This window comes from Mucilaginibacter polytrichastri, assembly GCF_001911425.1.
GTDB classification, from domain to species: domain Bacteria; phylum Bacteroidota; class Bacteroidia; order Sphingobacteriales; family Sphingobacteriaceae; genus Mucilaginibacter; species Mucilaginibacter polytrichastri.
In genome coordinates this window covers 3009654-3067324 of record NZ_MPPL01000001.1, presented here as the reverse complement: position 1 = coordinate 3067324, position 57671 = coordinate 3009654, and the positions used below count along the sequence as shown (strand labels likewise).

The 57671-nt window shown below is 42.0% G+C and carries 59 protein-coding genes (1 of these 59 only partly in view); 32 read left to right on the top strand and 27 right to left on the bottom strand.

Going from position 1 to position 57671, the window contains the following annotated elements; genetic code table 11:
• Window positions 1–305, top strand: partial view of a family 43 glycosylhydrolase gene (locus RG47T_RS13100; protein WP_091690986.1) — the 3' portion only. It extends 676 nt beyond the left edge of the window; only the last 305 of its 981 coding nucleotides appear in the window; its start codon lies off the left edge, out of view; the stop codon is at window positions 303–305.
• 15 nt (window positions 306–320) lie between these two features.
• On the opposite strand, the gene RG47T_RS13095 is transcribed toward RG47T_RS13100, so the two are convergent.
• Window positions 321–473, bottom strand: a complete 153-nt coding sequence (locus tag RG47T_RS13095; RefSeq protein ID WP_083627399.1) for a helix-turn-helix domain-containing protein — start codon at window positions 471–473, stop codon at window positions 321–323.
• A 116-nt stretch (window positions 474–589) separates the two neighbouring features.
• On the opposite strand from RG47T_RS13095, the gene RG47T_RS13090 reads away from it, so the two are divergent.
• Together RG47T_RS13090 and RG47T_RS13085 are read left to right on the top strand one after the other, a co-directional pair.
• Complete coding sequence (locus RG47T_RS13090) at window positions 590–931, top strand: cupin domain-containing protein (RefSeq protein ID WP_074489892.1); 342 nt, start codon at window positions 590–592, stop codon at window positions 929–931.
• A 19-nt stretch (window positions 932–950) separates the two neighbouring features.
• Window positions 951–1247 (top strand): pyrimidine/purine nucleoside phosphorylase, encoded by a 297-nt coding sequence (locus RG47T_RS13085; protein ID WP_074493406.1) that lies wholly within the window; start codon window positions 951–953, stop codon window positions 1245–1247.
• A 15-nt stretch (window positions 1248–1262) separates the two neighbouring features.
• Here RG47T_RS13085 and RG47T_RS13080 read toward each other — a convergent pair whose 3' ends face one another.
• Entirely contained in the window at window positions 1263–2699 is a 1437-nt protein-coding gene (locus tag RG47T_RS13080; protein WP_074489891.1) for an aminotransferase-like domain-containing protein, read from the bottom strand.
• 305 nt (window positions 2700–3004) lie between these two features.
• On the bottom strand, window positions 3005–3913 hold the full coding sequence (locus RG47T_RS13075) for a glycoside hydrolase family 25 protein (RefSeq protein ID WP_245770867.1): 909 nt from the start codon (window positions 3911–3913) through the stop codon (window positions 3005–3007).
• A 263-nt stretch (window positions 3914–4176) separates the two neighbouring features.
• Here RG47T_RS13075 and RG47T_RS13070 point away from each other — a divergent pair, with 263 nt between their 5' ends.
• The 4 genes from RG47T_RS13070 to RG47T_RS13050 all read left to right on the top strand — a co-directional run bounded on the left by RG47T_RS13070 (window position 4177) and on the right by RG47T_RS13050 (window position 9400).
• Complete coding sequence (locus RG47T_RS13070) at window positions 4177–4956, top strand: DUF1223 domain-containing protein (RefSeq protein ID WP_074489890.1); 780 nt, start codon at window positions 4177–4179, stop codon at window positions 4954–4956.
• 92 nt (window positions 4957–5048) lie between these two features.
• Window positions 5049–7460, top strand: a complete 2412-nt coding sequence (locus RG47T_RS13065) for a glycoside hydrolase family 3 N-terminal domain-containing protein (RefSeq protein ID WP_074489889.1) — start codon at window positions 5049–5051, stop codon at window positions 7458–7460.
• Between the two features lie 262 nt (window positions 7461–7722).
• Window positions 7723–8085 carry a hypothetical protein gene (locus RG47T_RS13060; RefSeq protein ID WP_074489888.1) on the top strand — a complete coding sequence of 121 codons (363 nt, stop codon included), beginning with the start codon at window positions 7723–7725 and terminating at the stop codon, window positions 8083–8085.
• A 598-nt stretch (window positions 8086–8683) separates the two neighbouring features.
• Entirely contained in the window at window positions 8684–9400 is a 717-nt protein-coding gene (locus RG47T_RS13050) for an NUDIX hydrolase (RefSeq protein ID WP_074489886.1), read from the top strand.
• Window positions 9401–9402: 2 nt separating this feature from the next.
• Here the strand turns inward: RG47T_RS13050 and RG47T_RS13045 are convergent, their stop codons facing one another.
• A complete protein-coding gene (locus RG47T_RS13045) occupies window positions 9403–11541 on the bottom strand; it encodes a sensor histidine kinase (RefSeq protein ID WP_074489885.1) in 2139 nt (712 codons plus the stop codon).
• A gap of 116 nt (window positions 11542–11657) precedes the next feature.
• Here RG47T_RS13045 and RG47T_RS13040 point away from each other — a divergent pair, with 116 nt between their 5' ends.
• Entirely contained in the window at window positions 11658–12104 is a 447-nt protein-coding gene (locus tag RG47T_RS13040) for a response regulator (protein ID WP_074489884.1), read from the top strand.
• A 112-nt stretch (window positions 12105–12216) separates the two neighbouring features.
• On the opposite strand, the gene rpoN is transcribed toward RG47T_RS13040, so the two are convergent.
• Window positions 12217–13692, bottom strand: a complete 1476-nt coding sequence (gene rpoN / locus RG47T_RS13035; protein ID WP_074489883.1) for an RNA polymerase factor sigma-54 — start codon at window positions 13690–13692, stop codon at window positions 12217–12219.
• A 168-nt stretch (window positions 13693–13860) separates the two neighbouring features.
• On the opposite strand from rpoN, the gene mscL reads away from it, so the two are divergent.
• The 5 genes from mscL to tsaB all read left to right on the top strand — a co-directional run bounded on the left by mscL (window position 13861) and on the right by tsaB (window position 15949).
• The gene (gene mscL, locus RG47T_RS13030; RefSeq protein ID WP_074489882.1) at window positions 13861–14253 is read left to right on the top strand and encodes a large-conductance mechanosensitive channel protein MscL; all 393 of its coding nucleotides are present in this window, start codon (window positions 13861–13863) and stop codon (window positions 14251–14253) included.
• A gap of 142 nt (window positions 14254–14395) precedes the next feature.
• Window positions 14396–14554 (top strand): 50S ribosomal protein L34, encoded by a 159-nt coding sequence (rpmH, locus tag RG47T_RS13025; RefSeq protein WP_074489881.1) that lies wholly within the window; start codon window positions 14396–14398, stop codon window positions 14552–14554.
• A gap of 71 nt (window positions 14555–14625) precedes the next feature.
• Complete coding sequence (locus RG47T_RS13020; protein ID WP_074489880.1) at window positions 14626–15030, top strand: ribonuclease P protein component; 405 nt, start codon at window positions 14626–14628, stop codon at window positions 15028–15030.
• Window positions 15005–15247 carry a membrane protein insertion efficiency factor YidD gene (gene yidD, locus RG47T_RS13015; RefSeq protein WP_074489879.1) on the top strand — a complete coding sequence of 81 codons (243 nt, stop codon included), beginning with the start codon at window positions 15005–15007 and terminating at the stop codon, window positions 15245–15247. Before RG47T_RS13020 ends, yidD begins: the two co-directional genes overlap by 26 nt.
• 9 nt (window positions 15248–15256) lie before the next feature.
• Window positions 15257–15949 carry a tRNA (adenosine(37)-N6)-threonylcarbamoyltransferase complex dimerization subunit type 1 TsaB gene (gene tsaB / locus RG47T_RS13010; RefSeq protein ID WP_074489878.1) on the top strand — a complete coding sequence of 231 codons (693 nt, stop codon included), beginning with the start codon at window positions 15257–15259 and terminating at the stop codon, window positions 15947–15949.
• On the opposite strand, the gene RG47T_RS13005 is transcribed toward tsaB, so the two are convergent.
• Entirely contained in the window at window positions 15950–17539 is a 1590-nt protein-coding gene (locus RG47T_RS13005; protein WP_074489877.1) for a hypothetical protein, read from the bottom strand.
• Between the two features lie 85 nt (window positions 17540–17624).
• Between RG47T_RS13005 and RG47T_RS13000 the strand changes: the two genes are divergently transcribed.
• From RG47T_RS13000 to RG47T_RS12990, 3 genes are all read left to right on the top strand, one after another.
• Window positions 17625–18011, top strand: a complete 387-nt coding sequence (locus tag RG47T_RS13000; protein WP_074489876.1) for a DUF423 domain-containing protein — start codon at window positions 17625–17627, stop codon at window positions 18009–18011.
• 5 nt (window positions 18012–18016) lie between these two features.
• Window positions 18017–20503, top strand: a complete 2487-nt coding sequence (gene priA, locus RG47T_RS12995; RefSeq protein WP_074489875.1) for a replication restart helicase PriA — start codon at window positions 18017–18019, stop codon at window positions 20501–20503.
• Between the two features lie 126 nt (window positions 20504–20629).
• Complete coding sequence (locus RG47T_RS12990; RefSeq protein WP_074489874.1) at window positions 20630–21286, top strand: protein-L-isoaspartate(D-aspartate) O-methyltransferase; 657 nt, start codon at window positions 20630–20632, stop codon at window positions 21284–21286.
• A 332-nt stretch (window positions 21287–21618) separates the two neighbouring features.
• On the opposite strand, the gene smpB is transcribed toward RG47T_RS12990, so the two are convergent.
• The 3 genes from smpB to RG47T_RS12975 are packed head-to-tail and all read right to left on the bottom strand — an operon-like array spanning window position 21619 to window position 24615.
• A complete protein-coding gene (gene smpB, locus RG47T_RS12985; protein WP_074489873.1) occupies window positions 21619–22068 on the bottom strand; it encodes an SsrA-binding protein SmpB in 450 nt (149 codons plus the stop codon).
• A gap of 19 nt (window positions 22069–22087) precedes the next feature.
• Window positions 22088–23962 carry an Nramp family divalent metal transporter gene (locus RG47T_RS12980; RefSeq protein WP_074489872.1) on the bottom strand — a complete coding sequence of 625 codons (1875 nt, stop codon included), beginning with the start codon at window positions 23960–23962 and terminating at the stop codon, window positions 22088–22090.
• Window positions 23959–24615 (bottom strand): metal-dependent transcriptional regulator, encoded by a 657-nt coding sequence (locus RG47T_RS12975; protein ID WP_074489871.1) that lies wholly within the window; start codon window positions 24613–24615, stop codon window positions 23959–23961. Before RG47T_RS12975 ends, RG47T_RS12980 begins: the two co-directional genes overlap by 4 nt.
• Before the next feature lie 121 nt (window positions 24616–24736).
• On the opposite strand from RG47T_RS12975, the gene RG47T_RS12970 reads away from it, so the two are divergent.
• From RG47T_RS12970 to RG47T_RS12960, 3 genes are all read left to right on the top strand, one after another.
• The gene (locus RG47T_RS12970) at window positions 24737–25207 is read left to right on the top strand and encodes an Lrp/AsnC family transcriptional regulator (protein ID WP_074489870.1); all 471 of its coding nucleotides are present in this window, start codon (window positions 24737–24739) and stop codon (window positions 25205–25207) included.
• A 487-nt stretch (window positions 25208–25694) separates the two neighbouring features.
• On the top strand, window positions 25695–28754 hold the full coding sequence (locus tag RG47T_RS12965; RefSeq protein WP_083627398.1) for a SusC/RagA family TonB-linked outer membrane protein: 3060 nt from the start codon (window positions 25695–25697) through the stop codon (window positions 28752–28754).
• A 13-nt stretch (window positions 28755–28767) separates the two neighbouring features.
• Window positions 28768–30207 (top strand): RagB/SusD family nutrient uptake outer membrane protein, encoded by a 1440-nt coding sequence (locus RG47T_RS12960; protein WP_074489868.1) that lies wholly within the window; start codon window positions 28768–28770, stop codon window positions 30205–30207.
• Window positions 30208–30294: 87 nt separating this feature from the next.
• Here the strand turns inward: RG47T_RS12960 and ung are convergent, their stop codons facing one another.
• On the bottom strand, window positions 30295–30972 hold the full coding sequence (ung, locus tag RG47T_RS12955; RefSeq protein WP_074489867.1) for a uracil-DNA glycosylase: 678 nt from the start codon (window positions 30970–30972) through the stop codon (window positions 30295–30297).
• 72 nt (window positions 30973–31044) lie between these two features.
• On the opposite strand from ung, the gene RG47T_RS12950 reads away from it, so the two are divergent.
• On the top strand, window positions 31045–31590 hold the full coding sequence (locus RG47T_RS12950) for a hypothetical protein (RefSeq protein ID WP_074489866.1): 546 nt from the start codon (window positions 31045–31047) through the stop codon (window positions 31588–31590).
• Between the two features lie 41 nt (window positions 31591–31631).
• Here RG47T_RS12950 and RG47T_RS12945 read toward each other — a convergent pair whose 3' ends face one another.
• The 8 genes from RG47T_RS12945 to RG47T_RS12910 all read right to left on the bottom strand — a co-directional run bounded on the left by RG47T_RS12945 (window position 31632) and on the right by RG47T_RS12910 (window position 39855).
• Entirely contained in the window at window positions 31632–31835 is a 204-nt protein-coding gene (locus RG47T_RS12945; protein WP_139235762.1) for a hypothetical protein, read from the bottom strand.
• A gap of 166 nt (window positions 31836–32001) precedes the next feature.
• The gene (gene lysS, locus RG47T_RS12940; protein WP_074489864.1) at window positions 32002–33726 is read right to left on the bottom strand and encodes a lysine--tRNA ligase; all 1725 of its coding nucleotides are present in this window, start codon (window positions 33724–33726) and stop codon (window positions 32002–32004) included.
• 495 nt (window positions 33727–34221) lie between these two features.
• Complete coding sequence (locus RG47T_RS12935) at window positions 34222–34773, bottom strand: sugar O-acetyltransferase (RefSeq protein WP_074489863.1); 552 nt, start codon at window positions 34771–34773, stop codon at window positions 34222–34224.
• A gap of 69 nt (window positions 34774–34842) precedes the next feature.
• Entirely contained in the window at window positions 34843–35451 is a 609-nt protein-coding gene (locus RG47T_RS12930) for a hypothetical protein (protein WP_074489862.1), read from the bottom strand.
• 64 nt (window positions 35452–35515) lie between these two features.
• Window positions 35516–37426, bottom strand: coding sequence for an AMP-dependent synthetase/ligase (locus RG47T_RS12925; RefSeq protein ID WP_074489861.1), 1911 nt, complete (start codon window positions 37424–37426; stop codon window positions 35516–35518).
• A 226-nt stretch (window positions 37427–37652) separates the two neighbouring features.
• Window positions 37653–37979: a HesB/IscA family protein gene (locus tag RG47T_RS12920; RefSeq protein WP_074489860.1), complete on the bottom strand. Its 327-nt coding sequence runs from the start codon at window positions 37977–37979 to the stop codon at window positions 37653–37655.
• A gap of 128 nt (window positions 37980–38107) precedes the next feature.
• On the bottom strand, window positions 38108–38521 hold the full coding sequence (gene iscU, locus RG47T_RS12915; RefSeq protein WP_074489859.1) for a Fe-S cluster assembly scaffold IscU: 414 nt from the start codon (window positions 38519–38521) through the stop codon (window positions 38108–38110).
• A 122-nt stretch (window positions 38522–38643) separates the two neighbouring features.
• Complete coding sequence (locus RG47T_RS12910) at window positions 38644–39855, bottom strand: IscS subfamily cysteine desulfurase (protein ID WP_074489858.1); 1212 nt, start codon at window positions 39853–39855, stop codon at window positions 38644–38646.
• A 105-nt stretch (window positions 39856–39960) separates the two neighbouring features.
• Here RG47T_RS12910 and mce point away from each other — a divergent pair, with 105 nt between their 5' ends.
• From mce to prmA, 5 genes are all read left to right on the top strand, one after another.
• The gene (mce, locus tag RG47T_RS12905; RefSeq protein ID WP_074489857.1) at window positions 39961–40398 is read left to right on the top strand and encodes a methylmalonyl-CoA epimerase; all 438 of its coding nucleotides are present in this window, start codon (window positions 39961–39963) and stop codon (window positions 40396–40398) included.
• A 413-nt stretch (window positions 40399–40811) separates the two neighbouring features.
• A complete protein-coding gene (locus RG47T_RS12900; protein WP_074489856.1) occupies window positions 40812–41060 on the top strand; it encodes a type B 50S ribosomal protein L31 in 249 nt (82 codons plus the stop codon).
• A gap of 65 nt (window positions 41061–41125) precedes the next feature.
• Window positions 41126–42319, top strand: a complete 1194-nt coding sequence (locus RG47T_RS12895; protein ID WP_074489855.1) for a putative sugar nucleotidyl transferase — start codon at window positions 41126–41128, stop codon at window positions 42317–42319.
• Between the two features lie 45 nt (window positions 42320–42364).
• Entirely contained in the window at window positions 42365–43129 is a 765-nt protein-coding gene (gene tpiA, locus RG47T_RS12890; protein WP_074489854.1) for a triose-phosphate isomerase, read from the top strand.
• Window positions 43130–43328: 199 nt separating this feature from the next.
• Window positions 43329–44168 (top strand): 50S ribosomal protein L11 methyltransferase, encoded by an 840-nt coding sequence (gene prmA / locus RG47T_RS12885; RefSeq protein ID WP_074489853.1) that lies wholly within the window; start codon window positions 43329–43331, stop codon window positions 44166–44168.
• Window positions 44169–44214: 46 nt separating this feature from the next.
• On the opposite strand, the gene RG47T_RS12880 is transcribed toward prmA, so the two are convergent.
• The 3 genes from RG47T_RS12880 to RG47T_RS12870 all read right to left on the bottom strand — a co-directional run bounded on the left by RG47T_RS12880 (window position 44215) and on the right by RG47T_RS12870 (window position 46064).
• On the bottom strand, window positions 44215–44460 hold the full coding sequence (locus tag RG47T_RS12880) for a hypothetical protein (protein ID WP_074489852.1): 246 nt from the start codon (window positions 44458–44460) through the stop codon (window positions 44215–44217).
• 503 nt (window positions 44461–44963) lie between these two features.
• Complete coding sequence (locus RG47T_RS12875) at window positions 44964–45605, bottom strand: NAD(P)-dependent oxidoreductase (protein WP_074489851.1); 642 nt, start codon at window positions 45603–45605, stop codon at window positions 44964–44966.
• Between the two features lie 51 nt (window positions 45606–45656).
• On the bottom strand, window positions 45657–46064 hold the full coding sequence (locus tag RG47T_RS12870; protein ID WP_074489850.1) for an RrF2 family transcriptional regulator: 408 nt from the start codon (window positions 46062–46064) through the stop codon (window positions 45657–45659).
• Window positions 46065–46222: 158 nt separating this feature from the next.
• Between RG47T_RS12870 and RG47T_RS12865 the strand changes: the two genes are divergently transcribed.
• Window positions 46223–47593 (top strand): UDP-N-acetylmuramate--L-alanine ligase, encoded by a 1371-nt coding sequence (locus tag RG47T_RS12865; RefSeq protein ID WP_074489849.1) that lies wholly within the window; start codon window positions 46223–46225, stop codon window positions 47591–47593.
• Window positions 47594–47663: 70 nt separating this feature from the next.
• Window positions 47664–48005, top strand: a complete 342-nt coding sequence (locus RG47T_RS12860) for a helix-turn-helix domain-containing protein (RefSeq protein ID WP_074489848.1) — start codon at window positions 47664–47666, stop codon at window positions 48003–48005.
• A gap of 72 nt (window positions 48006–48077) precedes the next feature.
• Here the strand turns inward: RG47T_RS12860 and RG47T_RS12855 are convergent, their stop codons facing one another.
• From RG47T_RS12855 to scpB, 3 genes are all read right to left on the bottom strand, one after another.
• Entirely contained in the window at window positions 48078–49196 is a 1119-nt protein-coding gene (locus RG47T_RS12855) for an N-acetyltransferase (RefSeq protein WP_074489847.1), read from the bottom strand.
• Between the two features lie 91 nt (window positions 49197–49287).
• Entirely contained in the window at window positions 49288–49479 is a 192-nt protein-coding gene (locus RG47T_RS26405) for a hypothetical protein (RefSeq protein WP_074489846.1), read from the bottom strand.
• Window positions 49480–49606: 127 nt separating this feature from the next.
• Window positions 49607–50167 (bottom strand): SMC-Scp complex subunit ScpB, encoded by a 561-nt coding sequence (gene scpB, locus RG47T_RS12845; protein ID WP_074489845.1) that lies wholly within the window; start codon window positions 50165–50167, stop codon window positions 49607–49609.
• Window positions 50168–50290: 123 nt separating this feature from the next.
• Between scpB and RG47T_RS12840 the strand changes: the two genes are divergently transcribed.
• The gene (locus RG47T_RS12840) at window positions 50291–50983 is read left to right on the top strand and encodes a ferritin-like domain-containing protein (protein ID WP_074493402.1); all 693 of its coding nucleotides are present in this window, start codon (window positions 50291–50293) and stop codon (window positions 50981–50983) included.
• A 24-nt stretch (window positions 50984–51007) separates the two neighbouring features.
• Complete coding sequence (locus RG47T_RS12835) at window positions 51008–51835, top strand: ferritin-like domain-containing protein (RefSeq protein ID WP_074489844.1); 828 nt, start codon at window positions 51008–51010, stop codon at window positions 51833–51835.
• A gap of 674 nt (window positions 51836–52509) precedes the next feature.
• Here the strand turns inward: RG47T_RS12835 and RG47T_RS12830 are convergent.
• From RG47T_RS12830 to RG47T_RS12820, 3 genes are all read right to left on the bottom strand, one after another.
• Window positions 52510–53019 carry a peptide deformylase gene (locus tag RG47T_RS12830; protein ID WP_253187517.1) on the bottom strand — a complete coding sequence of 170 codons (510 nt, stop codon included), beginning with the start codon at window positions 53017–53019 and terminating at the stop codon, window positions 52510–52512.
• A gap of 146 nt (window positions 53020–53165) precedes the next feature.
• Window positions 53166–54290 carry a CofH family radical SAM protein gene (locus RG47T_RS12825; RefSeq protein ID WP_074489843.1) on the bottom strand — a complete coding sequence of 375 codons (1125 nt, stop codon included), beginning with the start codon at window positions 54288–54290 and terminating at the stop codon, window positions 53166–53168.
• Between the two features lie 54 nt (window positions 54291–54344).
• The gene (locus RG47T_RS12820) at window positions 54345–55856 is read right to left on the bottom strand and encodes an ATP-binding cassette domain-containing protein (protein ID WP_074489842.1); all 1512 of its coding nucleotides are present in this window, start codon (window positions 55854–55856) and stop codon (window positions 54345–54347) included.
• A gap of 536 nt (window positions 55857–56392) precedes the next feature.
• Here RG47T_RS12820 and RG47T_RS12810 point away from each other — a divergent pair.
• The 3 genes from RG47T_RS12810 to RG47T_RS12800 all read left to right on the top strand — a co-directional run bounded on the left by RG47T_RS12810 (window position 56393) and on the right by RG47T_RS12800 (window position 57507).
• Window positions 56393–56560 carry a phosphatidate cytidylyltransferase gene (locus tag RG47T_RS12810; protein WP_074489840.1) on the top strand — a complete coding sequence of 56 codons (168 nt, stop codon included), beginning with the start codon at window positions 56393–56395 and terminating at the stop codon, window positions 56558–56560.
• A gap of 68 nt (window positions 56561–56628) precedes the next feature.
• A complete protein-coding gene (locus RG47T_RS12805; protein ID WP_074489839.1) occupies window positions 56629–57093 on the top strand; it encodes a PA2169 family four-helix-bundle protein in 465 nt (154 codons plus the stop codon).
• Between the two features lie 105 nt (window positions 57094–57198).
• Window positions 57199–57507: a hypothetical protein gene (locus tag RG47T_RS12800; RefSeq protein WP_074489838.1), complete on the top strand. Its 309-nt coding sequence runs from the start codon at window positions 57199–57201 to the stop codon at window positions 57505–57507.
• The last annotated feature ends 164 nt before the right edge of the window (window positions 57508–57671 follow it).

Sequence of the window (57671 nt, the reverse complement as noted above, 5' to 3'; positions counted from 1 at the left end):
ACGGTAAAGCTATTGATTCCACTTATCAAATAAGATATGCTATTGGCAAAACCCCGTTCGGCCCCTGGATGGAAGGCAAAGACGATCCCATCCTTTCAACAGATCTAAGCCATAAAACCACAGGCCCCGGCCATCATACTGTTTTTACGGAGAACGGGCAGTACTATATTTTGTACCACCGCATACACCCGCAAGACAAAGAATATGTGTTGCGCGAACTATGCCTGGATAGCCTTAATTTTGATACCAAAGGAAATATTTTGAAGATCAAGCCATCAGCCGGCGTAAAACCATTTGCCCATTAACAGCGGCAAATGGTTTTATAATTCGGCTTTGGCTGCCATCAGGTCTTGTATAAACTGGGTTGGCGTTTTGCCGTATTCCTTTTTAAAGGCCTTAGTAAAGTACGATTGTGTTTGCATGCCCAACCGGTAAATTACTTCGGTTAGCGGTATAGATATATCGTACTTCAATTAAATTGAAATGCCTCAATTGTACAGTTGGATGTACAAATGAGGCATTTCTGTTATAGCGAAATATTCATGATCTGTATATTTACCCGGCTCATAATTTTGCTGAATATTACCGCATGGTTAATTCGATAGCAAACGCAGAACATTATGTATGGGGCAACCAATGCGACGGCTGGCACCTGCTTAAGTCGGATACGCTGAGTGTGATCCAGGAGCGCATGCCGCCCGGAACTGCCGAGCTGTACCACTTTCACTATAAAGCCCGGCAGGTATTTTACATTTTGCAGGGGCAGGCAACGTTTAATATAGCAGGTGAGGCTGTTGTGGTTAATGCAGGCGAAAGTATTCATATCCCGGCTTTGACAAAGCACAGTATCAGTAACCAAAATTCGGAAGATCTCAGTATTATTGTTATCTCGGAACCTAAAGCACATGGCGACCGGGAAAATATTGGCTAACAATCAAAAATATAAATCAATGAGCAATTCAACAGAAGCCGTAGCGCACAATACTTATTTTGAAGGCAAAGTACAAAGCCTTGGGTTGGACACCGAATACGGCAAAGCAACCTTGGGTGTGATGAAAAAAGGGGCTTATGAATTTGGTACTTCTACACCAGAGAAGATCACTATTGTAGCAGGTGAGGCCACTATAAGTGTCGACAATGTTAATTATACCAGATATACAGCTGATGATGTGATCCTTCTGGAGGCCAACATCAAGTTTCAAATTGTATGCGATACCGACCTGGCCTACATTTGCTATTATGAATAAAGGTTTGCACTGGCATTATACCACCAAACTACGCTCGCAAACAGTGCTGAAGAGCTGCCCGAGTTTAATCAAAGCCTTCTCAATTTTAGGCTCCCACAAGTTGGTATAGCTGATGCGCAGGTAATTTGGGTAATCGCCATTAGCCGAAAATAGCTCGCCGGGGGCATAGTTTACATCTTTGCTGTAAGCTTCGTCCTGCAATTTTACGGTGTTTAAAACCTCGGGCAATTCAACCCAGATCACCATGCCGCCAATAGGGCGGCTGATCTTGGTGCCTTCCGGAAAATGCTGCTCAATTAAGGCGGTGGTCCGCACCAGGTTTTTATGCAGCTCCAGCCTGAACTTTTGTAAATGGCGGTCGTAAGTACCCGACTCCAATAGCTGCTGCACCACCTGCTGACTAAAGTTGGAGGTTGAGCCGTTATGCATGGATTTAACCCGCGCCACCTGATGCACAAATCGCCCCGGTGCGCACCAGCCAATCCTAAAGCCGGGCACCAGCGTTTTGGTGAAAGAGTTGCAGTACATTACCCAGCCATGCTCGTCATATGCCTTAATGGTATCTGGCCGGCTGCCATTAAAAAACAGTTCGCCGTACAGGTCATCTTCAATAACGGGCATTTTCTGCTCGTTGGCAAAGGCAGCAACCTGCTTTTTCTGTTCGGTGCTTAAACTGGCACCATCGGGATTGTTAAAGTTGCTTACCAGTAAACAGGCTTTAATGTTCAACTTTTTGCAGGCATCTTTTAAATCGGCTAGTTCAATGCCGGTTTCCGGGTGGGAGGGGATGGTTACAACCTTTAAATCCAGGCATTCCAGGGCCTGCATAATGCCATAGTAACATGGGTCTTGCACCAATACGGTATCGCCCGGTTTGGTTACCGTTTTAAGGCAGCAAATTATGGCTTCCATACAGCCGTTGGTAATAATTAATTCGTCGGCGTGGATAGCGCCTTTCCAAAAGAAAGAGCGTTTGGCTATTTCTTCGCGTAATTGCTGGTTGCCTTTACGCTGTTCCAGCTTTAAATAACTGCCGCTAATATCCCGTGATGTATTCTGTATCGCGCGTTTAATACTGTTAAAGGGCAACAGCCGGTTATCGGGCATGGCATTGGCAAAAGATACGAAGCCCCGGCCTATACCGTCTCGTCTCAGGTTCTGCAACAACTGGTCGATGTGTACCGTCCTTTCCGAAAATGAAACAGGCAAAGGTTGCGGTACCGGTAATATTTTACCCGAGCGATGGTTTACAAAATAGCCGGATTTTTCCTGCGAAATAACCAGCCCTTTATCAATCAGGTAATTAAAAGCCTGTAGTACAGTGCCAATGCTCAGGCCGTGCTCTTTATGTAAATTGCGTAGCGAGGGGAGCTTGTCTTCGGCTTTATAAATGCCGCTCTCAATCATCCGGGCAATTTTATTAGCCAGGCTTATATACGCAGGTTCCTTCATGCCGGTAAAGGTAATCTGTTATAGTTCAATAAACAAAATTTGCATCTGTTGTTATTCTTAAAAGTTAGTAGTATTAACAATGCCATTGTTTCCCCCTTTTAAGTGGAAAAATACTGTCTGTGCATGTTGCAAAAACTTTAATAAGGGGTAGAATTTAGGCTGAGCATAATTGTGGGTACACGGTAGCTCGGGATGGGGGCGTTTGGGAGGTGTTTGGGGCAGGGAGGGGGGGTGTTAGTACAGTCGTCCAGATTGCTTTTGCAAACCCCTCCCTAACCCTCCCAGGGAAGTGAATAAATAGCGGACTATTGGATCAGCACCTGCCTGAAGGCGATGCTGTCGCCTTTAAAGGTGTCAAAATCTACCGCGTGTTTAATGCCATTTACGGTTGCCTTGCTGGAGTGTTGCCAAAACTGCCATTTGGCAGCCTGGTTAACCTGGTCTTCGGGTTTATCGTAGTGGGCAATCCATAGCGGGTATTCATCAAAGTAGCCTTTCAGGTAATCGGTGTAAAAGCTAAGGCCAGAATAGATCATCGGTTTCACCGGGCTGCGGTATTTGAGGTAAGACAGGCAAGCATCCAGTTCAATGCGCATCTGGGCAGGCGATACGCCATCCAGCTTTTCAATATCAACCACAAGCGGCATATCGCTTCGCTCTAGTTTAGCAGTTTTTAAAAACCATTTTGCCTGCACCTTCCCATTATGCTCGGGCCTGAAAAAATGATAGGCACCGCAGATAATACCCGTTTTGGCAGCCTCGCGCCAATTGCGCTGAAAGGAGGGGTCTATAAAGTTTTGTCCGTCGGTTGCCTTAATAAAGGCAAAGCTAATGTGCAGCCCATTCTCATCCATGGCTTTTACCTTCGGCCAGTCAATTTTTCCCTGGGCATAAGATACATCGATGCCATGTATGGTATATTTTTCGGCCACGTGTATATTGAAACTCTTATAATTGCGGTAATTGGTGTCTTCGCCAATATCATTGATCCAGTGCCAGGTCGCGGTAAAAGCGCCAACCACATATTTATAGTAAAACGGTGAAAATAAGATCAGCATTAGTACGGCTATCACAATGGCCAGGTAACCAGAGCGCTTTCTTTCTGCCTTTTGAGGCACAGCTTTGGGTTTGGCAGGCCGCTTAGCTACCGGCTTTTTTCTGGCAACAGGAGTTTTGGCAGCAGGAATAGCAGGTTTTTTTGGGGCTGTGGTCACGGTGCAAATTTAGCTCAATTGCGCTTAACCCGGAGACGGATTTTAAGAAATGCATTAAAAAAATTCTAAATCTGTTAATACACAAACACATTTGTTTTTACTTCTGTCAATAGCTTTTCTGTGGATGAATGAATTACAATGGCCTGTTAACAGGAGATATTTATAATAGGGCTAAGTTGCTTTATTTATCAAAAAACTATTTTAAAGCATGTTTTTTGCTGATTTTTTAATTAGATAGCCATGCTTAAAAAGTATATTTGTTTATGGCCAAAATAAAGGTTGCAGGTTTAAGCCTGTTATGCATTTTACTGCTCACTTCCTTTAAAACATATCCGGATAAGCGGCAGTTTTTAATAATGGGTTTTGGTATTGTAGAACTTTTTACCTCCGAAGGGAATGCCAGTTGCCCGCCTGCCGACCAAACGCTCATTCGTTTAAGTAAAGAATTTGCCGGCAAACCTGTTTATCTGCTGAGTTTCCATGTTGATTACTGGGATAACAAAGGCTGGAAAGACCAATATAGCGACCGCGCCTATACCGAACGCCAGCGCTATTACAACAAAATATTGCACACCGACGCTTACACCCCACAAGCCGTTTTTAATGGCAAAAAAGAGATGATCGGGTCTGAAACAGATAACCTGCGTACCCTCATCAAAGCATCTTTAAAAGTATTTACATCTAACGTAATCAGCATTGCGGCGGCTATATCCGGCAATCAGCTTACGGTTAATTACCAGCTGCACTCGGTATCTGATGATGACCTTGTTAATGTAGCCATTGTACAAGAGCACGCAACAGACCGCGTAACAGGTGGCGAAAACCGGGGCACAACCATGAGCCATGTTAATGTAGTACGTAATTTTAAAACCGTTAACGCAAAGTTGAACGGCGGCACACAACTTACCATTCCGCCAGATCTGTATGGCATCCCGTTCCGTATCATTACCTATATTCAAAGTAAAAGCACCGGCGAAGTTATTGCAGGTAATACGGTGGTTATCGGTTCGCACCAGGTAATTACCGTACGTAAAGGCCAATAAGCGTATCTATCAAAATAGATACACCATCTTAATTGCTTGTTTTTAATAAATTGATTTACTTGCAGCTGCAATTCTGCCTGTAAGCCTAACCAATGAGAAAGAAAAACAACCTGCTATTGCTGCTTGCTATTTGTGCCGTTCAAGGTGCATCAGCCCAAAGTAAAGACATTTACCATAAGGGGTGGATCGACTTTAACAAGAACGGTAAAAAGGATGTATTTGAAGATCCGCAGCAACCCATAGATAAACGTGTAACCGACCTGCTGTCGCAAATGACGGTAGAAGAAAAAACCTGCCAGATGGCTACCCTGTATGGGTATAAAAGGGTTTTAAAAGACGAAATGCCGGTACCCAACTGGAAGAACGAAGTTTGGAAAGATGGCATAGCCAATATTGATGAAGAACTGAACAGCCTTACATCATACACCGATAACGCACAATCGCAATACTCATTCCCTTACAGCAAACATGCCGAAGCTATTAATACCATACAGCATTGGTTTGTAGAACAAACGCGCATTGGTATCCCGGTCGATTTTACTAACGAAGGTATCCACGGCTTAAATCATGATCGTGCTACCTCCCTGCCTGCACCAATTGGTATAGGCAGCACCTGGGATAAAAACCTAGTGAGGCAGGCCGGGCAAACCGTAGGTCGTGAGGCTAAAGCACTGGGTTATACTAATATTTACGCACCCATCCTCGATCCCGCCCGCGACCAGCGCTGGGGCCGTGTAGTGGAATGCTATGGCGAAGACCCGTTTCATATTGCCGAAATGGGTAAGCAAATGGTATTGGGTATCCAGGAAGAAGGTGTGGCTGCCACATTAAAGCATTTTGCCGTTTACAGCGTTCCCAAAGGCGGCCGCGATGGCAATGCCCGTACAGACCCGCATGTGGCACCGCGCGAGATGTACCAGATCTACCTTTATCCTTTCCGCAGGGTAATTCAGGAAGCGCACCCCTTGGGTGTAATGAGCAGTTATAACGATTGGGACGGCGTGCCCATAACCGGCAGCCATTATTTTTTGACAGAGTTGCTTCGCGAAAAATTTGGCTTCAATGGGTATGTGGTTTCTGATAGTGAAGCCGCCGAGTTTTTATACAGCAAGCACCACGTAGCCGAAGATTATAAGGAAGCCGTACGGCAGGTGGTAGAAGCAGGGCTTAATGTGCGCACCAATTTTACCATGCCGCAAACCTATATTATGCCGCTGCGCGAGTTGATTAAAGAAGGCAAACTTTCTATGAAAACCATCGACTCGCGAGTGGGCGATGTGCTGCGGGTTAAGTTTAAGCTGGGCTTGTTTGATAACCCGTATGTAGCCGACCCTAAAGCTGCCGATAAAATTGTGCATACAGCAGCATCAACAGCAATGGGTTTAGAGCTGAACCGGGAGAGCATGGTGTTGCTGAAAAACGAAAATAATTTACTGCCCCTCGATTTGAATAAAACCAAGCGGATACTGGTAACCGGCCCGCTGGCTGAGGAAACCAATTACGCCATCAGTCGTTACGGCCCTTCGCACAACCCGGTAACCAGCGTATTAAAGGGCATACAAGATTATGTTGGTGATAAAGGCCTGGTAGTGGGTGCCAAAGGCTGCGATATTATTGACGCTACCTGGCCCGAGAGCGAATTGATTGAAACGCCGCTGACTGATAAAGAGCAGATAGAAATTAATAATGCCGTTAATCAGGCTAAAAATGTAGATGTAATTATAGCCGTGGTAGGCGAGGATGCCAAGCGTGTGGGCGAAAGTTTATCGCGTACCGGGCTTGGCTTACCGGGCCGCCAGCTCAAATTAATCCAGGCCTTACAAGCCACTGGCAAGCCGGTTATTATGGTAATGATAAACGGGCAACCGTTAACCATCAATTGGGAAAACAGGTATGTGCCTGCCATTTTGGAAGCCTGGTTCCCCGGCCCCGAGAGCGGTAAGGTAATTGCAGAGACGCTTTTTGGCGATAACAACCCCGGTGGTAAGCTGCCCATTACTTTCCCCAAAACTGTGGGGCAGATCGAGTTGAATTTTCCTTTTAAACCTGCTTCGCAGGCAGATCAGCCTACATCTGGGCCAAACGGTTATGGTAAAACCAGTGTTAACGGTGCGCTGTATCCCTTTGGTTATGGTTTAAGTTATACTACGTTTGCGTATAGTAATTTGCAGGTAACGCCGAGTATGGCCAATAGCCAGGCAGATATACAGGTATCGGTACAGGTTACCAACACAGGCAAAGTAAAAGGCGACGATGTGGTGCAGCTTTACTTAAAGGACAAGGTAAGCAGTGTAACTACTTATGAGTTTGATCTGCGTGGCTTTGAGCGGGTTAAACTGGCCCCCGGCGAAACAAAAACGGTAAACTTTACCTTACACCCCGACGATTTGGCTTTACTGGATAAAAACATGAACTGGACGGTTGAACCCGGCGCTTTCGAAGTAATGATTGGCAGCTCGTCTGAAGATATTAAGCTAAAACAGGAGTTTGTAATTGAACAGTAATCATAAGGGGAGGCCACAAAATGTCTCCCGCTATGGTTTTATATCAACTGCTGAAATGATTGATGGTGATCATACGCCAGGGATAAAGTATAAATACGCATAGTTGAGTATCGGTATTTTTACGCTTTAATCGGCTTTTGGTTTGGTGCAACTTTGTATTGTCAGTTCGAAACAACGGGTTAAGCAACTTAATTTCGGGCAGATAGGAAAACTCAGACATCCTTAAAAAGCAGAGAAAACCAAACTAAAAACCAAATTTATCATGTCAACATTTATCCCAGGCGGAAGTTATGCTAAAACTTCAAAAGGTATTAAAAGCACCTTGTTTTGCCAATCAAAAAAAAGAAATCAAACCAGCATTCCTGCCGAGTTAGATCTTACCACGCTTTCACAAGCTAACGTAGAAAACCTTGACGGTTACCTGGTAAACCAACCAGGTAGCGCAGCGCCCAAAGGTTATGTACCTGGTGGCAGCTATGCTATTACCTCAACCGGCGAAGTCGTTATCTTATCGGCACAATGCCAGAAAAAAGATCAAAGCTGGCAATATTCAACTTTGGATATTACGCATTTGGCATCCGGTAAAACACTATCAAATATCGACGGTGTTTTAACAGTAGACTAAAACGCTTTTTTGACCGTTAAAATCTCCATAGTTTTAACGGTATATTAATCCCTGATAACTTAATTTGCCCGTGTAAGGGCAAGTAAGTTATCGGGGATTTTCCATAATATGCGAGGCATGTGTGTATAGTTTACTGAATATTGTGTTTCTGAAGCAACCGCGCCTGCAAAAGGTGGTATTAAAGCAGATACCGTAGGTTGCTGGTTTAAAGAATTGAAGCGATCGCGCTATGCTTATGGCTGGTTAGGACGGTTAAGGATAGCAGCTTAAAAGAGGTATGGCAGCACGGTTATGTAATTAAAGGCCAATCTGTGGTTTACCTTTATGCCGATAAAAAGAACCCCGGTAAAAAACAGGGTTGTAGAGAGCTTTGAACATAAGCCGGCAGCTGCTGCCGATGTAAAGTAAGCATTTAGTAATTTTCCACAAGTTTCATGCTTATTTGTTGCCCTAATAAGGTTATTGTATGGTATTGCCCATATTTTACCTGATGTTATACACATTACTTCATTTTAAATCATTTATGAGAAGTGTCGAAATGTATTTTTATAATTCGTATTTATTGATAGACTTGCAAAACCAATTGTAAATTTAACGCATGCAGAGATATACCGGGCAGAAAAGAATATTAGTAGCTGTTGATTGTATTGTATTTGGTTTTGATGGCAGCAGCATAAAACTGTTACTGGTAAAACGGTCTATAGAACCTCATAAAAATAAGTATAGCCTCATGGGCGGCTTTATCCAGCCCGACGAAACACCCAACGAAGCCGCTAACCGGGTACTGGAATACCGTACCGGGCTTAAAAATGTTTACCTGGAACAATTAAATGTGTTTGGCGACCCAAGCCGCGACCCTGTAGAGCGGACTCTATCTATTGCCTACTTCGCGCTGATCGATATTAACAAGTACGAGAAACAATTGAATGATGAGTTTCATGCTGAGTGGTTTTTGCTGACAGAAATGCCCGACCTGATATTTGACCATACAGAAATGGTACGTATGGCTAAAAAACAGTTGCGTTATAAAGCTGCGTTGCATCCTATCCTATTTCACCTGCTGCCAGAGCGTTTTACCATACCGCAGTTGCAATCGCTTTATGAGGGTATTTTCCAGGCTAAGTTTGATGATCGTAATTTTAGCCGTAAGGTACTATCTACCGGCTTATTGGTTAAACTGCCCGAAAAAGACAAGCAATCATCAAAAAAGGGGGCATTTTATTATAAACTTAACCAAACAGAATACCTGGAAAACTTCGAATCATTCCTCAACTTTGTACCCAACCCCGATAAGTTACTTACAGATAACCTGTAACCCTAAACAAGATTTTTTGGCAGTTTGATTAAAAAGCTGGTTCCACTTTCGGCGTCAGATAATACATCGATCGTACCCTTGTGCTTTTCTATGATCCCAAACACGATAGATAAGCCAAGGCCGGTACCTTCGCCAACATCTTTGGTGGTAAAAAAAGGTTCGTACATACGTTGTTTTACCCCATCTGGTATGCCGGGCCCGGTGTCACTTACCTCCACGCTAATGTAATCCACGTGGTCGTTAGTGGTTATCGAGATGCTTTCATGATAATGAATGCTTTTGCTTTTTATAGCCTGTATAGCATTGGTAATTAAATTAATGAGCACCTGGCCAATTTTACCCGGGTAGCAATTAATAAGTGGGAGTTTATTAAGTACAGGGGTAATGGCAATGTAGGCAGGTGTTGTGCTGCGTAAAATAACCAGGGTATTAAGTACGGCCTTATTAATATCAGCCATTCTAAGGCTTTGCTCATCGGTACGGCTAAAGGTACGCAGGCTGTCAACAATTTCTGTGGTACGGTTAGCGCCTTCTTCAATGCCTTCCAGTAAGGTTAATATTTCTTGCTGTATATATTTAATATCTATCTGGTTGCGGTAGTTAATAACGAGCTTGCGCAGCTCTTCATTATGCGGTTCGTTTTCGAGGGCAATGTATTTATCAATCAGGTTAAACACTTCTATAAAATCCAGGCGTAAAGGGTTTACGTTAGAGCTTACAAAGTTGATAGGGTTGTTTATTTCGTGCGCAATACCTGCAGTTAACTGCCCCAGCGAAGCCATTTTTTCGGTATCAACCAGTTGCCTTTGTGCCGCTTGCTGGTTTTCTATACTTTTTGAGAGGTTCAGGTTGCTTGCAATCAATTCGCGGGTACGGGCATTAACCATGTTTTCGAGAATGAGGTTTTGCTCGGTGATCAGCCTTTCGTTTTCAAGCGCTATGGCGAGGGAGGCCATCTGCGATTCATTTTTTTGTCGCCTGTAAAAATTAATTTTATCTGCCAGCGCTACAGAAAACAAGATAAGTTCGAGCGCCGATCCATACAGGATGATGTTGCCGGTAAAGGTATTGTATTGGATAAGCCCCTGGTTACGGGCTACGGAAGATATGATGGACAGGAAAAAGAACGTCCACCCGAACATGAAAAATTTGGCTGGTTTAAAGCCCTCTAAATATAATGTAGTACCGATAATGATGAGCGATACGGATATAGTTAAAGCGCTTATGCTGATAAGGTTATAGGCCAAATGGGTGTTGCCAATTACAATTGCCAGCAGGGGAGAGGTGTACAATAAAAAAAGTAACAAAAAAAATAAGTTAAGCGCTTTGCCATTGCGCCTGATGTGTAAAAACTCATAAACGAACATGAGAATAGAATAACCGAAAAATATACGGGTTAACGGTATAACGATATCATTAATAACAGATTTATTGCCGCTGATAAAATTAGTGCCATAGCCCTTAAGCAATATTTGATTTAAGCCTAAAAATATAATGTAGGATACATAATACAGGTAGCTGATATCTTTAACTATAATTAATAAGAGCAGGTTATATATCGCCATAATAATGATAATGCCAATAAACCCGCCCATGGCAATATTTTGCATACTTACACTTTGCAGAAACTCATTGGCGCTGTAAACCTGTATGGGTATCACGGTGTTTAAATTGCTCTTTACACGTAAAAAGATGGTACGGGTAGAGTCTGGGTAGATAATACAATTAATGTGGATTAAATTCTGCTCAAGCTGGTTTAAATTATAGTGCGGCGCATCGGTACGCAGATGTACAAATTTATTGCTGTTGGGGTACCTGAAATACAGGTCAAAATCGTCAATTACGCTGCTGGTGATAGAAAAAGGGATAAATGGCTGGGTGGTATTATTTTTTAACGCCAGCTTTAACCAGATAACTTTGGTAGAATAATCAACGAATGGAATTGGTTGATCGCTGTGGTGAAACTTTTTGCTGTTTGCTACGTCTTGTATGTTATAAGTACCTTCGGGGTCGTTAAGTAAGGTATAATAATTATTAGCAATAAATTTGGCATCGCCTTCGTTAACCTTAAGGGTGTCGATGGCGAAAGCGGTTGTAGTAAATTGAATTAAAAGAAGTAATAAGACTATAAACCGGCTCATTTATTATAATAATGGAAAATATATCGACTAAACTCGACACGCAATATAATAATTAACTTACTATTGTTTTTTTAGTAAAAAAACACTCAGTTTTGCACCTTAACTAACCACAATTTATGCAATACGGCGTACTATATGTCGATGATGAAATCAATAATCTGAATAGCTTTAAAGCCGCATTCAGACGCGATTTTACGATTTTTACCGCACAATCTGCCAAAGAAGGGCGGAAAATCCTGGACAATAACGAGATCGGCGTGATTATTACCGATCAACGGATGCCTCTGATGACCGGCATCGAATTTCTTGAATCTATTTTACCGGTGTATCCCGATACCATCCGCATTTTATTAACCGGCTTTGCCGATATTAATGCCGTGATGGATGCTATTAACCGTGGCCAGGTTTATAAATACCTGGTTAAGCCGTGGCAAAATGAAGAGTTGAAGATGTACATACAAAATGCACTCGAAATTTATCATTTGCGCCGCGAGAACAAAGAGCTGGCACAAAAGCTAAAACTAGCCAATATCGAACTCGAAAACTTATTGAAATCTCAATAGAGTAAAACAATAGGATATTTAAAATACCCGCTAAACAAAAAGGACTTAAACAGTTAATCACCGTTTAAGTCCTTTTTGTTTTAGATCTTTTATCTCTTCGTTTTTCGTCCAACTATACTTCCCTGCGCAACCTTGCTACCGGGATGTTCATTTGCTCGCGGTATTTGGCCACGGTACGGCGTGCTATGTTGTAGCCGCGCTCTTTTAATATGTCGGTTAGTTTTTCATCTGCAAGTGGGTGGCGTTTATCTTCGCCGCCAATGCAATCTTCCAATATCTTTTTAACTTCTTTGTTCGATACTTCTTCGCCACTCTCGGTTTGTATAGCCTCAGAGAAGAAAGATTTGAGCAGGAAGGTGCCATGCTCTGTTTGTACGTATTTGGAGTTAGCAACGCGCGATACGGTCGAAATATCCATCCCTATCCGGTCAGCAATGTCTTTTAATATCATGGGGCGCAGGTTCCGCTCATCTCCGGTTAAAAAGAAATCGTACTGGTACTGCATAATCGCATTCATGGTCTTTAGCAAAGTTTGCTGGCGTTGCTTAATGGCATCAATAAACCACTTGGCAGAATCTAGCTTTTGCTTTACAAACTGTACGGCTTCCTTCATCTTCCGGTCTTTTTGCGATGCCTTGTCGTAATGCTCAAACATATCCATGTACGAGCGGCTCACGCGCAGGTCTGGGGCATTTTTAGCGTTAAGGGTAAGTAGTAATCGGCCATCATCATTAATGATGTGAAAATCCGGGATAACCTGCAGCTGCTTGGTGTTTACCGCGTTCGAGTCGCCCGGCTTTGGATTAAGTTTTAAGATCTCGTTAATAACCGCACGCAGCTCTTCCGAGTTCATGTTTAATGAGCGCTCCAGCTTATCGTAGTGTTTGCGGGTAAACTCGTCAAGGTAGCTTTGCACAACCAGTATAGCCTTACGGATAATTGGGTCGGTAGCATCTTTACGTTTCAGTTGTAGCAGCAAACACTCCTGTAAAGTACGTGCACCAATACCCGGAGGGTCGAAAGACTGGATCACTTTCAGCATTTCTTCCACCTCTTCATCCTCGGCCATTACATTTTGCGAAAAGGCAAGGTCATCCGTTAGCGACATAATTGGGCGGCGCAGATAACCATCATCATCCAGGCTGCCAATTATTTGCTGGCCTATCATAAAGTCTTTGTCAGATACAGGCAGCAAGTCGAGCTGCGCCTGTAAGCTTTCAAAAAAGGAGGTTTGTATCGCTATGGGTATCTCTTTACGATCGTCGTCATCATCACCATTCTGGTCATAGCGCGATCCGTAATCGTTTACATTATCTTCCTGCAGGTAATCGTCGATATTAAACTCGTCGTACTCACCGTTATCATCGTCACTATTATAAGTATCCTCATCCGGGTCGCGGTCAGGGTACTGTTCTTCGGGCTCGTTAAGGTTAGTTAAGCTCAGATCTTCGAGTGCGGGGTTTTCTTCCAGCTCCTCTTTAATACGGGTATCCAGCGAAACAGTAGGTACCTGTAACAGCTTGATAAATTGTATCTGTTGAGGGGAAAGTTTTTGTAAAAGTTTTTGTTGAAGATTCTGTTTAAGCATATTTAGATAAAGCCAAAATTACATCAATTAACTATAATATAAAAGGCGTATTTGTTTAACGTATGAATTGTAAACGCAATAACGGGCAATTGTTTGGCAATAAATTAAACTCGTAGTGCTTTTTTTGTGTTGATATTTCTATATTAGTATTGAATAAACTTTTTAACAATGGGATTTGTAAAGGAATTTAAGGAATTTGCCATTAAAGGCAACGTATTGGATCTGGCCATTGCGGTGGTTATAGGTGGTGCTTTTGGTAAAATAATAAGCTCACTGGTAGAAGATATTATTACACCAGCGGTGCTAACGCCTGCTTTAAAAGCCGCGCATTTATCTAATTTAAGTCAATTGGTGGTGCCGGGTACTGCTATAAAGTACGGTAATTTTCTATCTCAGGTAATTTCATTTTTCATTATAGCTTTTGCATTGTTTTTGGTTATACAGGCTATAAACAAGTTTAAGAAGAATGAAGAAGTGGCACCAACGGTAGAGCCGGTACCAACTAAAGAAGAAGTTTTATTAACAGAGATCCGCGATTTACTGGCTAAAAAAAGCGTTTAATTACTCATTTTGGCCTTTATGCAGATTGTTTAGCAGCCAAACCAAAATGTTGATAATTATGTTAGGGTGCTATTTGAAAAGTAGAAATTAAACAGTAAATTTGCACTCTTAATTTTAAAGCAACGAATACAATAATACAGTTATGAAAAGAACGTTTCAGCCTTCTCAGCGTAAAAGAAGAAATAAACACGGTTTCCGTGAGCGTATGTCAACTGCTAATGGCAGAAGAATTTTAGCCGCTAGAAGAGCTAAAGGCAGAAAAAGATTAAGCGTATCTGACGAAAAACGTCACAAAGCATAATTTAGCGTTGCTTCCGTAACTGGGTTTGAACCGGTTATAATTTGTTTATTTCGGTTCAATAAAAAAGCAACATGTATACTTTCAGGAAAGAAGAACGATTGTGTAATAAAAGGCTCTTAGAAGAGCTTTTTCCCAAGGGTTCTTCTTTTTTATGTTATCCTTTCAGGGTTTCATGGCGCCTTGCCGATGCTGCACAAACTGTGCCTGTACAGGTAGTTTTCCCTGTGCCCAAAAAGCGTTACAAGCATGCCGTTGATCGTAATCTCATTCGCCGCCGCATGCGCGAGGCCTACCGGCTTCAAAAACAGCAAAATCTGTACGATATTTTAAACCAGGCTAATATAAAGCTTACGCTTTCGTTAAGTTATATTGGTAAGGAGATTGAACCTTACCAGCTGATGGAAAAAAAAATGTTAAAGATGTTTGCGCAACTTTGCGAACTGGTACCCCATGAGAGCGCTAAGCAAATTAATTAAAACCGTTTTCGGCTACATTTTTATCGTGCTGATTAAGCTGTATCAGTACCTGTTATCGCCAATACTTGGCGCATCGTGCCGTTATACCCCAACCTGTTCGCAATATGGTATCGAAGCCGTAAAAAAACATGGTGCATTTAAAGGCGGATGGTTAACTTTGAAGCGTATTGGGCGCTGCCATCCATGGGGAGGCCACGGGCATGATCCGGTACCATAAATTACATCCATGAGTTTAATCCTTCAAATAGAAACCGCTACCACTGTATGCTCTATCGCCCTGGCTCAAAACGGCCAACTACTGGCTGTTAAAGAAGTTAACGAGCGTAATATACATGCAGAAATGATTACCCTGTTTATTCAGGATGTTTGTGATACAGCAGGTAAGCAATTGAAGGATATTGACGCTGTAGCTGTAAGTAAAGGCCCGGGCTCGTATACCGGCTTACGCATTGGCGTATCAACAGCTAAGGGTATTTGCTTTGCGCTGGATAAGCCATTAATAGCTGTAGAAACCTTGCAGGCTATGGTAACTGGCGCTGCTGAGTTTTCCGCACTTTACGCAACAGAGGCTATTCTTTGCCCCATGATTGATGCCCGCCGTATGGAGGTTTACACCGCCCTGTACAGCACAACCGGCGAACTCATTAAACCTACCGCTGCCGAAATAATTGATGACAATAGCTTCGCTGATATTGCACCGGAAAAACAATTAGTAATATTTGGTGATGGTGCCGAAAAATGTATCCAAGCCCTGGCACACCGCGGTAAACTAACTTTCCTGCCCGATTTTTCTAACTCGGCCGCGCAGTTAACCCAGCTTGCTTTACAGAAATTTGAGGCCGGAGAATTTGAAAATATTGCTTATTTCGAGCCTTATTATCTGAAAGAGTTTGTGGCCGGCGTAAAGGCTATAAAGTAATTACCGCTCTGTTTTAGTAGAATCAACCTTGGCCAGCTTCATACAAAAGTTGGTGTAATAGTTATTGTCAGATGCTATTAACTGGTACGATGCCGCATAGTAGTTTTTAAAACCGGGGTCATTATGCTGAAAGGCATCATTAAAACCAGGCTTCAGGTCGCGCTTAAACACTTGCTTCATATTTTTAAAGTTAATGAAAAAGGCCACATTACTGCGCTCGGAGAGCATATCATCAAAATCGTTGAATGATTCTGTTTTGTTCAAAAATTTCTGGTTGTTGTAACTATCCGCATAAGCCCGCAGTTCTGAAGGTGTATTGGCCAGTATCAAATAGTTATTAATGATCATAAAGTATGGCTTGTTGAAAATACCGAAGGCATCTCCCAGCAGGTAAAACGGTATCCTGCTGTATTTAAACTGACCGATATTATCACTCACCGCGTTGCTGATGTTCATCATAGAGGGGAATAATTGCTGGCCGTTGCTTACCTCTATAATAGCCAGCTTTTCTTCAAACCGGGTGGTAACCACGGCAAATTCGGCACCCAAAACGCTGTTAAACTCCTTGTCTATATTAACGCCGGTTTCTGTTTTAATTTGTTTAAAAAGCGCTTGTTGCTTTTCTTTACTGCCGCTTTTATTGTTCCATGCGGCCAGGTCTTTAATAAATTTAACGGGGTTCGATACCGAGAAACTGGTGCTGTAGGCGGTGGTAGAAGGGAAGATCTCCTTTAAGTGATTCTCAACTGGTTTTTGCGATGTAAATAAATTAAGATAGCTAATGGGTTTATTAGGTTCCAGTTCCGTAAGGCCATTAAGCATCAGCGCGTCGGTTTTATAGTTTAAGCTCAAGGCTGCCTGTGCCGGTATAATACGAAACGCCCTGAACAAATCCGGGTTACTGTTCTCAAACATTTGCTGAAACAACGGCTGTAGCTGGGTATAGTTTACATACAATATGGCCATGGCATTGTTGTGCTGCTGCTCCGATAGCTGTAAAAAGGTGTGTTTATGCTGCTTAAAATCGTAGTTAATGCTCTTGCTGATCAATTCGTCGGAGAAACTGCCGGTAAAGATCTGGTGTTCGATTTCGGCCAGAAAGAAAGGGCGCTTTAGGCCGGTAATGTTTATTTGGTACAACTGCTTATCTCCCTTTTTAATCGGCTCAATAATAACACTGTCGCCGGCAGTATTTTTCAGCTGGGATAGTATCGATCCTTTAAAATCCTTATCTACAGAGGTGGTCAATAGAAAATCAACCTGGTTTGCAACAGAAGGATGGATGGATACATAGATAGGCTGATTATTAAAATACGGTTTTAGTGCAGTATTGTTCAAAAGGTATTTGCGCAGGGCATCCAGTTCGGTAGTTTTATCAGGCCCGGCAATGGCGGTTAGTAAATGGTTGCCGCTAAATGCTTCGTAAAAGCCTTCGTCGTTGCTAAATTCGGCAATCAACGAGGCATCTTCGGGGATGTGCTGCATCACTTCAACCGGCCTGCGCCCCGGCGGACTCAGGTTTTTGAAATAAACAACAGTTACCACTGCCGTAGCAATAAGCAAAATCAGGGTGGTAATCAGGTGTTTCATCGTATTTAGTTATAGCAAAGGTAGATTTTTACGCAATGCCCATAAAGTAATTCTTTCAAATGGTTAATTTAGCCAAATACCCATCATGAACAAACAAATAGTAGTAACAGGTGCATTATTAGGTGTGCTTGCCGTAATTACAGGTGCTTTTGGCGCACACGCATTAAAGGCTGTTTTAACACAATCGCAACTGGAAGTATGGCATACCGCCGTACAGTATCATTTTTACCATGTTTTCGCATTGCTGTTTTTATCCACCTTCGGGCGGTTCAAAAATAATGTAATTTTTACCGGGTACTGGCTTTTTACACTCGGCATTGTGCTTTTTTCGGGCTCGTTGTACTTGCTTGCATGCCGCGATGTTTTGGGCTGGAGCTGGCTACACTGGCTTGGCCCGGTTACGCCTGTAGGCGGTTTACTTTTTATATCCGGATGGATCACTTTGGCTGTTGCAGCCGTCAGACACAGATAATATAGATGCTCGAATTTGCGGAAACATACAACGCCGGCCGTAAAACGCTTTTTGTTGACGTTATTTTACCGTTGGCTATTGCCAAAAACTATACCTACCGCGTTCCGTTCGAACTGAACGATGCTGTGGCTATAGGCAAAAGGGTGGTGGTGCAGTTTGGTAAAAGCAAATTGTACACGGCCATTATTGCCGGTATCAGCGAGCACGCGCCCGAAAAGTACGAGGCCAAATACCTGATGGATGTGCTGGACGAGCAGCCCGTAGTTACCGATGTGCAATTGGGTTTTTGGCAATGGATGGCCAATTATTACCTGTGCAATACGGGCGAGGTAATGAATGCCGCCCTGCCATCGGCCTTAAAACTGGCCAGCGAAACTAAAATTGTACTGAACAAAGATTACGAGATCGATAGATCGGGCCTTAACGATAAAGAATACCTGATTGTTGATGCGCTCGACATACAGCCCGAGTTAACGGTTAGTGACATTGCCAAGCTGCTGGGCCAAAAAACGGTAATGCCGATTTTGAAAATAATGTTCGAGAAAAATCTAATCATGATTTCTGAAACGGTTAACGAACGTTATAAACCGCGCAAACGTACTTACATTAAACTAAATCCCATTTATCAGCACGACCAGATGCGGGAGTTGTTTGAGATACTGGAAAAGCGGGCGCCTAAACAGGCAGATGTGGTGCTGGCCTACCTCAACCTTTCTCGGGGTGGCAAAAAGGTTTCCAAGCCCGATTTGATCGAAGCATCCGGCGCAAGTTCGGCAGTGATTAAAGCTTTGGTTGAAAAAGAGATCATGATTGCCGAAGATGTAAACGTGAGCCGCCTGTTTTTTGAAGGCGATAATGACCCCGAACTCACCGCTGTTTTGAGTGATGAACAAGAAAACGTTTTAGCCAGCATTCGCGAGCAGTTTGAGCAGAAGGATGTGGTACTGCTGCATGGCATCACGTCGTCGGGCAAAACACAGCTTTATATTAAACTGATTGAGGAAATGATTGCCTCGGGCAGGCAGGTGCTTTACCTGTTGCCGGAGATTGCCCTCACCACCCATATTATAGAACGCTTGCGCCGGTATTTCGGCGAATCTATAGGTGTTTACCACTCCCGCTTTAACGACCAGGAGCGGGTGGAGGTATGGCAGAAAGTGCTGGACGGCAGCTACAAGATCGTACTTGGCGCGCGCTCGTCGGTGTTTTTGCCCTTTGCAGATCTGGGGCTGATTGTGGTGGATGAAGAGCATGAAACTTCTTACAAACAATTCGACCCGGCACCACGCTACAATGCGAGGGATGCCGCTATTTATCTTTCGGCCTTATACCAGGGTAAGGTGCTGCTGGGGTCTGCCACGCCATCCATCGAATCATACTATAATGCACAAAATGGCAAGTTCGGCTTTGCAGAACTAAAAACACGTTATGGCGGTGTAGAAATGCCGCAAATAGAGGTAGTGAACATTGCCGAAGAGTTGAAGAAAAAGACCATGCAATCGCACTTTACCAGTGTGCTGATGGATGATATGAAGCAAGCGATTGAGCGTAAAGAGCAGATCATCCTGTTTCAGAACCGCCGTGGTTATGCACCGGTAATGATGTGTAAAACCTGTGCCTTTACGCCCAAATGCATTAACTGCGATGTGAGTTTAACCTTCCATAAAAGCAGTGGTAAAATGCATTGCCATTACTGCGGCTATAAAGAAGATAGCCCAACCACTTGCCCGGCTTGTGGTTCGGCGCATTTAGAGTATAAGGGTTTTGGCACCGAAAAGGTGGAGGATGAACTTACCGTTTTAATGCCCGAAGCCCGCATTATGCGGATGGACCTGGATACTACCCGCGCCAAAAACGCCTTTCAGAACATTATGAATGACCTGGAAGAAAAACGCCTGGACATATTAGTGGGCACCCAAATGGTAGCCAAAGGGCTGGACTTTGCCGATGTTACAGTTATCGGTATTATCAATGCCGATAGCCTGTTAAAGTATCCCGATTTTCGTGCCAATGAGCGTAGTTTCCAGATGCTGGCCCAAGTAAGCGGCAGGGCTGGCCGCAGGGGCAAGCAGGGTAAGGTAGTGATACAAACTTACGACCCCAGCCACCGCGTAATACAGCAGGTGATAGATAACGATTATGCTGCGCTGTACAAAAATGAGATCGACGAACGAAAAAGTTTTAAGTACCCGCCATTTTACCGCCTTATCCAGCTGGATATTAAGCATAAGGATCCTGATATGCTTTATCAGCAGGCCGAGTTTCTGGGTACAGAACTCCGTAAGCATTTTGGCGACCGGGTTATTGGCCCCGAGTATCCGCTGGTAAGCCGCATCCGTAACTTCTATATTAAAACCATTATGCTGAAGTTTGAACGGGATGCCGACTCGCTTAACAAGGCTAAAGATATAATTCGTGCTGTGCTATTGCAGTTTCAAACCACCAAACTCAGTAAAGGCAGCCTTGTACAGCCGGATGTTGATCCGTATTAAATTTAATGTGCTTGTACTGTTAGTAAATTAAGCGGCTGAAAAACAACAGGCTTAAAACATGTCAATACTAACATTAAATTATAGCAGACTGTAGCATGGCCCAAATTGCCTAACTTTGTGCTAACAATGGCCTACAAGTTTATAGACAATTATCGCGAAAAGGGTGCCCGCAAAAGGCTGGTTGATATTTTAGCGAAGAAAGGCATTGATGACGAACGCGTGCTACAAGCTATTGGCAAAGTACCCCGCCACTACTTTTTCGACGAAACTTTCTGGAACCAGGCTTACAAGGATATTGCCTTCCCGATTGGCGAGGGGCAAACCATTTCGCAGCCTTATACCGTAGCTTACCAAACCCAACTGCTGCACGTTAGTAAAAACGACAAGGTATTGGAAATAGGTACAGGCTCGGGCTACCAAACCTGCATTTTGCTTGAACTAGGTGCTAAGGTTTATACTATAGAACGCCAGGAGAAGCTTTACGAGCGTACCAAACAGGTATTGCCGTATATGGGTTATAAACCACATTTCTTTTTAGGAGATGGCTCGAGAGGGATAGAATCTCATGCGCCTTACGATAAAATTATTGTCACCGCAGGTGCCCCAACCGTGCCCGAAATATTGCTGAAACAACTTAAAATAGGTGGCCTGCTTATTATACCCGTAGGCAGCGAAAGCGAACAAAAAATGGTAACCATACTTAAGGTTGCCGAAAATGATTATGAGAAGGTGGTGCTGGATACTTTCAGGTTTGTGCCGTTGGTAGGGGACAAGGCTTGGTGAATACCTAGAGCCAAGAAGGCCCGTTTAACACAACGCGTTATTGGGAGGTACGAAGCAATCCCAAACCTATTGGTACTGACCTAAATGTAGCACAAGCCGTTTTCCATTAGGAATGGTAGTGTGATGCATTAATCGTTAGTGGATGTACTTTTTCTTTTTCCGCAAAAGAAAAAGTACCAAAAAGAAAACTCGTGGCTACTCAATTTTCTGTTAAAGTGAGTGCTGGGGCTGGTGTTGTGCTACCCGAAAATTAAGAGGCCACAATTATGGGTTATTAAAGGTTCTTCGGTGCAATAACTTATTACTGCCACTGCTACTAATCCTACCACTACTTACCTTTTCATCGCTCTATCCATCTCAACCTTTGTATCACGTTCTTTCATAGTTTCGCGTTTGTCGAAGGTTTTTTTACCTTGGGCAAGGGCTATTTTTAGTTTGGCGAAACCACGGTCGCTCACAAATATGGCCAGCGGGATGATGGTGAAGCCTTTTTCTTCGGTGCGTGTTTTTAGCTTTTTGAGTTCCTTTTTATTCAATAATAAAACACGGTCGCGCTTGGCTTCGTGGTTATAGAACGAGCCGTGCGAATATTCTGCAATGTGCAGGTTACGGATATAGAGCTGGCTATCAATGAAAGTACAGAAAGCGTCATTCAAATTGGCTTTACCATCGCGAATAGATTTAATTTCGGTACCCAACAGTTTAATCCCGGCCACGTATTCATCGAGTACATGATATTCAAAGTATGCCTTTTTATTTTTTATATATAAGTCTTCAGCCATTAGTTTGCAAATATGCGAATTATTTAGGTAGAGGTTTTACAATTAACACCGGCACCTTTACCTTATGCCGTACCTCGTTAACGGTTGTGCCGAAAATAAGGTCTTTTAAAAATTTATGCCCGTGCGATCCCATCACCAAAAAATCAACGTTTTCATCCTTCACCACATCGGCAATCCCGGTAGCGGTAGAGCCGTAACCAATGCGGGCATGGGCATCATAACCTAAACTACAAAGTTCATCGGCATATTGTTGCAGGTTATTAGCATCACTTTGGGTTTCCATATCCATTACATCGGTACCGTGATATTTGGCCCCGGCGGTTTCCACTACGTGGATCAGGGTATACCGGGCTTCTTTGCCGCCCTGCATTACGCCGTGCCTGATAGATTCCCAATCGTTTCGCGAAAAATCTAACGATACACCAATGTGTCCGTAATGGATTCTGCCTATCTCGTGGATGGCGCTTGCTATGCCATGCGGTACATTGTTTGGTTTGTCTGGTGTTTTAAACAGAAACGGGCGAAGCGTTACGTAGATCAGCAAAATGCCTATGGCAATAATTACCGGGATAATGATGGAGTACAATACAAAAGGTGATACCGCGCCCGATTTGCTCCATTCGCCAATTTGCTGTATTACCAGTTGTACATTGAGTACCACAATCATCACTGCAAATACCCAGGCTGTAGCTTTAACCCATTTGTTAATCACAAATTTGCCCATCCGTACTTTGTCGGATGTAAAATGGATCAGCGGGATCACAGCAAACCCAAGCTGTAAGCTCAGCACCACTTGGCTTAATACCAGCAGGTGGCCAAGGGCATCTGTGCCCGCATATAACAGCGTAAAGTAGGCAGGTATAATAGCCAGTAACCTGGTAAGCAAGCGGCGAAGCCAGGGCGCTATGCGCAGGTTAATGTGGCCTTCCATTACAATTTGCCCGGCAAGGGTACCGGTTATGGTAGAACTTTGGCCGGAGGCGATCAGCGCGATGGCAAACAGTGTAGGTGCCATACTGCCGAAGATTTTCTCTAATAGTTTATAAGCATCCTGAATTTCTGCTACCTGGTGAAAGCCTTTGGTGAAAAATGCACTGGCAGCCAGTATCAATATAGCAGCGTTGACAAAAAAAGCCAGGTTAAGCGCAATTGTTGTATCCCAGATATTATATTTAATAGCATTCCTGATGCCCTCGTCAGTCCGCTCAATTTTGCGGGTTTGCACCAGCGAGGAATGCAGGTAAAGGTTATGCGGCATTACCGTAGCCCCAATAATACCAATGGCAATATATAAAGCACTACCCGATAAGGCATGCGGAATAAAGCCCCTGGCTATTGCGCCCACATCTGGTTTAACAATAAACATTTCTGTAAGGAAGGAAAGGCCCACAATAAATATCAGCGATACAATAAAGCCTTCGAGCTTGCGCATGCCCTTGTTCATTAGAAACAAGAGGAGCAGGGTATCCAGCAACGTGAGCGATACGCCCCAGATCATCGGTAAACCAAAAAGAAGGTTTAAGCCAATAGCCATACCTATAATCTCGGCCAAATCGCAGGCCACAATGGCTATCTGGGCCAGTATAAACAGGCAAAAGTTAATAAAGCGGCTATAAGCATGTTTGGATGCCTGGGCCAAATCCAGCCCGCGCACGATACCCAGGCGAGCGCTTAATGATTGCAGCAGTAAAGCCACAAGGTTTGAGAGCAGCAATACCCAAATGAGCCTGTACCCAAACTGACTGCCTGCAGCCAGGTCTGTTGCCCAGTTGCCGGGGTCCATATAACCAACACAGATTAAATAGGCAGGGCCAATAAATGATAAAAATCTGCGCCAGCCGGTGCTTTTATCAGTGGCTACCGAGCCGTGTACATTACCTAGAGATTCGCTCATGAGGTTACTAAAATATTTTTGGCAGCTTCTTTACTGATGCTGATCTTGTTTTCTGATTGATTAACTGTTAACACTACCGATTGGTCATAAACCAATACTTCGATCACCCTGATCTGGTTGCCCAGCATCAGGTTCAGTTTTTCGAGGTATTGCAAAAAGGCCGGGGAGTGCTCGCGCACGCCGGATATTACGCCGCATTCGTCAACACTTAACTGGCTGATTGGTTTAAATTCATGTTGTTTTATACGGCCATGCTTATCGGGGATGGGGTCGCCATGCGGGTCGTAAGCGGGGTGCCCCATAAACTGATCCAGCCGGTCAACCAGCTCTACCGACGAAATATGTTCCAGTTCTTCGGCCATTTCATGTACCTCGTCCCACTTAAAATTTAGCTTTTCTACCAAAAAGTATTCCCATAAACGGTGCCTGCGCACTACATCTACCGCTATTCTTTTGCCGGTTTCGGTAAGAGTTACGCCATAGTAAGGTATATAGTCTATCAGCTTTTTTTCCGAAAGTTTCTTCAGCATATCTGTAACAGATGCTGCCTTAGTGTGCAGTACAGCAGCCAGTTGATTGGTGGTAACTGATTCAGCATCTTCAGAGAGCTTGTAAATAGTTTTGAGGTAGTTTTCTTCTGTAAACGTTTGCATTTAAACGAATCTAACTTAAGTTTTAGACTAATCTAAATAATTTAACCGATAAAATTATTATTTGTTTAAATGCATTTTAAAAAAATTATATTTTGTTGACAGAGCATTCTATATTTGCATCATGGCAGCAGAGTTGGATAAAATTGATCTACAGATTTTAAAAATATTACAGGAAAACGGCAGGATAACCAATCTGCAACTATCAAACGAGATTGGTTTGTCTCCGGCCCCAACGCTGGAGCGTGTGCGTAAGCTGGAAAATGCCGAATATATAAAAAGCTACCATGCATTGGTAGATGAGGAGAAGTTGGGACTGGGCATTAAAACATTTATCCAGATTTCGCTCGATTTTCATAAAAACAACACTATCCAAATTTTCTTAGACGAGATCCAGAAAATTAAGGAAGTTACCGAGTGCCACCACGTAACCGGCCAGTGCGATTTTTTACTGAAGTGTTACGTACGCGATATTAAATCGTACGAGCAATTAATCATGGAGAAGATCAGCCGCATTAGTGTGGTGAAAACCTTCCAGACTATGATGATCATGTCTACCAGTAAAAAGGAACCGATTGTACCGCTGGAGTATTAGATTTTTTTGAACGGTTAAATTTTACAATGTAGTAGTGAAATTGAAAAATTGCTTGGATTTAAGCTCCAAACAATAATTTAATCATGTCATAACTATAACTAATTAAAAATTTTAATAAAAGTATGAATTGCTCTTTTTTTTAGATGAGCATAGTTCCTTTTTACCTTTTAAAAAGCGTTTTTAACCTTTTTTGTATCATCAGATTTAATTTTGTGTGATATTTCCCCTTATTGAGTCTTTTTTTGCTTCTGTAAATTATCATTCTCGTATTTCCATTTAACTTTTTTGTCCAAAATTTGAAATTTTATCAAATTATTTAATTTGGCTAAACTTTTTTTGATATTTAAAAATTTTTATTATAAACCAGCTTTTTTTATGCAATAATGTAATCTAAACATTGTTTTAAATGTATTTTTTTCAATATAAATGCATTAACGTTATGTTAATTATATATTAATAATTAGGTTTGTTTAAAAATAAGGACAATATGAAGAGAATTTTTACATTTTTTTTTACGTTGAGTATTTTTGCGATGAACTTTGCAATGGCTCAAAACACGAAACTAACTGGTAAGGTAGTTAGTGCTGATGATGGTCAGCCGTTACCTGGTGTATCTGTGTCAATTCAAGGTACAAAACAGGGCGTATTATCAGACGGAGACGGTAACTTTACATTAACCGCTTCGGTAGGGCAGGTGCTGGCGTTTTCATACGTTGGTTTTACTGGTCAACAAATTACTATACCTGCAGGGGCACTGCCGGTTATTAAATTAAAATCTGATAACCATATGCTATCTGATGTGGTTATTAAGGATTCGTACGGTACCCAGGCTAAAAAAACCTATACAGGTTCGGCCGGTGTGGTTAAAGGTGCGGAAAATGAGAACAAGCCATTTTCTACCTTTCAACAAGCTTTACAAGGCGAAATTGCAGGTGTAAATGTGCAGATTAACAGCGGCCAGCCAGGTGCACTTAACCAGGTTCGTATCCGTGGTATTAACTCTATTACAAGTGCAGCAGCAGCACAGCCATTGTACGTAATTGATGGTATGATTGTAAATGGCGGTGCTGATTTAACGCAAAGGGCCGGAGGAACACTTAGCCCGTTGGCCGGTATCAATAATAATGACATTGAGAATATTACCGTATTAAAAGATGCTGCTGCAACTGCAATTTATGGTTCACGTGGTTCAAATGGTGTTATTGTAATTAATACTAAAAGGGGTAAATCTGGCAAAACAGAAGTACGTTTTGATGCAGAAGGTGGTATAAGTTCTAACTTACCATTACCAGATGCAGGTAAGCCTTTAACCCCCGATCAATACCGGTCTATGTTTAATGAGGCTTTTGTTAATTCAGGCCAATATACAGCGGCCCAGATAACTGCATTAGGTACCAGTTATGGTTTAAACTCGGCAGGCAATAACTGGTATGATCTGGTAACCAAAAGAGGAAGCCAGCAACAATACAATGTTTCGGTAAACGGTGGTAATGAAAAAACAAGAATTTTTACATCAGCCGGATACTTTACACAGGATGCAACGGTTTTAAAATCTTATTTAAAAAGAATTACCGGTACCCTAAATTTAGACCATACCGTTAGCAAAAGTTTCTCTATTGCAACTAATTTAAACGTTTCGAGCATCAACCAAAATGCACCGTTACAGGGCAGCGCTTATTATAGCAGCCCTTTGGCGTCGGCGTATTTTTTGAGGCCGTTTCAGTTAGGTTATAATGCAGATGGCAGCATCAACTCAAGTGTAACCGGTAACGCTAACTTCCCAACATCATCTAATTCAAATCCGCTTTATATTGCAGCGCATGATGTAAGAGGAATCAATAACGTACGTCTTTTAGGTGCACAAACCATTAAATGGAATATCTGGGATCAATTGAAGTATACCGGCTATGCCAGTATGGACTATCAAACCAATGAAGAAACCAGTTTCTTAAATGCCCAAATGGGCGATGCCCGTAGCTTAAACGGATCTGGGACAAGCCAATATAGCCGTTACGCTAACTGGTTAGTTCGTAACCAATTGGATTATCGCTACAATATACATGGTGTAGAAGATTTTTATGTTGATGCCTCAGTTGGGTACGAAGCACAAAAATCGGCCGGTTATTTAAATACAGCATATGCTACAGGTTACCCGCTAACACAGCCTACATTAACTGCTGTTGGTAATGCAGCTACACCAGCTACAGCTTCAGAAAGTACATCTAACTACACTTTTGATGCATTGTATGCAAGGGCGAATATCAATTACAAAAATAGATATTCTTTAAGCGGATCGTTTAGAAGAGACGGTGGTTCGAGATTTGGTACCGACAAACAATATGGTAGTTTTTATTCAGTTGGCGGTGCCTGGAATATTGATGGAGAAGATTTCTTCAAAAAACAAAACATCCTTACTACTGCTAAAATCAGAAGCTCATACGGTACCACAGGTAATGCCAATGCTTTGGCTAATTATCAATGGAGACCAACAGCAGGTTATGGCTTTAACTATAACTCGGCTAACGGCCAGGCATACAATACCGTTGGTAACCCCAGCTTAACCTGGGAATCATCAAAGAAATTTGATATTGGTGTTGACTTCGGTTTCTTTAATGACCGCTTATTGTTTAACGTAGATTACTACAATAACAAAGTTGACGGTCTGATCCAGCTTGTGAATATCCCTTGGGAAAGCGGATTTGGCGCTACTCAAACTTCCCAGGCTCAAAACGTAGGTGCTTTACAAAACAAAGGATGGGAGTTTACAGTAAAAGGTGTACCAGTAAAAACAAAAGACTTTAGCTGGAATGTAAACCTTAATGCCGCTTACAACGCCAACCGTATGACTAAGCTGGCACAAAACAACCAGGTTAATGGTAACTACTGGTTAGCTAACAATTACGATTATTATACCTATTACACTCGCGCCTATGCAGGCGTTAATCCTGCAAATGGTAACGCATTGTGGTATACTGATGCCGGCAGAACTTCTACAACCACAAATTATTCTGCTGCAGCACGCGTGCCTTATGGCCATGCCGACCCGAAAATAACCAGTGGTTTCAGCAATACGTTCAATTATAAAGGTATCATCCTTGCGCTTGATTTCTATGGTAACTTTGGTAACCGCATCAGCGACAGTTGGTCATATTACTTAAATGATGGTACGTACATCACCGGTGCTAACAAATATCAATATACATGGCTAAACCGCTGGACAACTCCGGGCCAGGTAACAGATGTTCCCAAAAACGTTTACGGTGGTGGTAGCTCATCCAATTCTTCAAGTGGTTCTACACGTTTCTTATACTATGGTGATTACATCCGTTTAAAGAACGTGTCATTAGGTTATGATCTTAAGAATCTTGACGTGGTGAAGAAATGTGGTATCAGTAAATTATACCTGTATGCCCGTGCAACAAACTTGTGGACTAAAACCTACGATAAACGATTACCGTTTGATCCGGAAGTGCCTATTAATGGTTACAATACCGAAGATATTCCGCAAATCAGGACAATCACAATTGGTTTAAATGTTGGATTTTAATTAAGAGAAAAACATGAAATTTAATAAATTACTATATATACTATTAGCAGGAACGGCAACCTTAACGGCCTGCAAAAAGAGTTTTTTGGATGAGCAGCCTAGTACATCTGTAACGGTAACCGAATCTATCAAAACAACAAACGATTTGGCCGATGCTGTTAACGGGATGTATAACGTTATGAAGGCTACTACTTTGTTTGGACGTGATATCCCCGTTTTAGGCGATTTGCTGGCAGATAATACTTATGTAAATGTTACCAATTCGGGCCGTTATTTGCTCGAAAACAATTACCAGTTTATTTCTACCACTACCGAACCATCTAATATTTATTCACGTGCTTATTTTTCAATTTTGCAAGCTAACCGTATTATTTACGAAGGTAAAAAGCTGCCTGCTTCAGATGATAATAATCAGCTAATTGGCGAAGCTTATGCTTCAAGAGGTTTATTGTATCTGGAATTGGTGAACTGGTTTGGTGCGCCATATACCGTTAACCCAACTGCCAGCGGGGTACCTATAGTTACTACACCATCGTACGTAAGCGGTTTTAGCGTGAAAACGCCAAGAGCAACAGTGAGTGCAGTTTATACTCAAATTGTTAGCGATTTAGATAGTGCTTATGCTATTATGCCAACTGGCGGAACTTCGTTCCATGCAATCAATTCTGACTATATTGCTAAATATGCGGCAAAAGCTATTGAATCAAGAGCATACTTATATAAAGGCGATTATGCTAATGCACTTACAGCTGCTAAATTAGTTGTAGATAATGGGCAGTATACGCTTGCACAAAATGCAAGTGCGTTCACCGGCTTCTGGGCTAACCCTGCAGCACAAACCGGTAAACTGGAAACTATTTTCGAGCTTAACCAAAATGCCTCAAGTAACCTGGGTAACACCGGGTTAGATGCTATTTTCTCTCAGGCAGGTTATGGCGATATACAGGCAACAGACGATTTATACAGTGCCTATACTGCCACCGATTTAAGAAGAACATTGATGGTAAGCGGTTTAAGAGGTGGCCAACAAGCGTGGATTATCAATAAGTTTCCAAATTATTCTAACACAGATAAAGATGAAACTAAGATTATCCGTTATGCTGAGGTTTTAGTTACACTAGCCGAATCTTACGCCCGTACCGGAGATGAGGCTAATGCCAAAATCTATTTAAACCAACTGGCCAAAGTACGTGACCCATCATTTGCAGGTTATACTTCAACAGGTGCGCAGTTAATTACCGATATCTTAAATGAAAGAAGAAAAGAATTAGCCTTTGAAGGTTTGCGCTTTTTCGACTTCACAAGGTTAAATCTGGTAATTAACCGCCCAAAACAAGCTTATGGTTATGTATCATATCCAACGGTGTCTATCTCAGACTACCATAGAATTTTACCTATTCCACAGTCTGCACGCGATGCTAATAGTGCGTTAACGCAAAACCCTGGTTATTAATTTATAGCTTTGGTACAACACAAAAGGCTCAGAATTTATTCTGAGCCTTTTGTGTTGTGTTTAAGATCTACTTCAACACGCAGCTACTTAATGGATCTGCCAGTCAATCGGCGTTTCGCCTTCTTGTACCAGGTACTCATTTGCTTTAGAAAATGGTTTAGAACCATAAAACCCGCGCTCTACAGATAGCGGCGATGGGTGTACAGATTTGATGATATGATGCTTGGTTTGATCGATCAAACTCAATTTTGATTGGGCATAGTTGCCCCACAGAATAAATACAATACCCTTTTTTTGTTCAGATAATTTGCGGATCACTTCGTCTGTAAATACTTCCCATCCCTTTTTTTGGTGCGATGCAGATTCGCCGGCGCGTACCGTAAGGGTGGCGTTAAGGAGCAGCACACCCTGGCTGGCCCACTCTTCCAGGTTGCCATGCGCAGGCTTGGTAAAGCCCGGTATATCTGTTACCAGCTCTTTGTATATGTTTTGAAGCGACTTTGGTATGGCAATGCCCTTTTGTACCGAAAATGATAAGCCATGCGCCTGATGATCGCCGGGGTATGGGTCTTGCCCAAGGATAACCACTTTTACTTTATTAAAAGGTGTTTTGTTAAACGCATTAAAAATATCTGCGTTTTTGGGGTATATGCGTGCCCCATTTTGCTTCTCTTCTTTTAAAAATTCCCGCAGTTTTACCATGTAGGGTTTCTCAAATTCGTTCTGCAAAACTTCGAGCCATGATGGTTCCAGATCTATCGCCATAAATATTTAGTAATTGTTGATTAAACGTACAAATAAACGGATATTTGTGCTTTAATATATTCATAAACAATTATGTCAAATATTGTTAGGCTTGTTATAGCCTGTGTTGTGCTTGGAGCTGCTATTGCCATGAGTGCATTTGGTTTTTGGGGATGGGGGATTTTAGTGCTTTTGATAGGTGGTATCATTCTTTTAAGCTTCTTTTTTAACGAGAAAATGATCATAGCGCAGTTTTACCTGCGTAAAGAAAATAACGAAGAATCTGAAAAATGGTTGTTAAAAATTACAGATTACGAGAAAGAATTATGGAAAAACCAGTGGGGTTACTATAACCTGCTGATCGGTTTGATCGAATCGCGCAAGGCACCGATGAAATCTGAAAAATATTTTAAGAAAGCTTTATCCCTGGGTATGAAAATGTCGCACAATACGGCATTGGCAAAGTTAAGCCTGGCGGGTATTTCAATGGCAAAGCGCAACAAGCGCGAGGCGCAACAGTATTTGCAGGAAGCAACTAAAGAGGATACTAACAAGCTATTGGCCGAGCAGATAAAAATGATGAAAGGCCAGCTTGCGCAAATGGATAAACAGGTACAACGCGGCTACCGCAATTACTAATTAGCAGGCGCTAATTAGTGCAACAAATATAAGTGTACGGATTATTTTTCTTCGATAGAACCAAAATAATCCGGCTCTGAAGAGTGGTTCTGGCTTGGTTGTATGTGTCTGTCCGGGATGAAAGATTCTTCATCAGACGGGTGCGCAACTTCTACTTGTTTAAGCAGGCTGCGGATGAATGAAAGGCCGAATTTCTTGCGGTCTAGTTTGATCAGGTATTCCTGTTCTGTTATTTCTAAAGTCATATGCTTATATTTATGTTCTTCTTCCATAAAGTTAGAACAGGAAAATAAACAAAAAGTTATCTAAGCTTTAAATTTCAGTTAATATTTGACGTTTAAAATATAAAAGCGGCCCGATTTACTACTAAATCGGGCCGCTTTGTGTTATATCATGTTACTAAACTTAGTTTTAGTTAAACCAAATCATCGCGTCTTCTTTAGTCGGCATGGTAATGTCCAGCTTTAGTTTTTTGCGCATACCGCCAAGGTCGTTAAATACTTTGTTTGGGTTGGCTGCCTTTAATTCTTCTACCGTATTAAAGCCCATTTTGTTCAGTACCGGTACCCACTCGGCAGGTACGCCAATTTCAACAAAATCGTCAATGGTAACCACTTTAGCTTTTTTCTCGGGCCGCATCTGCGGAAAGAATAATACTTCCTGTATCGTGCTTTGGTTTGTCAGCATCATTACCAGTCTGTCTATACCGATACCTAAACCAGATGTTGGCGGCATACCGTATTCAAGGGCGCGTAAAAAGTCTTCGTCCATCGCCATCGCCTCGTCATCACCACGGCCAGCAAGGATCAGCTGATCCTCTAAACGCTGGCGCTGATCCAGCGGGTCATTTAATTCAGAGTAGGCATTGGCAATTTCTTTTCCGTTTACAAAAAGCTCGAACCGCTCTACCAAGCCGTCTTTACTGCGGTGCTTTTTGGCAAGCGGGGTCATTTCTATAGGGTAATCGGTAATGTAAGTAGGCTGGATTAAATTCGCTTCTACCTTTGCGCCGAAAATCTCGTCTATCAGTTTACCTTTACCCATGCTTTGGTCAACATCAATGGCCATATCGCGGCAGGTTTGGCGTAAAGCAGGCTCATCCATCATTGATACATCGATGCCGGTATATTTCAAGATCGAATCATACATCGATAATCTTTCGTAAGGGCCTGTAAAGTTGATCTGGTTTTCGCCCACCTGTGCTATTGCGGTACCGTTAACGGCTAAAGCAATTTTTTCCAGGCATTGCTCCACCATCTCCATCATCCAGATATAGTCTTTGTAAGCTACATAGATCTCCATAGAGGTAAACTCCGGGTTGTGGGTACGGTCCATGCCCTCGTTACGGAACATTTTACCGAACTCATATACGCCATCAAAACCGGCTACGATCAAGCGTTTCAGATAAAGCTCATTGGCAATACGTAGAAACAATGGCATATCCAGCGTATTGTGGTGCGTAGCAAAAGGCCTTGCAGCCGCGCCACCGTGTACCGGTTGCAGTATCGGGGTTTCTACCTCAATCCATCCCTGCTCGTTAAAATAATTACGCATAGTGCTAATTACCTTGGTACGTTTCAGGAAAATCTGTTTAAAATCTGGGTTAACGGTTAAATCCACATAGCGCTGGCGGTAACGCATTTCGGGGTCTGTAAAACCATCGAAGGTGTTGCCTTCCTCGTCACGTTTTACAACGGGCAGTGGTTTTAGCGATTTTGCCAGAATGGTCATTTCCTGTGTATGCACAGAAATTTCGCCGGTCTGGGTTAAAAAAACATAGCCTTTTATACCAACGTAATCGCCGATATCTAATAGCTTTTTAAATACGGTATTGTAAAGTGTTTTATCTTCTCCAGGGCAAATGTCATCGCGTTTCAGGTAAACCTGTACACGGCCGGTAGAGTCCTGCAGCTCTAAGAAAGAGGCATTACCCATAATACGGCGGGTCATGATACGGCCTGCAAGTTGTACCTGCTGGTAAGCATCCGGATTGCTGTTAAAATTATCTTTAATATCCTGAGCCCAGGCATTTACGGCATAAGCTTCGGCCGGGTAGGGGTTAATCCCCAGGGCGCGGAGTTGCTGTAAAGATTCGCGACGTAAAATTTCCTGCTCAGATAAGGCTGCAATACTCATAGTAAAACACTAAAAATTATAAGGTTGCAAAAATACGGTTTTCGGTTGAAATAATTAGTCGATTTACTGATTTGTCAATTTGTTAATTGCCTATTAAAGAATTATCTCGTTGACAGATTAAGCTTGTGACGCACTTGTGTCACGAAAAGTTAAAAAGTAAGGTGTTTACTTTGTAAAGCCCGGTAAATCACCAGGCTTTAATTCACAGAATAATTTATGATGAAACGAATAAGATCGCCGCCATAAAGGGATATGGAGAGGCACAAAGTGTTATGTCGCTACCTGCATATTTAAATTGCAGATGCCCGGACAAGGTTCGGGCGGTGTTAATGGTTTAGTTATTTACTTAAAAAAACGTTTATTCTGAACGCATGTGAAGAAGCTTCTGCTATATGCTTGTATTAGCGCAGAAGATATTTCGCTATCGCTCAATATGACAAAAATTAAGAACTTTTATGCTGATGTGAAATCAGCACAATGCTGTTCTTTGAAATCTTACAATTTCCTGATCACTTTTGCCGGATTACCAACCGCCAATGAATCATCAGGAATATCTTTGGTAACTACCGAACCCGCGCCAATAACGCATCGGCTGCCAATGGTTACTCCCGGACAAATGATCGTCCCTCCGCCTATCCAGCAATCATCGCCAATGGTAATGGGTTTGCCGAACTCGGTGCTGCGGCGTTCTGTGGCATCTAATGGATGGGTTGCCGTGTAAACCTGCACGGCAGGGGCGAAGAATACATTGCTGCCGATAGTTACCTTACAAACATCCAGCACCACGCAGTTAACGTTAAAATATACATTGGTGCCGCAATGGATATTATAGCCATAATCAGCATGAAAAGAAGGTTCGATATACAAACCTTCGCCGGCATTTGGGATGAGTTCTTTAACAATCTCCTTAGCTACATCATTAAACAAATACTCGGTAACATTTAACCGGTGAAGTAATTTCTTGGCATCGGTACGGCCTTTTATCAGTTCAGGGTCGTTAGCAAGATAGGCTTCACCATCGAGCATCTTTTGTTTTTCTGTTTTCATGCAGAGGCTAAGATAGTGAAGATGACTTGCGGAAGCAATGAAGTTTTAAGAACGCGTTATAATTACTACTTACTCTAATAATTGTTTATCAAGTATTTTAATTACTTCTGACGTAACGGTAGTTTCCGGCATATATATTTGTAACGGCTCAGTTGTTACAGGATATTCATCGATGAAGTTGAGATCGTCAATTTGATGTATGGAGAAACTATCCGCAATGTTTTTGAATTTCTCGAAATCCATACCCCAGTATTGGATGTATTTACCTTTTTTGATGAACACTTCTTCTAAATAATCTTCGGTGTTATGAATTATACCCAATTCTAAAAAGCCGTCTTTGACAATTTCAATCTCAAAAACACTAAGTATATTTAATATTTCGAATTTATCCTTATATAATGAATAGGTTGGTTCATCATCACAATGATGATAAATAACTGCAATCTCTTCGGGGAAGGATAATAGAAATGCTTTAAAGAATGTCCATAGGTTTGAGTTGTTAATATTGATTTCGCAGGAGAATTTATGGGGAAATTCCTCCGAATGATTATCCCGATAGGTGAATCCTTCAACAAGATTTGCATTACGGCTTAGATTGATGCGATCAAGTATGTCCTGATCTTGTGGGACCTCATTAGGATACGAGGTTCTTAATGTAACAGGAAGTTCTAATTGCATGCTTGTGGTTTATATCGTAAAAATCTACAGACATGACGTGTAAATGGAAATAATTCGAAATAAACTATTCTTCCCCTTCACCTACGTACATCTCATCAATGGCACCGGCGTATTTGTTTTCAATTACCTTGCGTTTGGCTTTCATGGTAACTGTCATTTCGCCTTCGTCCATGCTGAAAGGGTTGCGCTTTACCTTGAAGCTTTTGATCCGTTCAAATTTAGCCAGTTCGTTGCTTAGTTTTTTAATATCTACACCAATCCAGTCGGTTACCTGCTTGTCGCTGATAAACTGCTCGGGTTGTTCGAAGTACTGCTCGGTAAGGCCGAAGGTTTCCTCCAAACCTTCGCGCGATGGTACGATGATGGCCGTAACATATTCACGTTTATCGCCTACCAAAAATACCTGCTCAATTTTAGGGCTTTTGAGGTAGGTGTTTTCTACCGGGGTAGGGTATATGTTTTTGCCGTAAGCGTTTACCAGCATGTTTTTAAGGCGGTCGGTAATTTGCAGGTTGCCTTTATAAAAGCGGCCAATATCGCCGGTATGGAACCAGCCGTCTTTATCAATGGCAGCCTTGGTTTCTTCGGGTTTATTCCAGTAACCTTTCATTACACATATCCCGCGAATGATGATCTCGCCTTCTTCCGAAATAAATTCGGGATCGAAGCTGTCGTGGTTTTGCACAGTGTAGATCTTGCCGGTTTCAATATTTTGGATACCAACTTCGGTGCCTTTTAAAATACGGCCAACGGTGCCATAAACTTGGCGTTCAAACTCGGTAACGGCCATCGGCCCGGTGGTTTCTGTTAAGCCGAAGCCTTCCAGAATGGGGATGCCCAGATTACCAAAAAATTCACCTACGTTTTTAGGCAACGCACCACCGCCCGAGATGAGGAATTTTAACTTTCCGCCGGTTTTTTCGATGATTTTACTAAAAACCAGTTTGTGTGCAATTTTATATTCGCGGGTAAGTATAAAGCCCGGGGTTTTACCACTTTCTTTAACGTTGCGGTATTTTTGGCCAATCTCCATCGCCCAGCTAAAAATTTTGGTTTTGATGCCGCCGGCACTCATGCCATTTTTGTTGGCTTTATCATGGATGCGTTCCAGCAAACGCGGTACGCAGTTCATAATCGTAGGCTGAACCTCCATCAGGTTTTTGGCCAGCAGTTCCAGGCTTTGGGCAAAGGCAATTTGGCAGCCTGCGCCACAGCAAATGTAATAAGTAGCCGCGCGTTCAAAAACGTGCGAAAGGGGCAGGAACGATAGGAATTTATCGTCCTTATCAACAATAGAAATCTGATCTAAGCTGTAACGAATGGTTTCTACAAAATTACTATGGGTAAGCATTACACCTTTTGGTGTGCCGGTGGTGCCCGAAGTATAAATAAGGCAAGCCAGGTCTGACGGTAAAATGGCTTCGCGGGCAATATTAATAGCCAGCTTATACTGATCTACAACTATTTTTCCCTCGGCTACAGCACTTTCAAAACTAATTACCCCTGTGGTAAGATCCAGTTTTTCGGTATACTTTTCAAAATCATCAAACGCCGGGATAATGCGAATGAGTGCAGGGCAGTTATTGGCCACCTTAAGTACTTTGCGGAATAAAAAAGGATTGCCAACCAACAAAGTTTTTAAACCCGAATCATTTAAAATGTACTCAATTTCGGCTTCGGTAAGGGTGGGGTATATGGAGGCATTTACAGCACCAATTTGCTGTATGGCCTGGTCGTAATAAATATATTCGGGGCCGTTTTCTATTAACAAGCCTAAACGATCACCTTTTTTTATGCCGATGCTCAGAAACCAGGCCGATAGTGCATCGGCTTTGTCGAGCGTTTCTTTGTACGAAATTTCTTGCCAGGTATCTTTTACTTTATGTATTAAAAAAGTATGGCTATCCGGATGAATATTTTTTACAACGTTTCTAAGCAGTTCAGGAACTGTTGCAATATCTTTATTCAGGTTCATTAAATTTGTTGGGGTTTATATAATTAACAAATTTAGTTATTTAAACATAAAAACAAATTAGGGGTTGTTTTTATGTTTTTTAGTAGTCTCCTAAGGGGGATTATTAATATAACTATTGAAGAATCTTTTTCCTTAGAAATGTAAAGCGAAAAAATACTTCGATCACTTCGAATAACAAAAAAAGGCGCTTACAAAGCGCCTTTTCAATATAATATCAAACTGGTTTTTATACCGAGAAACTCTCGCCGCAACCGCAGGTACGGCTGGCGTTGGGGTTGTTGAAGTTGAAACCTTTGCCATTTAGCCCGTCCGAAAAATCTAATTCGGTACCGGCCAGGTAAAGGAATGATTTCATATCGAGCGCCATTTTAACACCTTGATCTTCAAAAAACTGGTCGCCTTTTTTCTCCTCGTTATCAAAATCGAGGTTGTATGACAGGCCAGAACAACCGCCACCCTGAACAGACACCCGTAAAAAATACGAGGCATCCAGACCAGCATCGCTCATCAGGTGTTCTATTTTACTTTTTGCTTTATCAGTTACAGTTACCATTGTAGTAGATTTGAGATGTGAGATTTGAGATGTGAGACGAACTCGCAAATCAAACCTTACAAATTTAATTTTTATATTAATGTTAGATAAAAGATCTCAAATCTCATATCTAACATCTCACATCTTTTTTAGTGGTGTGTTTTTTCGCTTTCGATAGGTGCCATGCCGTTTTTAACGCGGTAATCGTTAATTGCAGCTTTAATTGCATCTTCTGCCAAAACAGAGCAGTGAATTTTTACCGGTGGTAAAGCCAGCTCTTCTACAATGTCCATGTTATCGATGGTCATTGCATCTTCGATTGATTTGCCTTTTAACCACTCGGTAGCCAATGATGATGATGCAATTGCAGAACCACAGCCAAATGTTTTAAATTTAGCATCGGTGATTACATTGTTGTCATCAACTTCAATTTGCAGGCGCATTACGTCGCCGCACTCTGGTGCACCAACAAGGCCGGTACCCACCTTGTTGCTCGATTTATCTAAGGTACCCACGTTACGCGGGTTGGTGTAATGATCAATTACTTTATCTGAATAAGCCATAGCTTTCTTTTTTTTTTTATTTGTTATCAGTTGTCGGTTATCAGTTGTCTGGGTAGCCGATAGATTGTATGCTAAATTTTATGCCAGATAAATCCGAAATCGAAAATCTGACATCCGAATTTTTAGTGTTCTGCCCACTCTATTGAGTCAAGGTCGATACCTTCTTTAAACATTTCCCACAATGGAGAAAGTTCGCGCAGGTGGGTAACAGACTTTAAAGTTACTTCAATAGCGTAATCAATTTCTTCTTCGGTTGTAAAGCGGCCTAACCCAAAACGGATAGAAGAGTGTGCCAGGTCATCAGATAAACCTAATGATTTTAACACGTATGATGGCTCTAACGATGCCGAAGTACAGGCAGATCCTGATGATACTGCTAAGTCTTTCATGGCCATCATTAAACCTTCGCCCTCTACATATTTAAAAGATATATTGGCAACGTGCGGCAGGCGGTGTTCAACGTTTCCGTTTACATAGCTTTCTTCCAGCACAGTTAAGGCACTTTCTAATTTGTCGCGCAGTTTCGATAAACGTGCAGCATCATCGGCCATTTCTAAACGGGCAAGTTCGCATGCTTTACCTAAACCAACAATGCCGGGTACGTTTAAGGTACCAGAGCGCATACCGCGTTCGTGGCCGCCACCGTCCATTTGGGCAGTAACTTTAACCCTTGGGTTTTTACGGCGAACGTATAATACACCAACACCTTTAGGGCCATACATTTTATGCGCCGAAAAAGCTAACAGGTCAATACCGTCTGCAATAACGTCAACAGGTATTTTACCTACTGCCTGGGTAGCATCGGTCATAAATAAAGCGCCGTATTTGTGTGCAATGGCAGCAATTTCTTTAACCGGTTGTATTACACCAATTTCGTTGTTACCATACATAATAGAAACCAGTATGGTTTCCGGGGTCATGGCAGCTTCCAGTACAGCTAAATCAACCAAGCCATCTTCTTTAACAGGAAGGTAAGTTACGCGTGCACCCAATTTCTCGATGTGCTTGCAGGTATCTAAAACAGCTTTATGCTCGGTAACGGTAGTAATAATGTGGTTACCTTTTTCTTTATACATTTCAAACACACCTTTAATAGCCAGGTTATCTGACTCGGTTGCGCCTGAGGTAAAAATGATCTCTTTTTCGTTAGCGCCAATTATTTTAGCAGCTTGTTCGCGGGCATAGTCTACCGCTTCTTCTGCAACCCAGCCAAAGGCGTGGTTACGGCTTGCCGCATTACCAAACTTTTGTACAAAGTAAGGTACCATCGCTTCTAAAACCCTTGGGTCCATCGGCGTGGTTGCGTTATTATCTAAATATACAGGAATGTTCATAGCTGTTTAATTACAAATACAAAGATAGTTAAACTTTAAATAGAAATATTTCAATCTTTTGTTATAAATGTACCACCGTAGTCATTAATTTGCAATTTTTAGTATATGAAAAAGGTAGAACATATTGGCATAGCCGTAAACAACCTTGCAGATGCCTCGGCCCTGTATGAGAAGCTGCTGAATACCGGTGTGTACAAAACCGAAGAAGTGGCCTCCGAGCATGTGCTGACCGCCTTTTTACAATGCGGCCCTAATAAAATAGAATTGCTGCAGGCCACATCTGCTGATAGTGCCATAGCCACATTTTTAGCCAAAAAAGGGGAGGGTATCCACCATATTGCTTTTGACGTAGCGGACATTGAAGCCGAGATGGCGCGCCTGAAAAATGAAGGTTTTATTTTGCTGAACGATAAGCCTAAGCGTGGTGCTGATAATAAACTGGTTTGCTTTGTACACCCCAGGAGTGCAGGTGGTGTTTTGATAGAGCTTTGCCAGGAGGCGAGGGAGTCAGGAATCGAGAATCAAGAATCGAGACAATTATAGAGTTTGTCATTCTGACGAAGGAAGAATCTTCTGCACAATTCAGGGGTAACACTACAGGGCGAATAAGATTCTTCCTACGTCAGAATGACAAAAGGGAGAGAACAGCCGTTATCCCTAAACCCGATTGCCGCGGCACGCAGTAAAGCAGAAAGCGGGGCTGGCGGGAGCGATTGATGGTGAACGTGGGTTTACAATAAATGGTCCAACCAACTCTCCCCAAAAGAAAAGGGCTTAATACTACTTATATAACAATCATTCTAACTCCTTCTCCCCCGGAGAAGGTTGGGGTGAGGTTCATCACCAAGGCTCCTAAAACAAGCATTCTTTACAATGTTTAAAACTTTTTAACCCACTCTTTTATAATTTGAAATAAAGCTGTATATTTGCACCTCTTTTATAAGGAAAGTAATAATATGAAACAGGACCTGCATCCCAAAAATTATAGATTAGTTGTGTTTAAAGATATGTCTAACGACTATTCTTTCATGACTAAATCATGCATCGATACCCGCGAAACCGTTAAATGGGAAGACGGCAATGAGTATCCGCTAATTAAATTAGAAATCTCTCATACGTCTCATCCGTTTTATACCGGAAAAATGAAACTGGTAGATACTGCCGGACGTATTGACAAATTCCGTAGCCGTTACAACAAAAAGTAATCGCTTACCGGTAATAAATATTAGAAAGTCCCCCGTACTACGGGGGACTTTTTTATTTTTGCGCAATGGCAATCATTTTATTTGACGATAACGCTTACCAAACCCTACTTCCATTAACGTTTACGCGCCCGGTTGCCAATTTACGTATCGGTATTTTGACTATAGCCGAAAAATGGGCTAAGCATCTTAATACCACTTATTCTTACCATACTCAGCCATACCTGCAGGCTAAGTTTCCGCTGGAGATTGCCGAAAAAAATATATTCATTAACGGATCTTTTTGCCCCGATGAGTTTTTGCTCGAATCTATCGATAAACTGCAAAGCGGCGAAGCACTGCGACACAACGGGCATCTGGTTGCCATTAAACTTAACCGTACCGAAGCACAAGCTGTTGATTTTAACCAGGCTTTTAGCCGGATAATTGATCATACGCATACACCGGTATCTATCAAATACCCCGAAGATATTTTCAGGAAGAATGATATAGAACTGCGGAAAGATTTTCAGTTACTGACCAAAGGCCGCACCAGCGCTACCATTAGCAGTACCAATACCATTATAGGCGACGACTTTTTTGCCGAAGATGATGCCACTGCAGAATGCTCCACCTTTAATACCAAAAACGGGCCCATATATTTAGGTAATAACAGCGATGTGTGGGAGGGGGTACACATTCGTGGTGCGTTTGCGCTTTGCAATAACTCGCAGGTAAAAATGGGTGCCAAAATTTATGGTGCTACTACCATAGGCCCTTTTAGCCGGGTAGGCGGCGAGATAAATAACTCAATTATATGGGGATATTCATCTAAAGGGCACGAAGGTTACCTGGGTAATGCGGTAATGGGCGAGTGGTGCAACATAGGTGCCGACTCTAATAACTCGAACCTTAAAAATAATTATGCCGAAGTGAAATTGTGGGATTATACCACAGCGCACTTCCGCAAAACAGGCCTGCAATTTTGCGGACTGATTATGGGTGATCACTCTAAATGTGCCATTAACACCATGTTTAACACAGGTACGGTAGTGGGGGTAAGCGCCAATGTTTTTGGTGCCGGCTTTCCGCATAATTTTGTGCCAGATTTTAGCTGGGGTGGCGCTGGTGGCTTTGAAGAATATAGCATTAAAAAGATGTTCGAAACCTCGCAAAAAGTATTCGAACGCCGGGAAAACCGCCCGTTTGACCAGGTAGAGCAAGATATTTTAAAACACATATTTGAATTAACTGCACAATACAGAAATGCCCGGCTTAAATAGCGGGTGCTTTAACTAATATATAATAGGAAACTCAATAAAAAAGAAATGAGAAAAAAAATTGTTGCCGGCAACTGGAAAATGAACCTTGATTATAGCGAAGGTTTATCATTATTCTCTGAAATAGTGAACATGGTAAAAGATGAAGTAACAGGTGATCAGATTGCTGTTGTTTGCAGCCCGTTTATTCATTTACATAGCCTGGCACAACTGGCAAAAGGTTATGATAAAGTAGCCATTGGCGCACAAAACGCACACCAGGCAGAGAGTGGCGCTTACACAGGCGAAACTTCGGCTAAAATGGTTAAATCAACCGGTGCCGAATATGTTATTTTAGGCCACTCAGAGCGCCGCCAGTATTTTGGCGAAAACAACGAATTGCTGGCAGCTAAAACTGATACTGCTTTAAAAAATGGCTTAAAACCAATTTTCTGCATCGGCGAAACTTTAGAAGAGCGTGAAACAGAAGTGCATTTCAGCCTGATCCAAACGCAATTGGAGGAAGGTGTATTTCATTTATCTACGGAGCAGTTTGCACAAATTGTTTTGGCTTATGAGCCGGTTTGGGCTATCGGTACAGGTAAAACTGCAACAGCCGGGCAAGCGCAGGAAGTACATGCTTTTATCCGCAATGCAATTGCCGAAAAATATAATCAGCAAGTGGCCGATGATACCAGTATCCTTTACGGTGGCAGTGCTAACCCTAAAAACGCGTCTGAGTTATTTTCTCAACCCGATATCGATGGCGGCCTAATCGGTGGCGCATCATTAAAATCGCGCGACTTTTTAGATATCGTTAAGGTGTTTAATTAGTAGATAGCTTACAACATTACGAGAGGAAACATTGGTAACGATGTTTCCTCTTTTTGTTTAATAGGTTGCGCCAGATCAATTAAATATCTGCACCATAAAAAACACGATTTATATTTGATGTAGCTATAAGTATTGAGATATTTGTTGCAGCTATCTGATTGTTTTGTATCTCACATCTCAATACTTAAATCTAAAAGCTATGAACTACTACGAACTTGTATTTACCCTTACAGATGGGGAAGACTATCAGCAGGATTTGCTGATAGATGCGTTGGGCGGACTAGGTTTCGACACGTTTGAAGAGACTGAAATAGGTTTTAAAGCCTACACACCTGCCGAAAGTTTTGATAAATACAAGGTTGATGAGGCTTTGAGTGAGTATGACGATATGTTTACGTTTAATTACGAGGTAAACCTTATCCCGCAAAAAAACTGGAATGAGGAGTGGGAGAGCAATTTTCAGCCCATGCAGGTTGACGGTAAGGTACGCATCAGGGCAACGTTTCATCCAACAGATCCTGCATATCCGTACGAGATTGTGATAGACCCTAAGATGGCTTTTGGCACCGGACACCACGAAACCACCACCATGATGATGAGCCACATACTGGAGGCCGACCTGGCAGGTAAGTATGTTTTAGATATGGGTTGCGGCACAGGTATTTTAGCTATACTGGCATCAAAAGTTGGCGCTTCAGAAATTGTTGCGATAGATTATGATCCGCTGAGTTACGAAAGCACGATCGAAAATTCTAAGCTTAACAAGGCTGATAACGTTTTGGCTATTTGCGGCTCGAAAGATGTAATACCCGACGCTCATTTTGATACCATACTGGCTAATATTAACCGGAACATCCTGTTAGACCAGATGCAGCGCTACGGCGAGGTATTAAAGCCCGAAGGCACAATTTATTTCAGTGGTTTTTATGAAACTCCGGATCTGGATATCATTAAAGAAGAAGCCGGAAAACATGGCATGAATTACATAGAACACAAAAAAATGAAAGACTGGGTTGCTGCCCGGTTTGTTAAAGCATAAAACAGCAAGGGCTCCAAATAGGAGCCCTTGCTGTTTTTATAATCTTTTATGATGGTGACGGTACCGGATCCTGATCGTCATCCTCGTAAGGCTCATTTTGTGAATAGTCCTTTTCCGGATCAGGTTCCTTAACGTCATCACCTACACGTATTTCATGTAGGTCGTCTTCGTCTTCTATACCGGTTTCATTTTCATCAGGGTCTGTACTTGTTAAAAACTTATCGTTATTAAACGTATTGTTTGTAGCAAAGCTTAAAGGTGATTGCCCGGTTTGTTCTTCAGTAATTTTCATAACGCTTTTAATTAAGTAAACACTTTTAAAATGCCAGATAAATTCTGGAACAATACTTTAACAACAGTCCTTTTACTCGATAGGTTTTAACTAAAGCGATAATAAGTTATTAACTTGCTTAAAACTGCTTGTCATTCTGCGCTAACGCTTAGTAACCGATGCATCGAAGAGGATTCTTCGCTAGCGCTCTGAATAGCAACAGTTATCTCATTTATTGAAAACGAACGCTTAGTAGCATATCTGTTCCTTTATTCCCGCTTTCTGCTTTACTCCGTGCCGCGTCAATCGGGTTTATAGATGAATGGTCTTGATCTTTTTATTCAGAAGGTAGTGAAACTGGGGTAGAATAATTAGCAAATCCTCTTTCGGAAGGATTTGCTAATTATTCTACCCCAGCCTTGAACTTGTTTCAGGATCTCATTTGCTATGTGTAAAGTTTACAATGCCTGCAAACATCCTGTGGGGACGCCGAAACAAGTTCGGTATAACGGTTGGATATGTAATTAATAACCTACAGTAAACCGTTGTTTAGCAAATTGTTTATTTTCTACCTCATCAACAATAGCTACAGCCAGGTCTCCAACAGAGATAGCGCATTTGCCATCAGCATCAAATACCGGGCTTTCTGTACCGATGCGAAACTTGCGTGTAGGCTCGCCGGGGTGCAAGTCAATGGCGGGGCTCAGGAAAGTCCAGTCCAGTTCTTCTTCTGTTCTAAGCTCGGTCAGGTAGTCACGTGCTGCAGTTGCACCGGTTTTCCACTCGGCAGGGAATTCAGGCGAATCCACCAGTTGCTTGCCATCAATAAATAAACTGCCCGCACCGCCTATAACCAGTAAGCGTTCCACGCCTGCTTGTTTGGTGGCTGCTTGTACCGCTTCCGATCCTTTAATAAAGGCATTATACAGATCAGGATTAGCCCATCCGGCATTATACGAGCTGATTACGATATCGTTTCCGGCTAAAACTTCGGCCAGTTTGTCGGTATCCAATACATCAACGGCTACCTTGGTCAGGTTCTCGTTTTCTGTTTCAATTTTGTCGATGTTACGCGCAATAGCTGTCACGGTAAAACCGCGTTGCAATGCTTCTTTTAAAATTGGGGTGCCTGTATAACCAGAGGCGCCTATTAATGCTACTTTCATATCTTATTGTTTTAATTGTAAGTAAATTTGTTACAGTTATATATAAAAAAATTAAGCGAATTTTTTGCCAAAGTCGGCAAGGGTAATGCTATCGAGTTGCTGGGTAATGTTATGGTCTATATCCTGGTAAAGCACGCTAATATGCTTGTTTACCTGTTTGCCAACTAAGCACTCCGGATGCGGCTGGTTTTTTGCCAATCCAAGTGGCGATGCCGGTTTTACAGCGTTGTAAATATCTGCCAGGGTAATTAAACCGGCAGATTTGCTTAATGTATAGCCGCCGGTTTTACCTTCTTTGCTTTCTATCAGGCCGTGTTTACGCAGGTTGCTCAATTCTTTTCTAATTAGCGCAGGGTTGGCGTTAACACTGCCCGAAATAAAGTCAGACGAGTATACTTCACCATTTGCATGGTAAAGTAACGTGAGTATATGTACTGCTATTTGAAATCTGGCGTTCATCTGTAATATTTATTATTACAGTACAAAGGTATCAAAGTTTTAAACAACCAAGATAATTTTTAACTTTTCTTAGAAAAACTTCCAATACCGCGCATAAACCTTGTTAATACACCATCAATATTTTTTATTTTATGTTAATTTTGCGGCACGTTTAAACTATGAAAGTACACTTCATAGCCATTGGTGGCAGTGCAATGCATAACCTGGCTATTGCCTTACATAAAAAAGGATTTCAGATCACCGGGTCGGACGATGTTGTGTTCGAACCATCTGCAACGCGCTTAGCTAAATACGGCCTGTTACCGGCCGAGCAAGGCTGGTATCCCGAAAAATTAAGCACTGATCTGGATGCTGTTGTTTTGGGGATGCACGCCCGGATTGATAACCCCGAGCTGCTGAAGGCGCAGGAACTGGGGCTGAAGATCTACTCGTATCCCGAATATATTTACGAACAATCTAAAGATAAACTGCGCGTAGTAATAGGGGGGAGCCATGGCAAAACTACTATCACCTCTATGATTTTGCATGTGTTGCAGGCCGCGGGTAAAGAGTTTGATTATCTGGTTGGTGCGCAGCTTGCCGGTTTTGATACCATGGTGAAACTGAGCGATGCCCCGATTATTGTAATAGAGGGGGACGAGTACCTTTCGTCGCCCATTGACCGCAGGCCTAAGTTTCATTTATACAAAGCCAATATTGCCGTATTAAGCGGCATTGCATGGGATCATATAAACGTGTTCCCTACGTTTGATAATTATATTGAGCAGTTTAGGATCTTTATTAAAACCATTATGGTAGGCGGCTCGCTGTTTTACAGCGAAACAGATGAGGTACTTAAACAAGCCGTACTGAATGATGACTCTGAAATTAATAAATTGGGTTATGCCTTACCGCCTTACCAAATTACAGATGGTATAACCTATATAGAATACAATGGAAAATCGTATCCGCTGAATGTTTTCGGTCAGCATAATTTACTGAATATAGAAGCTGCCAGGTACGTTTGCGGTATGTTTGATATTACTACCGATGCGTTCTACCAATACATTAGTACTTTTAAGGGGGCTGCCAGGCGGCTGGAATTATTGGGTAACAATAGCCACGTAAACGTTTATAAAGATTTTGCGCATTCGCCCTCGAAACTTATAGCTACCATACAGGCGGTAAAAGCCCAATTCCCTAACCGGAAATTACTGGCTTGCATGGAGCTTCATACCTTTAGCAGCCTTAATGCCGACTTTTTGCATGAATACGCCGGCACTATGGATGAGGCAGATACAGCAGTAGTATTTATAGATCAAAAAACCTTTGAGCAAAAGAAAATGCAGCCCTATGGCGCGGCAGAAGTAAAGGCAGCTTTTGAGCGCGACGACCTGGTGTTTTTTAATCAGCCGGCATCATTACTTACACTGTTTGACGATTTGGATGCGGTTGATTACAGCGTTTTGCTTATGAGTTCAGGGAATTTCGGGGGGCTTGATCTGAACATATTGACACAGAACATTTTAAAAAAGTATTTTGATAAATAACTTTTTAATTTGAAATATAATTGTAACTTTATTAACTATTGAGAAACCTACATCCTAACTTAATTTAAAAATGAAAACACTGGGAAAAAAGATCAGATTATTACGCCACCAAAAAGGTTGGAGTCAGGAAGATGTTGCAAAAAGATTAGATATTTCGATACCTGCTTTTTCAAAAATAGAAACCGGGATTACCGACATTAACTTATCCCGCCTGGAGCAAATAGCTGATTTGTTTGAAATGTCAGTGGTTCAATTGCTAACGTTTAATGATGCAGAGGGAGAGTTGAAATACGCAAACGAACTTGAAACTGTAAACAAGAAATTGATGGATCGCGAAACCGAGGTTATCGATCTGCAAAAAAAGGTTATCGAATTATTTGAAGAATTACGCCAAACTAAAGCAACCGCATAACTTGCGATATCGGTTGTTAGGCTATTAAATAATTTATAAGTCCGTTATGGTTTTCATAACGGACTTTTTTTGTTAAAACTTGTATAGCATGGTGGCATGCTTTTTACTGGCCGTAGCCCCCATGGCATAATGAACAGACAGCATCTTTTCATTAAAGTCGCCCACCCACGATAGTTCCAGCTCGTAATATTGATTAAGCGGGTACACATACTCCTTGAGTTTAATAAATATAGCCGACTCGAGCCCGTGGTTCTGAAATTTTTGCTTGGTACCCATTACTACGGCCCGCATGTGCGATACGCCTTTCCACCTTTTATAGGCAAACTTCAGCTTGCCTATCAGGTTTAACTTGCCGTTAATACCTTTAATCATTTGGTTGGCATCGGGCAAAATTACAACGGCGGCAGCCGGTTCGCCATTGATGTAGGCAAACCAGATCAGGCTCTCGTCCATAATAGGTTTCATCTGCCTGAAACTGTCTAATATGGCTTCCTGTGTTATAGGTACAAAGTTTTCAAAATCTTGCCAGGCATCGTTATAAATCTCCCTGAAATCTGCCGCAAACTCATCTATCTTATTTGCATCGAGGTGTTTAAACTCGTAGCCCGGTTTTTTTGCAACCCACTTGGCTATCTTGGTAAACCGTTCTGGAAACTCATCATACACAATCAGTTTATTAGTAATCTGCTCGTACGATGTTGTAAAACCGTAGCCGTCAAAAAGCGCTTTATAGTAAGGCAAATGATAGTTCATGCCGTATGACGGGGGGATGAAGCCTTCAATCAGCAGGCCCCAGTTGTTATCGTTTTCGCCAAAATTAATAGGGCCTTCCATTGCTTGCATGCCGTTTTGCTGCAACCAGTTTTTAGCTGTATCAAATAGTTTATTGGCAGCTTCCTGGTTGTTGATGCATTCAAAAAAGCCCATGCCACCGGTGGGCTGTTCGTGGCCGAAAGCCTTTTTCTCGTTAATAAAGGCTGCAACCCTGCCTATCAATTGTCCCTGTTCATCCTTAAGTATCCAGCGGCTGGCTTTGCCATGCTGGTAAAAGCTGTTTTTTTCGGGGTTAAAAGTAGCCTCAACATCATTATCAAGCGGGCAAACCCAGTTAGGGTCGTCTTTATAAATCAGGCGTGCTGTATCTAAAAAGGCCTTGCGGCTTTGTTTATCATTAACTTCGGTAACTGTCATGCACTAAAATGGGTATGGCAAAGGGTATAAAAATAAAAAAGCACTCAGCTTCTTAAACTGAATGCTTGTGTGTGAGTATGTTTAAACTATTTTAATAGTCGTCGTCCTCATCAAAATCTTGCAGCTGATCGTAATCAATATCGTCATAAGACGCATCAAAATCATCGTCATCATCGTCAAAAGACTTCTTTTTTGCTTTTGGATCAGCAGGTTTATCAGTCTTTTTTGGTATAGCGCCTTTAGATGCTGCTTTCTTTTTTTCGGGTTTTTTGGGCGTTGCCATTGCACTTAAAACTAAATGTATAATTGTATAAGCAAGATAACTAATATTTATTGGTGTTATTGCGAGCTGTACAAATTTAATGTTTCTGGAAAATAAAAAAATCGGTTGGGATAAAAAGATTTAAAAATTATTCAACCTGGTTGCCTATGGTAGCTGTTTCGTTAATCATGTCCTTTATCTGTGGTAATTCGCTAATGTTATTGATGCCAAAGTAATCCATAAATAGCGTACTGGTGGCGTACAAAATAGGCTTACCAACAGTTTCAGATTTTCCGGCAATGCTAATCAGTTCTTTTTCCAGTAATCGCTGTACGGTATAGTCGCAGTTAACCCCACGAATCTGCTCTATCTCTACCTTGGTAATAGGTTGGCGGTAGGCAATTATTGCCAAAGTTTCTATAGCGGCCTGGCTTAATTTCTTTTTTGAGCGTTGCAATTGTAATTGATTTATTGCTAAATGATACTCCTTTTTGGTGAGAAACTGGTAGCCATTTCCTATTTTTAAGAGCTCTATTGCAAAGCGTTTATCAGCATATTTTGCTTGTATCGCATTGATGGATTTGTTAATAATATCTACGCTAAAGTCCTCATTAAAAACGCTTTGTAAGCAATATTGAAGTTCTTCCAGCCGGATGCTTTGTTCGGAAGCAAATATCAAAGCCTCTAAATATTGTTCTATATTTTCCACACTGTAAATATAGATAATCAATATAAAACTTTAGGCTCTGCGAAACCGGCTAACATTATATCGCGTACGTTGTACTATACTGTAATTATAAAAATCAAACTAAAAGTTAACCTTCTATCGTTTATGAAAACATTAACACAAGACTTACAAAGTGAAGGAATGGCACGCCGCCAGTTTCTACGCTATGCAGGTACCGGGGCCGCAGTGATGGCCGGGGTGCTTACAATGGCCTCATGCTCTAAAGATCATAGTGCAACTGTAACCAATGATCACGTTGATTTAGGTTCTGGCGATATTGCCATATTAAACTATGCCTACGCTTTAGAACAATTAGAAGCCGCTTTTTATGTACAGGTAGCAGCAACCCCTTACTCGGGTATTACTACTTACGAAAGCGCATTATTAACAGATATCCGCGATCATGAGGTTGCCCACCGCGAATTTTTTAAAGCCGCGCTTGCCGGTAATGCAATCCCCGGTTTAACGCCTAATTTTAGCACTATTAATTTCTCTGACCGTACCAGTGTACTGGGTGCTGCAAAAGCATTTGAAGATTTAGGTGTATCTGCCTATAATGGCGCAGGTTACCTCATTAAGGATGTTAACTATCTGGCCCTGGCAGGTAAAATTGTTTCTGTTGAAGCACGCCACGCTTCGCTGATCCGTAACCTTATTGCCCCGGGATCATTTGCAGATAGCACTGTTATCGATGCAAACGGACTTGATGGCGCAAAATCGCCTCAGCAAGTTGTGCCTATTGCTAACACTTTTTTAAGTGGTAAAAAACTGGCAGCACCAAGTTTAGGAATTTATTAATCTCAGCTAAAACACAGACAAGTCATGAATTTATTTAACGTAATAGACGAAATACAAAAAGTTGACCCTGAGTTTCAGGACAGGATCAGCCCGCGCCGCGACGCGATAAAAAATATTACCAGCTTTGGTACCAAGGTAGCTGCTGCAGCTTTACCTTTTGCTTTCAGTACGCTATTTAAAAAAGCATACGGCCAAACTACATCGAGTGTAAATGATGTTTTAAACTTTGCTTTAACATTAGAATACCTGGAAGCTTATTTTTACAACCAGGGTTTAGCTAAAACCAACCTGATACCTGCTGCCGATAAAGGTTATTTTACAACCGTAGCAGGCCACGAAAATGCACATGTTGCTTTTTTGAAAACTGTTTTGGGTAGCGCAGCTGTATCATCACCAACGTTTGATTTAACTGCTAAAGGTACTTTTGCCGATGTATTAACCAACTACAATACTTACCTGGCCGTTGCCGAAACTTTTGAAGATACTGGTGTACGTGCCTATAAAGGCCAGGCCGGTAACTTATTGGGTAACCAGATTGTATTGACTGCTGCTTTACAGATCCACGCTGTTGAGGCACGCCACGCATCTGCTATCCGTTACCTGCGCGCTTCAAAAGGCGTAACCATCAAACCATGGATTTCTGGTAGCGCAAGTGTATTTAACGATACAGGTATTGCTGCAGTAAATGCATCATACGCAGGCGAAAATAACACCGTACAGGGTGGCGTTGATATTACCACGCTTAATGCAGTTAGTGGTAAAACATCTATCACCGCAGCTATCGAATCATTTGATGAGCCATTAACTAAAGATGCTGTTTTAGCTATCGTTAGTCCGTTTATCGTATCGTAATTAAGTTAACGATCTAACTATTAAAAGGCACCCTTTATGGGTGTCTTTTTTTTATATGTAGAATTTTTAACCTGATAAGAGAACAATATTCCCCATATTGAGTAACGAACCTGTTACATAAAGTGTCGCTATTGCTTGAAACGCAGCATTAGCAGGCTGGCACAGGCTTTGTCTATATACAATTAATCCTCCATAAGGATTATGTTTTTCATAGGTAGATGTAGGGTCGGGTTAACTGCGAGAGTGAAACCGACCTTTTTTATGCATTCTATTTTATAACTCTCCCTGGAATTTGCTTCCTTATCATATTTCTGATTTTTTCTTCGTGTTTTAAATATTAATTGGTACAGCAGGTGTACTTTGATTTTTGTAAATCAATTACTCAATTTTTCATAAATGGGGAATATTTATCTCAATGGGTAGGCGAATTTTCTACATATGGATATTTGTTAATTATAAAAACATTGTTTGTTGCCTCAAACGCAATGTTTGGCATGCTGGTACAGCTATTGTATATATATTCATGTCCTTCCAAAGGACATGTTTTTCATAGGTAGATGTAAGGTCGGATTAACTGCGAGAGTGAATCCGACCTTTTTTTTTAATGTAGTTAATAAGTTATAAATTACTGGTTATCATAATAGCAGCTTCCAATAACTTAATAACCAATAAGTTTAAGACCTCCACTTAAAAGATTGCCCATCAACAGCCCGCATGGTACAGAGAATACCATCTAAATGATCAAATTCGTGCTGCAATAATTCAGACAAATCATTTTCCATTTGCCATTGCTGCGGTTCCCAATTTTCGTTCAGGTATTTAATGGTTAGTGATTGATGCCTTTTTACCTTCACCAACAAATTAGGGAAACTCATACAATCGTCCCATAGTTCAAAAAGTTCGGGGCTTAGGTTTGTTAGTTCCGGGTTGATGAAAACAACAGGCTTATCAATGTGCATATAGATCAACCGCTTCATGATCCCCAATTGAGGGGCGGCAATAGCCCGGCCGAAATTATGCTTGGCTCTCACTTCCTGCATAACGTTGTCAAGATCGGCCACCCATTGTTTTACCAATGGCAGTTCTGATTGTTGGATAGGTTCGCAAATCTCATATAGGCGCGGGTCGCCGAGGAGGAGGAGATCTTTAAGGGTTTTCATGGATGAATTTTCTACTCCGGTCATGCCGAACTTGTTTCGGCATCCCACAGGACAGGTTATATGCTATGCATTTACAGACTTAGCATGTGGGGTGCTGAAACAAGTTCAGCATTACGTTTTGTTTTATAGCTGCGTGAAATATTAATGACGACTGGCTAATGTCCCAATGACTAATAATCAATCACCTGCTCTTCCAGTTCGGCAGGCATTTCGCGCCATTCGTATTTCTGGTTGCGTAATTGCGACTCAAAGCCGGCTTCTTCAATAGCAGTCTGGATACCTTTGGCAGTAAAGCGGTGCGGTGCGCCTGCGGCAGATACCACGTTCTCTTCAATCATGATAGAGCCAAAATCATTAGCGCCTGCATGTAAGCAAATTTGTGCTACCTGCTTGCCCACTGTTAACCAGGATGCCTGGATGTTTTTAACATTGGGCAGCATAATGCGGCAAAGGGCAATCATGCGGATATACTCGTCGCCGGTTACATTGTTGGTGATACCGCGGACTTTACGCAGCAGGGTACCATCATCCTGGAAAGGCCAGGGGATAAATGCTGTAAAACCATAATGGCCTTCCGGTTTTTCTGATTGTACCTGGCGAATCCACACCAAATGCTCAAAGCGTTCTTCAATGGTTTCCACATGGCCAAACATCATAGTGGCAGATGATGGCAGGTTAAGTTGATGGGCAGCACGCATTACGTCCAGCCATTCTTTACCACCGCATTTTCCTTTTGAGATGAGGCGACGTACACGGTCGTTCAAAATTTCGGCACCTGCACCGGGCAACGAGTCGAGGCCGGCTTCCTTCATGGCGCTCAATACATCGTAGTGGCTCATGTTTTCGAGCTTGGCTACGTGCGCAATTTCGGGCGGGCCTAAAGAGTGCAGTTTCAGTGCAGGGTAAAGTTCCTTTAGTTTTCTAAAAAGATCAGTATAAAAAGCTAGGCCTAAATCAGGGTGGTGGCCGCCTTGCAGTAGCAATTGGTCGCCGCCAAACTTAAAGGTTTCTTCTATTTTACGTTTGTAGGTTTCAATATCGGTAATGTAGCTATCCTCATGGCCGGGGCGGCGGAAGAAGTTACAGAACTTACAGTTGGCAATACAAACGTTGGTGGTATTAACATTACGGTCGATCTGCCAGGTTACTTTGCCGTGCGGCACCTGTATCTTGCGCAGTTCATTGGCAGTGTACATCAAATCTGGGGTAGAAGCATGCTCATATAAATAAACACCCTCTTCCTGGCTCAAAAATTCAAACTGCAACGCGCGTTGTAACAGATCGGCTGTATTCATATAACAAAGATAGTGGCAATTACTTTAATATTCAATCGCCTGCTAAATATGATATTAGCTTGATACGGTTTCTACCCGCGCAACTTCGCCTTTTTGCAGGTGCATGTAACGGTCAACCGCATTTGGTATCTCGTGTGGGTAATGCGTTACATATATTAAGGTGATGTTGCTCTTACTGCAAATGGTATCAACCAGGTGTTTAAATAGCTGCTGTTGCTGGTTGTCCATGCCTTGGCAGGGTTCATCTAAAATTAGCAGGGTCGGGTTTTTAACCAGGGCGCGGGCCAGTAAGCAAAGCCGCTGCGCACTTGCCGGCACATTTTTCAATAGCTGGCGGGCATATTTATCAATGTCGAATACCTTCATCCAACGCAATACAATTGCTGCCCGGCTCGGGTCGCTCTGTCTGAATAAGCCCAGCGTATCGTAAAAACCTGATTCTATTACCTGGGCGCAGCTGTTATCCATCGGGAAAAACTGGTACAGCTCGGGCGATACAAAACCGCATTTGCGCTTAATATCCCAAATGCTTTCGCCGGTACCGCGCTTTTTGTCGAACAGGATAATATCGTTTGCATAGGCTTGCGGGTTATCGCCGTAGGCGAGGCTTAGTAAGGTAGATTTACCGGCACCGTTTGGCCCGAGTAGCGCCCAGCGTTCGCCTTGTTTAACTTGCCAGGTTATATTATGCAGAACCTGTATTTCGCCATAACGAACATTAACATCACTCATTTTAATGATCCACTCGAAGGTTGGATTTTCTGTCAGGCTTAATAATGATGCTATCTCGGCTTCGTCTACATCGGGCGTACTGCTGGCCCAGCTAAAATGTTGTGCGGCAGTTTCTGCAGGGGTAAGGGTTTGGGTTAGCTTGCCATTCTCTAAAACAGCCACCTTTTGGATCATGTCTGGGATTTCATGTGGCGAAGTTGCCATTACGATAGTAATGCCCGATGCTGCAATTTCTTGCAACAAAGTATTAAAATACTGGCGCGAATTAAGATCCAACCCGGTCATCGGCTGATCTAACAGCAGCAGTGTAGGGTTTTTAACCAGGGCAGCGGCAATGCGCAGGCGTTTGGTTTCACCGTTGGATAGTTTGATGAGTTGCTTCTGGTATAGGTCTGTAAGGCGTAACCTGTCTAGGGCTTTTTCAAGTGTCCAGTAGTGCGCTTCGGTAACATGGGCCAGTATGGCATTAAGGTATTGCTCAACGGTAAGCGCATCTTCCGAGTCGGACGAATTGTAGCGTTGCTGGTAATAAAAATCAGCCGTATTAGAGAAGTTCTTGAAATGATGGCGAGACTCTATCAGTGCCATGCGCTGGGAGGCCAATGTTTCAGCGGTATGCTGTTGGTGAGCAGGTTTAAAGTTATGTTCTATAGACCCTGCTGTAATACTTTGTTTGCCAACAATAGCTTTAAGCAGTACACTTTTGCCCGAACCGCTTTTACCTATAACTGCCCAGTGCTGGCCGGGGTTAACAATTAGTGAAACATCATCTAAAACCTTTTTACCTTGTATAGCCGCGCTGATGCGGCTGAGCGTTATAAGTGGAGCATTCATTTGCGGCCAAATTACAAAAACTTAATTGCGACCGGAAAAACATAAAATAGAATCGCCAGGCGTAATTAATACCGGGTAATATCGCTACGGGTGTTTTTCCTTACCCCGTAAATTAAGTAGAAAATAAGCCCTACAACTGGAGCTAAGAAAAGTACAGCCGCCCAAAAGGCCTTTACAGGCAGTAAAATGTCTCTCCTGCGGAAAAGTGTATAAATGGATATTATTAATACCACAAGCCATAGTAAAAATAAGGCGATGAATATGTTTAACAGAGTTGATGTTGTACTACCCATGTTTGATGATTTGTTGAAGATTATACACGGCAGCTGCAAATAAGTTTGTTTGGAGGGAGGAAACAGATGCATTGTCCTAAATAGCTTACAGGTTTATGTTTTTAATATTTATAAACACGCTATAAAATTAAGTTTAAGGCATAATTAAACTGCTTTTAAGTATAAAAGAGTTGTTTTTATGGCCCAATTTCAATAAGGTATAGTTATTGTATTTATTGGAACATCACTTTATTTAAAACACTTATGAAACGTTTACCTGTATTATTATTCGCACTGGCTATGATGTTGTTCAATAGCTGTGCAGTTGTTGGCGGCATATTTAAAGCCGGTGCAGCAGTTGGCATTATTGCTGTAATTGTAGTTATATTAATAATTGTGTGGCTATTATCTTTCTTTAGAGGGAAAAATTAAAAAGAAATTTTGTTAATTATTAGTAAACAATTGCGCAGGCATAGCGTTACTTAAAAACACATTGAATCATGGAAAACACACAAGCAACAATTGAAACATTGAATGATCTGGTAAAGATTAACAATGACCGTATAGCAGGCTATGAAAAAGCCACAAAAGATATTGGCGATGAAAATGGCGACCTGAAAGTTCTTTTCACAAGCTTAATCGGTGAAAGCCACCAATATAAAATGGAACTGGGTACCGAAATCGAAGCTTTAGGCAAGGATATCGAAAATACTACCAGCACCAGCGGTTCATTACACAGAACCTGGTTACAGGTTAAAGCTGCATTTACCAGCAATAGCGCTAAAAGTATTTTAGAAGAATGCGAGTTTGGCGAAGATGCAATTAAAAAAGCTTATCAAACTGCTATTGAAGAAGAACACTTGCCTGCTTACATTAAAGATATCCTTGTTAACGAAAAGGTATCTATTGATGCAGCGCACGATAAGATTAAACAATTACGCGATCAGTTCGAAAACGCAGAATAATTTGCAGCTTAAAAAGCATATTAAAAGCATATTGGATAACCAATATGCTTTTTTTTTGTTAAAAGTGCTTAATATTGTGCAGAATTAACAAGATAAGCAACATAGATGAAAAATTACAAATTGATATTACTGGCAGTAGTTGCAAGCTGTGCTTTTAGCGCTTGCAGCGGCGATCATAGTCCTAACAACGCACCGGACTCTACAACAGATAATCCTGCCTTCAGGCAATTAAATGTGGATACATCTAAAGTAACTCATGCCATGGGCGAGGCTACCACAGTACCTAATGAGGCATCCGGTGGTGTAACGATAGTAAAAGATACCACCCACATGAAAGTTAGAACGGTAACTATTGCGCCAAGTGCGGCTGCTGCACCAGCGCCTGCTGCAAAAGATACTACAGCTAAGAAATAAATAAGAATTATATTATTAAAACAAGAAAGGCCCCGATAATTATCGGGGCCTTTCTTGTTTTTCCTAAGAAATGGGAATTACATTTTCTTAGTAGTGTCTTTTTTAGTAGAGTCAACTTTAACGCTGTCTTTTTTTACAGAGTCAACTTTAACAGTAGAATCAAC

Coding starts and splice junctions, on each gene's coding strand:
- RG47T_RS13090 (WP_074489892.1), top strand. CDS start 590: ATGGTTAATTCGATAGCAAACGCAGAACATTATGTATGGGGCAACCAA.
- RG47T_RS13085 (WP_074493406.1), top strand. CDS start 951: ATGAGCAATTCAACAGAAGCCGTAGCGCACAATACTTATTTTGAAGGC.
- RG47T_RS13080 (WP_074489891.1), bottom strand. CDS start 2,699: ATGAAGGAACCTGCGTATATAAGCCTGGCTAATAAAATTGCCCGGATG.
- RG47T_RS13070 (WP_074489890.1), top strand. CDS start 4,177: ATGGCCAAAATAAAGGTTGCAGGTTTAAGCCTGTTATGCATTTTACTG.
- RG47T_RS13065 (WP_074489889.1), top strand. CDS start 5,049: ATGAGAAAGAAAAACAACCTGCTATTGCTGCTTGCTATTTGTGCCGTT.
- RG47T_RS13060 (WP_074489888.1), top strand. CDS start 7,723: ATGTCAACATTTATCCCAGGCGGAAGTTATGCTAAAACTTCAAAAGGT.
- RG47T_RS13050 (WP_074489886.1), top strand. CDS start 8,684: ATGCAGAGATATACCGGGCAGAAAAGAATATTAGTAGCTGTTGATTGT.
- RG47T_RS13045 (WP_074489885.1), bottom strand. CDS start 11,541: ATGAGCCGGTTTATAGTCTTATTACTTCTTTTAATTCAATTTACTACA.
- RG47T_RS13040 (WP_074489884.1), top strand. CDS start 11,658: ATGCAATACGGCGTACTATATGTCGATGATGAAATCAATAATCTGAAT.
- rpoN (WP_074489883.1), bottom strand. CDS start 13,692: ATGCTTAAACAGAATCTTCAACAAAAACTTTTACAAAAACTTTCCCCT.
- mscL (WP_074489882.1), top strand. CDS start 13,861: ATGGGATTTGTAAAGGAATTTAAGGAATTTGCCATTAAAGGCAACGTA.
- rpmH (WP_074489881.1), top strand. CDS start 14,396: ATGAAAAGAACGTTTCAGCCTTCTCAGCGTAAAAGAAGAAATAAACAC.
- RG47T_RS13020 (WP_074489880.1), top strand. CDS start 14,626: ATGTATACTTTCAGGAAAGAAGAACGATTGTGTAATAAAAGGCTCTTA.
- yidD (WP_074489879.1), top strand. CDS start 15,005: ATGAGAGCGCTAAGCAAATTAATTAAAACCGTTTTCGGCTACATTTTT.
- tsaB (WP_074489878.1), top strand. CDS start 15,257: ATGAGTTTAATCCTTCAAATAGAAACCGCTACCACTGTATGCTCTATC.
- RG47T_RS13005 (WP_074489877.1), bottom strand. CDS start 17,539: ATGAAACACCTGATTACCACCCTGATTTTGCTTATTGCTACGGCAGTG.
- RG47T_RS13000 (WP_074489876.1), top strand. CDS start 17,625: ATGAACAAACAAATAGTAGTAACAGGTGCATTATTAGGTGTGCTTGCC.
- priA (WP_074489875.1), top strand. CDS start 18,017: ATGCTCGAATTTGCGGAAACATACAACGCCGGCCGTAAAACGCTTTTT.
- RG47T_RS12990 (WP_074489874.1), top strand. CDS start 20,630: ATGGCCTACAAGTTTATAGACAATTATCGCGAAAAGGGTGCCCGCAAA.
- smpB (WP_074489873.1), bottom strand. CDS start 22,068: ATGGCTGAAGACTTATATATAAAAAATAAAAAGGCATACTTTGAATAT.
- RG47T_RS12980 (WP_074489872.1), bottom strand. CDS start 23,962: ATGAGCGAATCTCTAGGTAATGTACACGGCTCGGTAGCCACTGATAAA.
- RG47T_RS12975 (WP_074489871.1), bottom strand. CDS start 24,615: ATGCAAACGTTTACAGAAGAAAACTACCTCAAAACTATTTACAAGCTC.
- RG47T_RS12970 (WP_074489870.1), top strand. CDS start 24,737: ATGGCAGCAGAGTTGGATAAAATTGATCTACAGATTTTAAAAATATTA.
- RG47T_RS12965 (WP_083627398.1), top strand. CDS start 25,695: ATGAAGAGAATTTTTACATTTTTTTTTACGTTGAGTATTTTTGCGATG.
- RG47T_RS12960 (WP_074489868.1), top strand. CDS start 28,768: ATGAAATTTAATAAATTACTATATATACTATTAGCAGGAACGGCAACC.
- ung (WP_074489867.1), bottom strand. CDS start 30,972: ATGGCGATAGATCTGGAACCATCATGGCTCGAAGTTTTGCAGAACGAA.
- RG47T_RS12950 (WP_074489866.1), top strand. CDS start 31,045: ATGTCAAATATTGTTAGGCTTGTTATAGCCTGTGTTGTGCTTGGAGCT.
- RG47T_RS12945 (WP_139235762.1), bottom strand. CDS start 31,835: ATGACTTTAGAAATAACAGAACAGGAATACCTGATCAAACTAGACCGC.
- lysS (WP_074489864.1), bottom strand. CDS start 33,726: ATGAGTATTGCAGCCTTATCTGAGCAGGAAATTTTACGTCGCGAATCT.
- RG47T_RS12935 (WP_074489863.1), bottom strand. CDS start 34,773: ATGAAAACAGAAAAACAAAAGATGCTCGATGGTGAAGCCTATCTTGCT.
- RG47T_RS12930 (WP_074489862.1), bottom strand. CDS start 35,451: ATGCAATTAGAACTTCCTGTTACATTAAGAACCTCGTATCCTAATGAG.
- RG47T_RS12925 (WP_074489861.1), bottom strand. CDS start 37,426: ATGAACCTGAATAAAGATATTGCAACAGTTCCTGAACTGCTTAGAAAC.
- RG47T_RS12920 (WP_074489860.1), bottom strand. CDS start 37,979: ATGGTAACTGTAACTGATAAAGCAAAAAGTAAAATAGAACACCTGATG.
- iscU (WP_074489859.1), bottom strand. CDS start 38,521: ATGGCTTATTCAGATAAAGTAATTGATCATTACACCAACCCGCGTAAC.
- RG47T_RS12910 (WP_074489858.1), bottom strand. CDS start 39,855: ATGAACATTCCTGTATATTTAGATAATAACGCAACCACGCCGATGGAC.
- mce (WP_074489857.1), top strand. CDS start 39,961: ATGAAAAAGGTAGAACATATTGGCATAGCCGTAAACAACCTTGCAGAT.
- RG47T_RS12900 (WP_074489856.1), top strand. CDS start 40,812: ATGAAACAGGACCTGCATCCCAAAAATTATAGATTAGTTGTGTTTAAA.
- RG47T_RS12895 (WP_074489855.1), top strand. CDS start 41,126: ATGGCAATCATTTTATTTGACGATAACGCTTACCAAACCCTACTTCCA.
- tpiA (WP_074489854.1), top strand. CDS start 42,365: ATGAGAAAAAAAATTGTTGCCGGCAACTGGAAAATGAACCTTGATTAT.
- prmA (WP_074489853.1), top strand. CDS start 43,329: ATGAACTACTACGAACTTGTATTTACCCTTACAGATGGGGAAGACTAT.
- RG47T_RS12880 (WP_074489852.1), bottom strand. CDS start 44,460: ATGAAAATTACTGAAGAACAAACCGGGCAATCACCTTTAAGCTTTGCT.
- RG47T_RS12875 (WP_074489851.1), bottom strand. CDS start 45,605: ATGAAAGTAGCATTAATAGGCGCCTCTGGTTATACAGGCACCCCAATT.
- RG47T_RS12870 (WP_074489850.1), bottom strand. CDS start 46,064: ATGAACGCCAGATTTCAAATAGCAGTACATATACTCACGTTACTTTAC.
- RG47T_RS12865 (WP_074489849.1), top strand. CDS start 46,223: ATGAAAGTACACTTCATAGCCATTGGTGGCAGTGCAATGCATAACCTG.
- RG47T_RS12860 (WP_074489848.1), top strand. CDS start 47,664: ATGAAAACACTGGGAAAAAAGATCAGATTATTACGCCACCAAAAAGGT.
- RG47T_RS12855 (WP_074489847.1), bottom strand. CDS start 49,196: ATGACAGTTACCGAAGTTAATGATAAACAAAGCCGCAAGGCCTTTTTA.
- RG47T_RS26405 (WP_074489846.1), bottom strand. CDS start 49,479: ATGGCAACGCCCAAAAAACCCGAAAAAAAGAAAGCAGCATCTAAAGGC.
- RG47T_RS12840 (WP_074493402.1), top strand. CDS start 50,291: ATGAAAACATTAACACAAGACTTACAAAGTGAAGGAATGGCACGCCGC.
- RG47T_RS12835 (WP_074489844.1), top strand. CDS start 51,008: ATGAATTTATTTAACGTAATAGACGAAATACAAAAAGTTGACCCTGAG.
- RG47T_RS12830 (WP_253187517.1), bottom strand. CDS start 53,019: ATGACCGGAGTAGAAAATTCATCCATGAAAACCCTTAAAGATCTCCTC.
- RG47T_RS12825 (WP_074489843.1), bottom strand. CDS start 54,290: ATGAATACAGCCGATCTGTTACAACGCGCGTTGCAGTTTGAATTTTTG.
- RG47T_RS12820 (WP_074489842.1), bottom strand. CDS start 55,856: ATGAATGCTCCACTTATAACGCTCAGCCGCATCAGCGCGGCTATACAA.
- RG47T_RS12810 (WP_074489840.1), top strand. CDS start 56,393: ATGAAACGTTTACCTGTATTATTATTCGCACTGGCTATGATGTTGTTC.
- RG47T_RS12805 (WP_074489839.1), top strand. CDS start 56,629: ATGGAAAACACACAAGCAACAATTGAAACATTGAATGATCTGGTAAAG.
- RG47T_RS12800 (WP_074489838.1), top strand. CDS start 57,199: ATGAAAAATTACAAATTGATATTACTGGCAGTAGTTGCAAGCTGTGCT.